The organism is Chroococcidiopsis cubana SAG 39.79, from assembly GCF_003991895.1.
Lineage (GTDB): Bacteria > Cyanobacteriota > Cyanobacteriia > Cyanobacteriales > Chroococcidiopsidaceae > Chroococcidiopsis > Chroococcidiopsis thermalis.
In genome coordinates, this window is the sequence record NZ_RSCK01000004.1 from 153700 (window position 1) to 210906 (window position 57207).

At 43.7% G+C, this 57207-nt stretch carries 56 protein-coding genes and 2 riboswitches (1 of these 58 only partly in view); of the genes, 23 read left to right on the top strand and 33 right to left on the bottom strand.

What is annotated here, in order from left to right:
* Positions 1 to 228 precede the first annotated feature (228 nt).
* From DSM107010_RS04390 to lepB, 6 genes are all read left to right on the top strand, one after another.
* Positions 229 to 1551: a hypothetical protein gene (locus DSM107010_RS04390; protein WP_127022458.1), complete on the top strand. Its 1323-nt coding sequence runs from the start codon at positions 229 to 231 to the stop codon at positions 1549 to 1551.
* A 401-nt stretch (positions 1552 to 1952) separates the two neighbouring features.
* Positions 1953 to 2477, top strand: coding sequence for a type IV pilus modification PilV family protein (locus DSM107010_RS04395; RefSeq protein ID WP_158631736.1), 525 nt, complete (start codon positions 1953 to 1955; stop codon positions 2475 to 2477).
* Positions 2455 to 3036 (top strand): pilus assembly FimT family protein, encoded by a 582-nt coding sequence (locus DSM107010_RS04400; protein WP_106166705.1) that lies wholly within the window; start codon positions 2455 to 2457, stop codon positions 3034 to 3036. Before DSM107010_RS04395 ends, DSM107010_RS04400 begins: the two co-directional genes overlap by 23 nt.
* A gap of 11 nt (positions 3037 to 3047) precedes the next feature.
* The gene (locus DSM107010_RS04405; protein ID WP_106166706.1) at positions 3048 to 4091 is read left to right on the top strand and encodes a PulJ/GspJ family protein; all 1044 of its coding nucleotides are present in this window, start codon (positions 3048 to 3050) and stop codon (positions 4089 to 4091) included.
* A 249-nt stretch (positions 4092 to 4340) separates the two neighbouring features.
* A complete protein-coding gene (locus tag DSM107010_RS04410; RefSeq protein WP_106166707.1) occupies positions 4341 to 5180 on the top strand; it encodes a DUF3598 family protein in 840 nt (279 codons plus the stop codon).
* A 205-nt stretch (positions 5181 to 5385) separates the two neighbouring features.
* Entirely contained in the window at positions 5386 to 5961 is a 576-nt protein-coding gene (lepB, locus tag DSM107010_RS04415; RefSeq protein ID WP_041462399.1) for a signal peptidase I, read from the top strand.
* A 109-nt stretch (positions 5962 to 6070) separates the two neighbouring features.
* Here the strand turns inward: lepB and DSM107010_RS04420 are convergent, their stop codons facing one another.
* Both DSM107010_RS04420 and DSM107010_RS04425 read right to left on the bottom strand, forming a co-directional pair.
* A complete protein-coding gene (locus DSM107010_RS04420) occupies positions 6071 to 7681 on the bottom strand; it encodes an iron uptake porin (RefSeq protein ID WP_106166708.1) in 1611 nt (536 codons plus the stop codon).
* Between the two features lie 617 nt (positions 7682 to 8298).
* Positions 8299 to 9486 carry an FAD/NAD(P)-binding protein gene (locus DSM107010_RS04425; protein ID WP_106166709.1) on the bottom strand — a complete coding sequence of 396 codons (1188 nt, stop codon included), beginning with the start codon at positions 9484 to 9486 and terminating at the stop codon, positions 8299 to 8301.
* Between the two features lie 185 nt (positions 9487 to 9671).
* Between DSM107010_RS04425 and DSM107010_RS04430 the strand changes: the two genes are divergently transcribed.
* Positions 9672 to 10979 (top strand): DUF58 domain-containing protein, encoded by a 1308-nt coding sequence (locus DSM107010_RS04430; protein ID WP_106166710.1) that lies wholly within the window; start codon positions 9672 to 9674, stop codon positions 10977 to 10979.
* 43 nt (positions 10980 to 11022) lie between these two features.
* Here the strand turns inward: DSM107010_RS04430 and DSM107010_RS04435 are convergent, their stop codons facing one another.
* The gene (locus DSM107010_RS04435) at positions 11023 to 12063 is read right to left on the bottom strand and encodes a DUF2157 domain-containing protein (RefSeq protein ID WP_127022461.1); all 1041 of its coding nucleotides are present in this window, start codon (positions 12061 to 12063) and stop codon (positions 11023 to 11025) included.
* 128 nt (positions 12064 to 12191) lie between these two features.
* Positions 12192 to 13019, bottom strand: coding sequence for a tryptophan 2,3-dioxygenase family protein (locus tag DSM107010_RS04440; RefSeq protein WP_106168843.1), 828 nt, complete (start codon positions 13017 to 13019; stop codon positions 12192 to 12194).
* 203 nt (positions 13020 to 13222) lie between these two features.
* Here DSM107010_RS04440 and DSM107010_RS04445 point away from each other — a divergent pair, with 203 nt between their 5' ends.
* From DSM107010_RS04445 to DSM107010_RS04460, 4 genes are all read left to right on the top strand, one after another.
* Positions 13223 to 13543, top strand: coding sequence for a hypothetical protein (locus DSM107010_RS04445; protein WP_015153606.1), 321 nt, complete (start codon positions 13223 to 13225; stop codon positions 13541 to 13543).
* A gap of 141 nt (positions 13544 to 13684) precedes the next feature.
* Positions 13685 to 15382 (top strand): M14 family metallopeptidase, encoded by a 1698-nt coding sequence (locus DSM107010_RS04450; RefSeq protein WP_106168844.1) that lies wholly within the window; start codon positions 13685 to 13687, stop codon positions 15380 to 15382.
* Positions 15383 to 15508: 126 nt separating this feature from the next.
* Complete coding sequence (locus tag DSM107010_RS04455; protein ID WP_106168845.1) at positions 15509 to 17713, top strand: alkaline phosphatase family protein; 2205 nt, start codon at positions 15509 to 15511, stop codon at positions 17711 to 17713.
* Positions 17714 to 18268: 555 nt separating this feature from the next.
* On the top strand, positions 18269 to 18523 hold the full coding sequence (locus DSM107010_RS04460) for a hypothetical protein (protein WP_106168846.1): 255 nt from the start codon (positions 18269 to 18271) through the stop codon (positions 18521 to 18523).
* Between the two features lie 78 nt (positions 18524 to 18601).
* Here DSM107010_RS04460 and ychF read toward each other — a convergent pair whose 3' ends face one another.
* Positions 18602 to 19693: a redox-regulated ATPase YchF gene (ychF, locus tag DSM107010_RS04465; RefSeq protein ID WP_127022463.1), complete on the bottom strand. Its 1092-nt coding sequence runs from the start codon at positions 19691 to 19693 to the stop codon at positions 18602 to 18604.
* Between the two features lie 138 nt (positions 19694 to 19831).
* On the opposite strand from ychF, the gene DSM107010_RS04470 reads away from it, so the two are divergent.
* Entirely contained in the window at positions 19832 to 20176 is a 345-nt protein-coding gene (locus DSM107010_RS04470) for a hypothetical protein (RefSeq protein ID WP_106170568.1), read from the top strand.
* 13 nt (positions 20177 to 20189) lie between these two features.
* Here DSM107010_RS04470 and DSM107010_RS04475 read toward each other — a convergent pair whose 3' ends face one another.
* The 3 genes from DSM107010_RS04475 to smpB all read right to left on the bottom strand — a co-directional run bounded on the left by DSM107010_RS04475 (position 20190) and on the right by smpB (position 21523).
* Positions 20190 to 20399: a hypothetical protein gene (locus DSM107010_RS04475; RefSeq protein ID WP_106170570.1), complete on the bottom strand. Its 210-nt coding sequence runs from the start codon at positions 20397 to 20399 to the stop codon at positions 20190 to 20192.
* A gap of 193 nt (positions 20400 to 20592) precedes the next feature.
* A complete protein-coding gene (locus DSM107010_RS04480; protein ID WP_015153614.1) occupies positions 20593 to 20883 on the bottom strand; it encodes a WGxxGxxG family protein in 291 nt (96 codons plus the stop codon).
* Positions 20884 to 21058: 175 nt separating this feature from the next.
* Positions 21059 to 21523 carry an SsrA-binding protein SmpB gene (gene smpB, locus DSM107010_RS04485; protein ID WP_015153615.1) on the bottom strand — a complete coding sequence of 155 codons (465 nt, stop codon included), beginning with the start codon at positions 21521 to 21523 and terminating at the stop codon, positions 21059 to 21061.
* Between the two features lie 497 nt (positions 21524 to 22020).
* Between smpB and DSM107010_RS04490 the strand changes: the two genes are divergently transcribed.
* Positions 22021 to 22677 carry a response regulator transcription factor gene (locus DSM107010_RS04490; protein WP_015153616.1) on the top strand — a complete coding sequence of 219 codons (657 nt, stop codon included), beginning with the start codon at positions 22021 to 22023 and terminating at the stop codon, positions 22675 to 22677.
* Positions 22678 to 22740: 63 nt separating this feature from the next.
* Here DSM107010_RS04490 and DSM107010_RS04495 read toward each other — a convergent pair whose 3' ends face one another.
* From DSM107010_RS04495 to DSM107010_RS04535, 9 genes are all read right to left on the bottom strand, one after another.
* Positions 22741 to 23265: a low molecular weight protein-tyrosine-phosphatase gene (locus tag DSM107010_RS04495; protein ID WP_015153617.1), complete on the bottom strand. Its 525-nt coding sequence runs from the start codon at positions 23263 to 23265 to the stop codon at positions 22741 to 22743.
* A gap of 64 nt (positions 23266 to 23329) precedes the next feature.
* Positions 23330 to 23680: a YbaB/EbfC family nucleoid-associated protein gene (locus DSM107010_RS04500; RefSeq protein WP_015153618.1), complete on the bottom strand. Its 351-nt coding sequence runs from the start codon at positions 23678 to 23680 to the stop codon at positions 23330 to 23332.
* Positions 23681 to 23962: 282 nt separating this feature from the next.
* Positions 23963 to 24919, bottom strand: a complete 957-nt coding sequence (gene murB / locus DSM107010_RS04505; RefSeq protein WP_015153620.1) for a UDP-N-acetylmuramate dehydrogenase — start codon at positions 24917 to 24919, stop codon at positions 23963 to 23965.
* A 119-nt stretch (positions 24920 to 25038) separates the two neighbouring features.
* Complete coding sequence (gene murC / locus DSM107010_RS04510) at positions 25039 to 26535, bottom strand: UDP-N-acetylmuramate--L-alanine ligase (RefSeq protein WP_015153621.1); 1497 nt, start codon at positions 26533 to 26535, stop codon at positions 25039 to 25041.
* A gap of 413 nt (positions 26536 to 26948) precedes the next feature.
* Entirely contained in the window at positions 26949 to 27674 is a 726-nt protein-coding gene (folE, locus tag DSM107010_RS04515; RefSeq protein WP_015153622.1) for a GTP cyclohydrolase I FolE, read from the bottom strand.
* 212 nt (positions 27675 to 27886) lie between these two features.
* On the bottom strand, positions 27887 to 28612 hold the full coding sequence (locus DSM107010_RS04520) for an SDR family oxidoreductase (RefSeq protein WP_015153623.1): 726 nt from the start codon (positions 28610 to 28612) through the stop codon (positions 27887 to 27889).
* A 394-nt stretch (positions 28613 to 29006) separates the two neighbouring features.
* Positions 29007 to 29987 (bottom strand): acetyl-CoA carboxylase carboxyltransferase subunit alpha, encoded by a 981-nt coding sequence (locus tag DSM107010_RS04525; RefSeq protein WP_015153624.1) that lies wholly within the window; start codon positions 29985 to 29987, stop codon positions 29007 to 29009.
* A gap of 179 nt (positions 29988 to 30166) precedes the next feature.
* On the bottom strand, positions 30167 to 31204 hold the full coding sequence (locus DSM107010_RS04530) for a long-chain acyl-[acyl-carrier-protein] reductase (protein WP_015153625.1): 1038 nt from the start codon (positions 31202 to 31204) through the stop codon (positions 30167 to 30169).
* 209 nt (positions 31205 to 31413) lie between these two features.
* Positions 31414 to 32109 carry an aldehyde oxygenase (deformylating) gene (locus DSM107010_RS04535; protein ID WP_015153626.1) on the bottom strand — a complete coding sequence of 232 codons (696 nt, stop codon included), beginning with the start codon at positions 32107 to 32109 and terminating at the stop codon, positions 31414 to 31416.
* Between the two features lie 196 nt (positions 32110 to 32305).
* On the opposite strand from DSM107010_RS04535, the gene DSM107010_RS04540 reads away from it, so the two are divergent.
* A complete protein-coding gene (locus tag DSM107010_RS04540) occupies positions 32306 to 33145 on the top strand; it encodes a carbohydrate ABC transporter permease (protein WP_106166949.1) in 840 nt (279 codons plus the stop codon).
* A gap of 35 nt (positions 33146 to 33180) precedes the next feature.
* On the opposite strand, the gene DSM107010_RS04545 is transcribed toward DSM107010_RS04540, so the two are convergent.
* Together DSM107010_RS04545 and DSM107010_RS04550 are read right to left on the bottom strand one after the other, a co-directional pair.
* On the bottom strand, positions 33181 to 34212 hold the full coding sequence (locus DSM107010_RS04545) for a hypothetical protein (protein WP_199197420.1): 1032 nt from the start codon (positions 34210 to 34212) through the stop codon (positions 33181 to 33183).
* Between the two features lie 95 nt (positions 34213 to 34307).
* On the bottom strand, positions 34308 to 34517 hold the full coding sequence (locus DSM107010_RS04550) for a hypothetical protein (protein WP_106166948.1): 210 nt from the start codon (positions 34515 to 34517) through the stop codon (positions 34308 to 34310).
* Positions 34518 to 35008: 491 nt separating this feature from the next.
* Here DSM107010_RS04550 and mgtE point away from each other — a divergent pair, with 491 nt between their 5' ends.
* On the top strand, positions 35009 to 36409 hold the full coding sequence (gene mgtE, locus DSM107010_RS04555; RefSeq protein ID WP_106166947.1) for a magnesium transporter: 1401 nt from the start codon (positions 35009 to 35011) through the stop codon (positions 36407 to 36409).
* A 23-nt stretch (positions 36410 to 36432) separates the two neighbouring features.
* Here mgtE and DSM107010_RS04560 read toward each other — a convergent pair whose 3' ends face one another.
* From DSM107010_RS04560 to DSM107010_RS04580, 5 genes are all read right to left on the bottom strand, one after another.
* Positions 36433 to 36690 carry a hypothetical protein gene (locus DSM107010_RS04560; protein ID WP_106166946.1) on the bottom strand — a complete coding sequence of 86 codons (258 nt, stop codon included), beginning with the start codon at positions 36688 to 36690 and terminating at the stop codon, positions 36433 to 36435.
* A gap of 167 nt (positions 36691 to 36857) precedes the next feature.
* Entirely contained in the window at positions 36858 to 38030 is a 1173-nt protein-coding gene (locus DSM107010_RS04565; RefSeq protein ID WP_106166945.1) for a M20 family metallopeptidase, read from the bottom strand.
* A gap of 194 nt (positions 38031 to 38224) precedes the next feature.
* On the bottom strand, positions 38225 to 38671 hold the full coding sequence (locus tag DSM107010_RS04570) for a DUF732 domain-containing protein (RefSeq protein ID WP_106166944.1): 447 nt from the start codon (positions 38669 to 38671) through the stop codon (positions 38225 to 38227).
* A gap of 517 nt (positions 38672 to 39188) precedes the next feature.
* On the bottom strand, positions 39189 to 39608 hold the full coding sequence (rbfA, locus tag DSM107010_RS04575) for a 30S ribosome-binding factor RbfA (RefSeq protein ID WP_106166943.1): 420 nt from the start codon (positions 39606 to 39608) through the stop codon (positions 39189 to 39191).
* A 180-nt stretch (positions 39609 to 39788) separates the two neighbouring features.
* Positions 39789 to 39995: a DUF751 family protein gene (locus tag DSM107010_RS04580; RefSeq protein WP_015153636.1), complete on the bottom strand. Its 207-nt coding sequence runs from the start codon at positions 39993 to 39995 to the stop codon at positions 39789 to 39791.
* Between the two features lie 229 nt (positions 39996 to 40224).
* Between DSM107010_RS04580 and DSM107010_RS04585 the strand changes: the two genes are divergently transcribed.
* Complete coding sequence (locus tag DSM107010_RS04585) at positions 40225 to 41082, top strand: DNA adenine methylase (RefSeq protein WP_106166942.1); 858 nt, start codon at positions 40225 to 40227, stop codon at positions 41080 to 41082.
* Between the two features lie 17 nt (positions 41083 to 41099).
* Here the strand turns inward: DSM107010_RS04585 and DSM107010_RS04590 are convergent, their stop codons facing one another.
* Positions 41100 to 41465 (bottom strand): VOC family protein, encoded by a 366-nt coding sequence (locus DSM107010_RS04590; protein ID WP_106166941.1) that lies wholly within the window; start codon positions 41463 to 41465, stop codon positions 41100 to 41102.
* Between the two features lie 215 nt (positions 41466 to 41680).
* On the opposite strand from DSM107010_RS04590, the gene DSM107010_RS04595 reads away from it, so the two are divergent.
* Positions 41681 to 42292 carry a hypothetical protein gene (locus tag DSM107010_RS04595; protein ID WP_106166940.1) on the top strand — a complete coding sequence of 204 codons (612 nt, stop codon included), beginning with the start codon at positions 41681 to 41683 and terminating at the stop codon, positions 42290 to 42292.
* A 33-nt stretch (positions 42293 to 42325) separates the two neighbouring features.
* On the opposite strand, the gene DSM107010_RS04600 is transcribed toward DSM107010_RS04595, so the two are convergent.
* On the bottom strand, positions 42326 to 42613 hold the full coding sequence (locus DSM107010_RS04600) for an antibiotic biosynthesis monooxygenase family protein (RefSeq protein WP_106166939.1): 288 nt from the start codon (positions 42611 to 42613) through the stop codon (positions 42326 to 42328).
* A 93-nt stretch (positions 42614 to 42706) separates the two neighbouring features.
* Here DSM107010_RS04600 and DSM107010_RS04605 point away from each other — a divergent pair, with 93 nt between their 5' ends.
* The 3 genes from DSM107010_RS04605 to DSM107010_RS04615 all read left to right on the top strand — a co-directional run bounded on the left by DSM107010_RS04605 (position 42707) and on the right by DSM107010_RS04615 (position 45733).
* A complete protein-coding gene (locus tag DSM107010_RS04605; RefSeq protein WP_106166938.1) occupies positions 42707 to 43492 on the top strand; it encodes a transglutaminase domain-containing protein in 786 nt (261 codons plus the stop codon).
* 26 nt (positions 43493 to 43518) lie between these two features.
* Positions 43519 to 44292: a DUF1350 family protein gene (locus DSM107010_RS04610; RefSeq protein WP_015153643.1), complete on the top strand. Its 774-nt coding sequence runs from the start codon at positions 43519 to 43521 to the stop codon at positions 44290 to 44292.
* A gap of 655 nt (positions 44293 to 44947) precedes the next feature.
* A complete protein-coding gene (locus tag DSM107010_RS04615; protein ID WP_106166937.1) occupies positions 44948 to 45733 on the top strand; it encodes a methyltransferase domain-containing protein in 786 nt (261 codons plus the stop codon).
* A gap of 82 nt (positions 45734 to 45815) precedes the next feature.
* On the opposite strand, the gene DSM107010_RS04620 is transcribed toward DSM107010_RS04615, so the two are convergent.
* From DSM107010_RS04620 to DSM107010_RS04645, 6 genes are all read right to left on the bottom strand, one after another.
* Entirely contained in the window at positions 45816 to 45950 is a 135-nt protein-coding gene (locus tag DSM107010_RS04620) for an SDR family NAD(P)-dependent oxidoreductase (protein ID WP_015153645.1), read from the bottom strand.
* Positions 45951 to 46024: 74 nt separating this feature from the next.
* Positions 46025 to 46642: a universal stress protein gene (locus DSM107010_RS04625; RefSeq protein WP_015153646.1), complete on the bottom strand. Its 618-nt coding sequence runs from the start codon at positions 46640 to 46642 to the stop codon at positions 46025 to 46027.
* 144 nt (positions 46643 to 46786) lie between these two features.
* The gene (locus DSM107010_RS04630; protein WP_106166935.1) at positions 46787 to 47626 is read right to left on the bottom strand and encodes an ABC transporter ATP-binding protein; all 840 of its coding nucleotides are present in this window, start codon (positions 47624 to 47626) and stop codon (positions 46787 to 46789) included.
* Between the two features lie 56 nt (positions 47627 to 47682).
* Positions 47683 to 49086, bottom strand: coding sequence for an ABC transporter substrate-binding protein (locus DSM107010_RS04635; RefSeq protein WP_106218499.1), 1404 nt, complete (start codon positions 49084 to 49086; stop codon positions 47683 to 47685).
* 219 nt (positions 49087 to 49305) lie between these two features.
* Complete coding sequence (gene ntrB, locus DSM107010_RS04640) at positions 49306 to 50148, bottom strand: nitrate ABC transporter permease (RefSeq protein ID WP_127022466.1); 843 nt, start codon at positions 50146 to 50148, stop codon at positions 49306 to 49308.
* Between the two features lie 99 nt (positions 50149 to 50247).
* Positions 50248 to 50396, bottom strand: a riboswitch (cyclic di-AMP (ydaO/yuaA leader).
* A 155-nt stretch (positions 50397 to 50551) separates the two neighbouring features.
* Positions 50552 to 51889, bottom strand: coding sequence for an ArsB/NhaD family transporter (locus DSM107010_RS04645; RefSeq protein WP_106168874.1), 1338 nt, complete (start codon positions 51887 to 51889; stop codon positions 50552 to 50554).
* A gap of 371 nt (positions 51890 to 52260) precedes the next feature.
* Positions 52261 to 52441: riboswitch (cyclic di-AMP (ydaO/yuaA leader) on the bottom strand.
* 334 nt (positions 52442 to 52775) lie between these two features.
* Here DSM107010_RS04645 and DSM107010_RS04650 point away from each other — a divergent pair.
* Both DSM107010_RS04650 and DSM107010_RS04655 read left to right on the top strand, forming a co-directional pair.
* Complete coding sequence (locus DSM107010_RS04650) at positions 52776 to 53966, top strand: sensor histidine kinase (RefSeq protein ID WP_106168875.1); 1191 nt, start codon at positions 52776 to 52778, stop codon at positions 53964 to 53966.
* A gap of 532 nt (positions 53967 to 54498) precedes the next feature.
* Positions 54499 to 55083 carry a hypothetical protein gene (locus DSM107010_RS04655; protein WP_015153648.1) on the top strand — a complete coding sequence of 195 codons (585 nt, stop codon included), beginning with the start codon at positions 54499 to 54501 and terminating at the stop codon, positions 55081 to 55083.
* Positions 55084 to 55131: 48 nt separating this feature from the next.
* Here the strand turns inward: DSM107010_RS04655 and DSM107010_RS04660 are convergent, their stop codons facing one another.
* Positions 55132 to 55611 carry a hypothetical protein gene (locus tag DSM107010_RS04660; RefSeq protein ID WP_106168876.1) on the bottom strand — a complete coding sequence of 160 codons (480 nt, stop codon included), beginning with the start codon at positions 55609 to 55611 and terminating at the stop codon, positions 55132 to 55134.
* A 304-nt stretch (positions 55612 to 55915) separates the two neighbouring features.
* Here DSM107010_RS04660 and DSM107010_RS42040 point away from each other — a divergent pair, with 304 nt between their 5' ends.
* Positions 55916 to 57207: the 5' portion of a magnesium chelatase subunit D family protein gene (locus DSM107010_RS42040; RefSeq protein ID WP_127022469.1), read on the top strand. It continues 919 nt past the right edge of the window; only the first 1292 of its 2211 coding nucleotides appear in the window; its start codon is at positions 55916 to 55918; the stop codon falls past the right edge of the window.

Here is a 57207-nt window from a genome sequence, read left to right on the forward strand (position 1 = left end):
ATTTTTCTCAGTAAAACTACACAAACGTATTTGTGAAATCTTCAGCATAATTGCCGCGATCGTGCGGCAATAAATTACTGTACTTCAGGGCAAACTAGATCTTAAGTTCAATGCAAACTAGGAAAAACCTTGTCGTTACAAACCTTTCTAATTAAACTTTTAGCACTAAAACGATCTCAAGAGCGAGGGTTTACTATAGTTCTTGCTCTCAGTATGGGTTTGATCGTGATGGCAATTGCGATTACCCTAATTTTTCGTGCTTCTCGTAACGAAGCGATCGCATCTACCCGCACTCAAACCGGAGATAGTTTAGCTGTGGCTGAAGGAGGTGTTGCTAGAATTCTAGCTCTCATGACTAAACCAGAAAACGCAGTTTTACTAACTCGAAATTACGATCCAATCGACCCAAAAACGGGAAAAAATTATCTGGGAGCCGACGGTATTCCTAAAACGAGCGACGACACCACAATTGCTATTAATGAATGGATAACTCCAATGACTTTTCCTTGTTTACCGTCAGTATCTCCTAATGTAACTACACTGACTAGTTCTAACAATATTGGTAATGGTCAATTTCAGTTGTTGGCATATCGTTACGATAGTTTAAAGCAAACAGGAACTTTCTTGATATCTGGTCAGAATGATAGTTCTATCGCTCACCTTGCAGTCACAGTAGCAATTAATGTAACAATTCAAAATTTTCCTGGTGCTATTAGCACTCATACTACTTTCGACCTCGATCGCATTGAAATACAGGCACGTAGAATTGCAGGTAAGAATGCTAATATCTACTTCGATCCTGTGACTGCTTTTAATAGTTCTAATCTGAATGGATATGCCATAAAAGGTGGTACAAATAGATCTCAATATCTCGCTGCTATCGGTTCGGCATCAGATACCACAGATACTAGTATTGATGGCACAATTTTCGCTTGTAAGCTGCAACTCAACTTTCCGTTCACTGCGCAAGGTACGGATTTAGGAGACATCACAGATCCCAGGTTTTCATTGCTGTCGCTTCCACTTACTGGTACTAGCGGACAAATTACTCATTATCAAACTAATAAAATTGATATTACTGACAAAATAATTGATATTGATACAACTGCTGGTCCAGTTTATCTTTATGTGAAAGGTTCGTATTTAGATAAAGAAGGATTTCATTTGCGAGGAAATTCTAAAATTCGTAATATTCGCACTGATGGACAACTGCCCAGAGTTGGAGATTTACGAATTATTATTTTATACAGTGGTTCGGGAACGCCGCAGTCTGCCTATCTTTACAACACTGCTTGTATTCAAAATGCTTTTCTTTACAATCGGGATGCAGATTTTAAACTAGAAACTTCAGGTGACGGTTGTGAGAGTCCTGGGAATAGTAATTTTGATGGAGTTGTGTGGGCTGAAGATCTTCAAAACACTAATACTAGCAATACTGGCATTAATGTACCAGATGACGTTCTCAGTTTATCAGACTTAGCTAATAGCTTTAACCTATATACTATTAATAAAATCGGCTCGATTCAGAAGTGGCAGCGATATAAGCTGTAGAGTTGGAAATTTTGATTTTTTTAGTACTTTGCGATCGCATCAATTTCCCTCATTCAATTCACCGTAAATTTACTGAAAACCCAGCAATAATATTCATTAAGATTACCGTGATTCTACGGCAATAAGTCAGTATAGAGTAGGGCAAACTAGATATGATTTTTAGTTTGCCTAACAGATAAAATATCGTTTTTATTTCACCAACACAGGATTTTTATGAATAAAATTGCTTTTTATATAGTAGTTTTAAATGATTTGTAAAGTAAGCTTCTAGCCTGCTCCACGTTCATTAATCAAATAGGATTGCTATATATAGTTAGTGCAATAGCTCATTAGTAATCGCATCATACTATCAAATAAATTAGCAGCGATTCAATTATAAAACTTTCAACATGGCGCGATCGATGCATCTACAGAAATTGCCGCTACAAGATAAAGGATTTACTCTTTTTGAGGTATTAATATCCATACTTATAGTTAGTGTATTTCTTGCTGTAGCAATGCAAGCGCTTTTATTAGCGATTATTTTTAAAGTACGCGCCGAACAACGTCAGGAAGCAATCACTTGGATTCAGAAGGATTTAGAATTCGTTAAAAATCAAGCTAAAGAATACGAAATTAATACTTTTCCTTATTCCAATAGATGTAACGCCACTACTTCTGCTGACGGCTTTGCTGCGGGATTACTACATAGTATACTTGGCACTCCAACGTCACCACCTCCATCAGCACCATCTACCACAACATCTGTTTCTAAAACTTTAGCAGGAAAAAGTTTCACTCTGACTCGAACTGCTATTTACGATAATCCTACTTATGCTTATAAATTACTTCAGCTAACTTATAATGTCACACCAGCAGACAGTAATTCCCCAATCGCAACGCTTTCAACTGAGGTAATTCCTGATGCGTCGCTTAAGTGTCCGTAAAAATAATCAAAACAAAGGTTTTTCTTTAATAGAGATATCAATAATAGTTGTCATTATTGGTATTCTAGCCGCGATCGCAGTTCCTAGCTTTGCTGGTTCTTTAGATCGCGTCAAATTGAATCAAGCAGTAGTTGAAGTCAGAGGGATTTTGCAAGAAGCCCAAAGACAAGCTATCCGTAAAAGTCAGCCTTGCGATGTTATGTTGATGTTATCGACTACACCAGTACAAATTACCGCAAATTGTGGTGTTACGGGCGATCGCAATTTATCAGAGCGAGTTCAACTAATAACAAATATTAGTCAAGTAACAGGAAATCCCATCAAAATTACTTTTGGTATTTTAGGCACAGCAGAATTTACAGTTCTCAGTTCTAGAAACCCTCCTCCTCCAGTCGATCCGAGTGGAAAATTGATCTTTTCTGTTGCTCGTAGCTCCATTCAAGATCAAAAATGTCTGGCTATATCTAATACTTTAGGATTGACAAGAGCTGGTAACTACACTGGTGATTCTACTGCGGCAAATCACATTACTGACGATGGGATTTGTACTGCATCCTAACTAAGAGTTATATGAAAAAGTATTTTGCTCAAATTTATCGTCGATTTCATACTTCTAAGTTTTCTAGAGGATTTACACTTGTAGAGTTACTAATTGCAGTCCTAATTAGTACAATGGTAATTGTCATTGCAGGATTTGCCCTGGTCACAATTACATCTTTTGATAATAAAGCAGAAGCCAGAACAGAAAGACAAATCGATCTCAATCGTGCGTTCGATTTCATGAGTCATGAAATTAGAATGGCAAGCAGAATAAATCGGCTTGAAACTGAAGTTGCAGATAGCTCTACTACAACTCTGGAAAAAATTGTAGAAGACGCTGGTATTAAAGCAAAGCTAGGTAGTTATGGCACAATTGCTTTATATCTAGAAATTCCGATCGACAATATTCCTACTTCATGTCCTCCACCAACTCCTCCTGCTATAATTCCCAGCGATTATCAAGCGGGATTTGACAAAGTAGTTTACGATATTCGCCCTACAACTGGAAGTTGGTTGAGTCCGAGAATAATCGCGCGTTACGGACGCATACCGAACGCGGATGGTTCAATCGATCCTTGCAAAAATCCTGTAGCTAGCGATATTTTAGTTGACTCAATTTCTGATACAGATATCAATCCAACTTGCAGCACCTCACCCGCCGTTAAGTTTGGTGCTGGCGGTTTTTATGCTTGTCTTGACGGTAGTTTAGTCGAACTGTTCTTGCGCGGTGCAGTAAGTGCTACAGAAAATCAAGATGTCACGGGTAGAGCGTTTTCTCGCCTGAGTAGTTACAGTAATGACCTTGCACCCGTGCTATCCGGTAGTAAGTCAGGAACAACCGAGATGAATTTGACTTGGACTTGGAGTGGTACGGGTAATCCAACTTACAAAGTCTATCGCACCGTGGATGGGGTAGCTACAGAGGTTTATAGTGGCTCTGTCTCTAGCTTAGATAGCAGCAGTCTGGCTCCCAGCCTTCGTCCTACTTCTAGTAAACAGAACTGCTACACAGTTAGAGCAACTATCGGTTCGTATACCAGTGCGCCAAGCAATGCAAGGTGTGAAGATTTCTAAGATACCAAGCGAATAGAATGCACGATAGTTAGTTATGAGGTCGGTAGCAAGCTTACGTAGAAAAATTGCTTGAGCAAGTACTATGCAATCAACCTGCTTTGCCATAGAATTATCCTTTAATAATAAACTGGTTATTGGTCACTGATAACTGATAACTGCCAGGGCGGGTTTATTAGATGACTTCGTTTCTGACAGAAATTTCGGGTGAATCCCGCCCCTACATTGGTTACTGATAACTGGTCACTGTTTATGCGATCGCAATGGCAATATTTGCTACAAAATTTGGGTGAATGGCAGGGTTCGTTTACTCGGTTCTCACCCCAAGCAGAGTTTATAGAAGATACTCCTACAGTCGTATCTCTAGCTGGATTAAACGACAATAAAACTATCCGTCAAATTGTCCGTTTCCTACCATCCAATCGTCCCGCCGAGGAAAAAGTATTTGAATACAGTTCTCTGGGTAAGGGGGTACTGTTTTTTGAAAATGGTGCGTTTTCTCAAGGTTCGATTCAACTCAGTCCGTTTGCAGAATTTGGCGCAGAACTTGGCTTGATTCATGGCGATCGCCGCTTGCGCTTAGTGCAACTTTTTACACCGAACGGAAAGTTGGATAAAATTACGCTGATTCGCGAATATCTTGCTGGTACGACAACTCCAGAACGTCCCCCTCTACAGGTTGATGACTTGATAGGTAAGTGGCAAGGGGAAGCGGTCACAATTTATCCCGACTGGCGATCGCCCGATACTTATTCTACACAACTGCAAATCGAGCGCCTTGGTAGCGATCGCCTCGCACAACAATTGACTATCTACTCTACGCCAGAAAACCCTTACCAAATCAGTTCCACAGGCAAAATTACCGGATCGTTACTCTACTTTGAGGGTTCTCAGCCCGATCGCCAAATGACTCAAGTTATGCTACTACCAGATGGCGCTTCTGCCACTTGCCCTCAGCAAGTGCAGTTAAGACAAGCCTTTTTTCTCGAAGTGGGTTGGCTAGTACAGCCAAATCTACGACAAAGACTGATAAGACGTTACAACGATAAAGGTGAATGGACTAGCCTTACTTTGGTTACTGAAAGCAAGTGAGTGGTAATTGGTAATTGGTAATTGGTTGTTGCTTCTCTGTCCCTCTGCCCCCCTGCTCCCAGCTCGTCCCAGCTCCCTGCTCCCTAATCACTGATGTGCGTAAATTTACTGAAAAATTCATTGATATCTATCTGATTCTAGTGGCGATTCCGTAGTGTTTATGGTAGAAATACGTAATATATCTGTTAAAATAATTACTAAATTTATGCCCGTACACAGCTTTCGAGTCAGTAAATCGCAAAATCCTTGGGCTGAGGGTTCTAAGTTACTGGGAATAACATTGCTAATTGGATTTGGCATTCGGATAACTGCGGAGCAGTGTTACTTAATCCCTTCTACTTCCATGAAGCCCACTTTACAGATTGACGATCGCCTCTTCGTAGACAAAATTAGCTACCACATCGGCAATCCTCAGCGAGGAGATATCATCGTGTTTACTCCTCCAGAAGCAGTGATTCAGGAAGAGCATTCTCGCGATGCATATGTGAAGCGAGTTATTGGACTGCCAGGAGAGAAAGTAGAAGTGAAAAATGGGATCGTATATATCAACGATCGCCCTTTAACAGAACATTACATTGCCGAGCCACCGGAATACATTTTAGCAGCAGCGATCGTGCCACCCAAGTCTTACCTTGTGTTGGGAGATAATCGCAATCGCAGCTATGACAGCCATGCTTGGGGTTTTATTAGTCGCGATCGCATTATTGGTAAGGCAGCAGTGCGTTTTTGGCCTCCCTACCGTGTAGGTAGTTTGTACGCTGAAACCGCCAGCAGTAACTAGGTAATTAGGTAAAGCCTACTTTCAGTTCAGTGCATAGAAAATTCCCCCAAATCTCGATCGAGAAATGAGGGGAATTTACAACCACTAACTAACAATCACTAACTAACAACTAAAACTCAAACGTTGTCCTCAACGTACCGACAACAATATCGCTATTGTCGCTATCGTGACCAGGAGCAGTCAGCCAAATTACGCCCGGTGCAACCGAGATATTATCAGTCAGTTGATATCGATACGACGCTTCAACGTGCAACCCAGTATCGGGATCTCTTCTTCTTTCTACACCGTCGCCATCAGCAACAGTAAAACCACTCGTACCCGTTAGTTTAGGTTCCACCGCCACAATAATATTGAGTAGGTTTCCTTCCTTGCCCAAATCGGGAAAACTGAGAGACAGAGCATAGTTCCACACATCAGCATCACCCAATCCAAGCACGATCGCCTTACTCAATCCTGCCCATCCACCAATTCTAATTCCAGGGGTGATGTCAAACTGTGCTTCTACACCGTAGTGATTGCCCACTACCGATCGCGTGCTGCCATCAGCATCTGTGACTTCTACCAGCGATCGAATACTACCTTGCTCTGTCGTGTTTAAGGCTTCGTCATACGTATGGAGATAGGCAAAGGCAACCTTAAATCTGTCAGTCCCGTACTCTAATCGTCCGAGAAAGCTGTTGCTACCGTTAAATAAACCGTTACCAGGGGCAGGATCTTCAGCATTACCAGCTTGATAGCCAAGCCCCAGTTTCAAAGCTTCAGTTATCGAGAATTCTGTAATTATCCCTGCATTCTGTCCCCCTGCATTATAGATGGGGTTGAAGCTGAGATTACCAATTGCACCTACATTCGTATCGGTAATCAGGTTATCGACAATATCAAAAACGTCGTCGTATTCTCCAGAGTTAGCTAGCAGCCAAACTCTTAGATTATCGCCAACTTGAAAACTGTAGTTGAGGTTATCTATGACAACATCGTTATCAGTACCCGTAGCATATGCTATCTGTCCTTCATTTGTAATGTTTCCTACATAGTCAAAGGCACTAAAATTACCTGCTTGCAAGCGAACTTGCAGTTGATCTGTACCAGTAAAACTAGACAGGAAATTGAACCGCATTCTCGTTTGTAGGACTGTGTTGTCCTCCACGTCATCGCCAAAAGTATCGCTAGCCGCCATAATGACTTGAGCGCTCAATTTGGTTGTGGTGGAAAATTGATTTGCTTCTAGTTCGGCGGTGGTTGCTTCTAAAGCATCGACTCGACCGCGCAAAGTTGCAAGTTCCGTACCGAACTCCTCTTGCAACCGTTGTAAAGTTGCCAAGTCTTCTTTGTTGACCATATCGGCAGAAGCGGTGGCAATCAGTTCGTTGACTCGATCTAAACAAGCGTTTAACCCTGCGGCAAATTCATAACGAGTTAAAGCGCGATTACCGCGATAAGTTCCATCGGGGTATCCCGCAATGCAACCATATCGTTCTACCAAAGATTGCAATGCCTGAAATGCCCAATCTGTAGGCTGCACGTCTGATAATTGGGAAACTGAAGTCACTTGAGCTAGCTGTGGCGATCGCTCTTTTGTCGTTAATGTCTCAACGCTGGTTGTTGCAGTCATGGGAGTCACTGAACTTATATCTCCCGCGATCGCTGAGTTTAAATATAAAGAATTGGCAGCAATAACCGCTAGAGAAACGAAAAATGAATCTCTAAAAAGTCGTTTCATTAGTATATACCTCACACCTTTTTACATAATTACCGAGAATGGCAAAGAAAAAAAGTTACATGGATTACGATATTTTCTCAAACTCAAAAAACTGTTTTACTTGAAGATGGCAGTTGCTAATTTCGTCGAATTCTACAACTCTTTTGGCTTATTAGACCTCCTGCGTGAATACTTGAATTGTCATCCACACGCGAAGCGAAACATCTGGGAGATTCTTCACTACACTGCGTTGCGTACCCTTCGGGAAGGCTTCGCCAACAGAATGACATCCATGATTTTTTGATTCCTGCAGCAGGTTTATTCTTTTGAACTCATTCCTAAGATAGATGTTCAAAAATCAGTCGAGAACATCTTTTGGGTTCGTCGAGCGGCGAAGTGATTCTGTCTTTTTATAAGTGTTTAAATATTATCAAAAAATAACTTTTGTAAAAAATGACTTGGAGTAACTAAAATAACAATATTTTGCACGCTACGACTGTATTATAAGATGCACAAAATATAGGTTTCAGTTGCGGTGTTAGCTATAGCTATTGCCATATTTTTTGTAGTCGCGTGCAGGGTATTATTAAGAGTAAACAATTCCAGTCTGGTAACTGCCACCTTTGCCAACAGTGAAGCTACAAAGCAGACGCGATCCTTTCACTTGCCATTCTTGCACCTGATAAGTTTCTAGCAGTTGGTCCTACTTGTAATGCCGCTAAACCGCCCATCATGTATAATTCGCATCCCGACCAGCGCAAGCAGGGAGCGAGAACGGGTAAACCTCTAGCTATAGTTAGAGGAAAGGTATTGAGCATGTCTGACAGCAGAGGTTCGGCAGTCACGTCAAGTGTCGTCCCTGTTGCGACCCAAATGCGATCGCATTCATTCTCTTCCCCATTATGGCAATGCACTAACCAACTATTCCCTTGCCATACTGCTTTGACGACTTGGCATTGTTCTTGAATTTGCAAGCGATCGCACCGCATGAGCCGCCGCAACTGTAGCATCATTGCTGGCGTGAGGGAACCCCCATTTCTAGCTTGTTGAATCAAATACCAACGCTTTTCCCAGTCCGGTTCTGCCCAAAAATCTTTGAGATATTTCGGTCCCAGCCACCCTGGTTCGGCATCAAATAATTTCTCTTGTAAGTTGCGCCTTGCCATCAACACGACTTTAGCACCACGGGCGATCGCACCTACAGCTAAATGCCCGCTAGTTAATCCACCACCAATAATTAATATGCGTTCTCCAGCTAAGTTCAATTTTCGCAAATCCACTTGTTGAGAGTGACATAACCGTTCTGGCGGATAAGGAGACTGAATTTGACTCACCCACTCAGGTGTGTGAATTTGACTGCTACCCTTGGCGAATACTACCCTACGGGCAACAACCGTGCGATCGTCTGCTAGCCACAAGCGAAACCGAGGACGCAACCGATGTTGTAAGGGTTCGATCCGCAAAACCTTTGCTTTGAAAACTGGTGGCAAATCCAAACGGCGAATTAAATCGGTACAAAAATCTTGAAATAATTGCGTTCCTGGCAGATCGTAAGGGGCAAATAATTCCTGGGGACGACATGCGGCAAATTTTCGCAAGGCGTATGGGTTGGGATCGGGATGGTGGACGGCAGGAGAACGTAAATGAGGGATCTCAAAAGCCGCAAATTGTTGCTGCCACTGCTGCAACCACATTCCACTTGGATCGAAAACAGCAAACCTGTGCCGCAGCTTTTTCCGCTTTTGCAGCAAGTAGGCAATAAACGTGAGAGCGTGGGGACCAGCGCCAATGATGGCAATATCGGTATTGGAAGCTTCTGCAAGCATGACAATCGTGCTAGACAATACTTAAAAATGATAATCATTCTTATTCAAGATAGCATCGGGAGTCAAAAGTCAAAAGTCAAAAGTCAAAAATAATCCTGACTCCCGTACAGACGTTGCCTGCAACGTCTCTACACCGACTCCCGCAACTGAGAGTAAATTGGTATGATGCCTTTATCTATCTCCCTATGATTCCTACCAGAAGAGTTTATTTGTTGCTGTTGTTGGGAATAGCAATCGCACCCCTATTAGCCACAATTTGGAACGTACCGCGCAGTATCTTGGTGATGCTGCTGTTTGATGCTGTTATCTTAGGGCTGACGATCGCCGATAGCCTAATGGTACGCCGTCATCGCGTCCAAGTCGAGCGATCTCTGCCTGCTAGACTCTCCATCGGACGGGATAATTCGGTGGTTTTGACAGTGCGATCGCTGAAAAAATCAGCTCAAATTCAGATTTGCGATTATTACCCAATGCAGTTTGCTGTTTCTGCAACTACGCTGACTGCTGCGCTTGCACCCAACAGCACGACAGAATTAACTTATACAATTCACCCTAACCAACGGGGAGAATTTGCCTGGGGAGATCTGCAAGTGAGACAATTGGGTGCTTGGGGATTAGGTTGGGATAACTGGAAAATTCCTCAAAGTCAGAAAGTCAAGGTTTATCCTGACTTGGTAGGATTGCGATCGCTCTCCATTCGTCTGACGCTACAATCGGCTGGTTCAATTCGCAAGCTGCGCCAACGGGGAATCGGAACGGAATTTGCCGAACTTAAAGATTATGGTACGGGTGACGATTTGCGGTTGATTGACTGGAAAGCTACGGCACGTCGCAACCGTCCTTTGGTGCGAGTTTTGGAGCCAGAACACGAACAAACCCTGATTATTCTATTGGATAGAGGACGCTTGATGACGGCTCAAGTATCGGGTTTAAAGCGATTTGATTGGGGTTTAAACGCAACTTTGGCTTTAGCACTAGCGGGAATTCATCGCGGCGATCGCGTGGGTGTGGGAGTATTTGATAAGCAAATGCAGACTTGGATACCACCGGAACGAGGGCAACATCAATTAAACCAACTGATCGATCGCCTGACACCAATTCAACCCGTATTACTCGAATCTGACTATATTGGTGCTGTCACGAGTATTATCAAACAACAAGCTCGCAGAGCCTTGGTAGTATTAATTACAGACATTGTTGATATAACCGCTTCTGCCGAATTATTAGCTGCATTAGGAAGACTGACACCCCGTTATTTACCTTTTTGCGTTACGTTACGCGATCGGCAAGTGGATCGTTTAGCTCATACTTCTACGAATGAAGTGAATCCGACTTATGCCCGTGCTGTGGCTTTAGATTTATTATCTCAGCGTCAAGTTGCCTTTGCTGGTTTGAAACAAAAAGGGGTTTTGGTATTAGATGCACCAGCCGATTTGATTTCCGAACAGTTGGTAGAGCGGTATTTGCAGCTCAAGGCAAGGAATCAGTTGTAGTTGCTAATTGGTAATCGATCATTGGTAAGGATATTGTTATGTCCTAATCTCGCGGTAATAACTGCCGCAATTCTTGTGGGAGACAGCGATCGCAGAATTGCTCAATGACTCTACTATGGCGTTGATATAGCACACCTAGATAAATAATAGATATTCCTAAAACAGTGAGTGCGAACGGAAATAGTAGGGCATCTTTAAACACTGTATAAGCCAGGTGACTTAAATATCCAAAGACTCCTATAGCTCCGAACATCATAAAAACTTTGCGTTTCAACAACACCGATAACAAAATCAATCCCAAATTAATTAGACAATAAATAAATTTTTGCCATTCATCGCTATCTCTCATCAAAGTCATACCAAACCAGAAGGCAAGTAAGCCAAATAAATACAACCAAAAAGCAAAATCTCCATCGCGCCTGCGGGTGCGAAGATCGACTAAATACGCAACGATAATACACGCAATTCCAAACCATAGAGAAACCAAAAGTCTTTGTTCCCAGGTAAATTCATTTTTACCAAATAGCAATGGCGTTAAATCCATCGACATAAAATATAGTGAAAAAGCAATCGGCGCAGTCAAAAATGGAAATCGGACAAACTTGAGCGCGATTAAACCTGAAATAACAGTCCCCAATTCCATCAAAAACCAACTGCCTTTAATCCAAATATAGTAATCTCGATATACACCTGGATCGCCTTGAATCCAAAATCCCGTCCATCTTTGTAGTCCGTAAATTGCTAGAGGAGTCATGCAAACTGCGATCGCAAATAGCAATCCCCCAGGAACTTTCATGTTTTGGCGAAAGTACAAAGTTTTGCCTGCCATTACAAAACAAAACGCATAAATACTAGCTAATAGGAAGATTCCGCCGCCACCAAACGATTCCCATGCTAAATTCATAAACCAACTCATGGCAGAGATGACAACCAAAGCCCCAAAATAGAAAGCTACGTTGGCAAAATTAAATTGGGGGCGATGGTCGCTCCGGTGAGATAATGCTTGCCATAGTGCGTCTGCTTGCGCCTCAGTAATTAAGCCTTGGGAAGCTGCCCAATGCAAATCTTCTTTGTAAATTTTCATACTCGAAACTATAGGAGCGTTTACTCAATCATGAGAGGTAGTTTCGAGAAGATATACGGTTGTTGTGCCACTATTAAAGGTGCTTATTTTTACATATATTTTTGTAGGATACGTTATTTAACGTACCCTTAGCTCAACCCTGGAAACAATGGCGCTTCTTCCCTGTGATATTTCGCTAAATAATCTTTAAAAGACGTACCCCCAGTCCCGACTTCTACTCCAACAATTTTAAGTTGTTGAATTGCCAAGCCTAAATGTCCTTGATGAAATTGAGTCTGACATTTATCGTAGGCTTGCAAAAAGGTGAGAACTGCATTGGCATCAGGATAAGTGCGTAAATGGGCAACTTTCTCAGCTTGCGTGTCACCTACAGCACGACTTATGAGGAAATCGTAATAATGTGCTAAGTTATGTTCTTTATAATGCTCAAACCATTGAGTAATGCGATCGCCATATTTGCGATCGAATTCAGTCTCGGCAATATGTAACTTACCTTCAGAATCTTTAGTCCCACCTACCCAATATTTTCTCACTCCGCTCATAATTTCTAACTGCCGAAATTGAACTGATTGAAAGCCACTTGTAGGACCAATGCTAGTCCGAAATTCGACAAATGCTCGCATAGTGTTGAGAATCGGCATGGTAGTATTAACAACCTCATACAGTCGCAATACTCTTTGAAAGAAATAACACACTTCGCTAGTAGCACTAATAACTAAATCCGTATCTAATGCCTTTGATAAAGCATCTAACACCCGTTCCATGTCAATAATCATTTGATGGAAAGCAAGTTCGCAGATTTGATGTATGGAAATAAACAAATCTTCATCTTTTGAAGCAGTTAGAGTTTTTTTACAACTAATTAGCGCTTCAATGTTGTGATAATTCCAATAATGATTTTTGCTGATATCCAAACTAGGATCGAGAGGAGGTAGAGGTTGATAAGATTCAGACATAGTAGTACAAACGTTACACATAACGCCTATACATTATATTGACAAGAATTGCGATCGCACGATAGGAATTGTGGGGCGATCGCTATATCATCCATTTGGTGGTCAACAAATGTTGACTTATAGTAGTAATCTGAGAAATATAGACTGTTAGTATTACGGTTACACCCAAAGTTAGATTGATGCTGCTTTGAGAGGTCAATAGTATGGATAGATTGCAGCAACTGCTTCGGAACTCGTTCATTCGCCTAGAAGGATTACTGTATCAGATATTTGGATTTTTCCGCCAAATTTTTAATCTCTTTTATCAACGCTTACTGGTTTTGCTGCAAGCGCTAGGATTTTCAAATTCTAGTTATTACGTAGAAGGCGATCGCCAAAATAATATAGAATCGGCAGCAGAGCGGCAAATAACTGAAGTCAAATCAGAAAAAATCGAACCCAGCTTCACGCCTAATCGTCGTCCCGATCCGCAGATGGAATATTACCGCAAACTGGCTGGACAAGTAAATCCGACGAAAAAATAGGAGTTCGGGGTTAGTGAAAGGAAAACGGGGACAAGGAAGACAAGGAAGACAAGGGAGACAAGGAGGTTATTCTAGTCACCAGCCACCAGCCACTAGCCACTAGCCACTAGCCACTAGCCACTAGCCACTTGATAACTGAAAATGCCAGAAGTCCGGTTCGATAAGTACTATCGCTATGCAGATTTGACCGAGATTGTCCGCGCATACGCCCGAGAATTTCCGCAATTGTTACGCTTGCAAAGCATTGGTAAAAGCTACGAAGGCAGAGACATTTGGCTATTAACAGTTACCAATTTCGCGACGGGCGACGATGTAGATAAGCCTGCTTTGTGGGTAGATGGTAACATTCACGCTACCGAACTCGCGCCTTCAAGTGCTTGCTTATATTTACTGCAAACGTTGGTGACTGGCTACGGTACTCAACCTGAGATCGCCCGTTGCTTGGATACTCGCGTATTTTATATCTGTCCTCGCGTCAACCCTGATGGTGCTGAGTTGGCTTTGGCAAACAAACCAAAGTTTATTCGTTCTAGCACTCGTCCTTATCCTCACCAGGGAGAACGAGAAGATGGGCTAGTGATGACAGATATGGACGGAGATGGGCGAATTCTACAAATGAGAATACCAGATCCGAATGGTGCTTGGAAAGTTTGCCCAACTGAACCGCGTTTATTAATTCCACGGGAACCGACAGAAACGGGCGGACAATATTATCGCATCCTCCCAGAGGGAGAAATTGAAAACTACAACGGTATCCAGATTGACATTCCACCACCGAAAGAAGGACTTGACTTAAACCGCAATTTCCCTAGTGGATGGCGACAAGAGCAAGAGCAAATGGGAGCTGGACCCTATCCTGCCTCAGAAGCAGAAGTGCGATCGCTAGTTGATTTTATTACGAGTCATCTCAATATTACAGGGGCGATCGCCTTTCATACTTTTAGTGGTGTTATCCTGCGCCCCTACAGCCATCAAAGCGACGACGAGTTACCTACTAAAGATTTGCGCGTTTATCAACGCATCGGCGATAAAGCCACAGAAATCACTCAATACCCTGCTGTCTCAGTCTTTCACGAATTTCGCTACGATCCCAAAGACTTTATTACCGGTGCATTTGATGATTGGGCTTACGAACATCAAGGGGTATTTGCCTGGACGGTAGAAATTTGGAGTCCGCAGCGTCAAGCCGGAATTAAAGAGTATAAATTCATCGACTGGTACAGGGAACACCCCTTTGAAGATGACTTAACCATGCTGCGTTGGAGCGATGAAGTTTTAGGTGGTAAGGGTTATATCGATTGGTATCCCTTCGAGCATCCTCAACTCGGTCAAGTCGAACTAGGAGGCTGGGATGCAATGTATGCCTGGTCAAATCCTCCCCCGCAGTTTTTGGAAAAAGAGCTTGCGCGTTTTCCCGAGTGGTTGGTATGGCACTTGTTAATCTCACCTCAGTTGGAAATCTATGAGGCGAGTATCAGTCACTTAGGCGGTTCTAACTACCGCATCCGCTTTGCCGTTCAAAATACAGGTTGGCTACCTACCTACGTTACCGAAAGAGCAATGGATAAAAAACTGGTACGGGGTTGTCTATGTGCAATCGAGCTACCAGAAGGGGCAAAATTGGTAACGGGTAAATTGCGAGAAGATGTAGGACAACTCGAAGGACGCGCCTACCAACCTTCTGCACCCCTAAGAAGACAAGCCGATTCTACAAGCGATCGCGCTTTAGTTGAATGGGTAGTATACGCGCCTGATGATGGTACGGTATTCAAATTAACTGCTCGTCACGATCGCGCCGGAGTCGTCAACTGTCAGTTATCAGCGATCGGTGACCAGTGACCAACCAACTACCAATTACCAACTACCGATAACTCTCCCATATTCTGTTCTTAAAGTCATGACGGTATGCTCCGATTATTCCTATCTTGCAGCGTAGGATTAAGACTTTCATAGAGGATAAGAAATATGGGGTTGAGAGTTCCGTTCAGTTGCAGTCTAGCTTCGCTCAAACATTTTATCCCGATTGTTATTGTGACTTTCGGATTAACTTTTATATTTCACTCCTTTGCTGCAACTCCAGCTGTTAACAAACCTCATCCCAAGATTGTCCTGATTTCTTTAGATGGCGCAACACCACCGTTACTCGATCGCTACTTCGCAACTGGTGTATTGGACAAACGTAAGGGATTGGGATTTTTGCAAAGTCAAGGACTTGTTGCAAAACAAAATCAAACTATTACCCCATCTCTAACAGCACCAGCCCATATTGCGATCGGTACTGGTTCTACGGCTGCTCGTAACGATATTAATGCTAATAGCTTTCACCTCGTCGCCAGTCCTTTCAAACAAAATATCAGCGGTTTTGCGGCTCCAATTGGCGGCTACTCGGTGGGAATTGATGGACCTCTGGACGACCATACCCAAACTGCTGAATCTCTCTGGATTGCGCTGCGAAACAACGGTAAGAAAGTCGTTGCAGCTACCTTTCCCGGTGCAGATGGACTCGATATCAAAATTCCTGGTTTAGCAGACAGTCCGATCGTCCAACCAGCTAGCGATCGCACGGTAGATTATACCGTACCGTTTGGCGCATTTGGCGGCGTAGGAGCTAGGGGCTTTAGCTTTACAGCAGCAGATTTTAGCGACGCTGCTAGCGAGATTATTCAGCAACTCACAACCGCAGGCAGATCGTCTTTTAGCCCCGTCAAAGTAACGACTCTCGAAACCATCCCCGCAAGCGGTTCGGGTAGCTTGACGGGTGGCGGCGGTTCCTATAACCTGCAAGTAGCGGCGATCGATACGAGCAACGATAAAGCGGTTAACTACGATACTTTAATTATTTTTGATGCCGATCGCGGTATCCAACCTAGAGCATCTCAACCCCCTGCTACTGGTTCCGCCTACCTTAAAGCCAGCGATCGCACCTCCAGTTTATTTTATTTTGAAGGTAGTACAAATAAAGTCGGTACGAGTTTCTATGTCACTCAACTCGCCTCCGACCTTTCCCAGGTGCGGTTAGCGCGTTATTCTGCTAACTATATTCCTCGCAACCAAGCAGTTTTGGCGGATGTGGACGATGCAAATAACAATGTTGGGTTCTGGGTTCCTCAGCCCGACTTCCGCATCCCCGAAAGAATCAGTTCAGGCTTTGATGATTTTCCCGATTTAGAACTAGAAGCAATTTATCAAGATCAAGTCCGTACTTTTGTAGATTACCAAACGCGGATTGCTTTACGGGCGATCGCCCGAAATTCCGATGCAGATCTCGTACTGACATATATTGAACAACCCGATGGTTCGGGACACCAATTTCTAATTACCGATCCTCGCCAAGCGACTGATTTTCGCGATCCAAACTCAATTGCCAATAACCAAGACCGAGAAAAAATCGAGCGATATCAAAAGTATCTGCGATCGGCTTATCGAGCAGCAAATACAGCCGTGCAGCAAATTATTAAGGCGGTTGGGACAAATAAGCGCGGTAGACCGAATAGTAATATTATCGTAGTTTCCGACCACGGTTTTGCCCCGTTCCACACCGCAGTTAGCCTCAACAACTACCTCAGCAGCTTGGGATTTGATAATACAAAAGTACGAGCAATTACCTCGGGTCCAGCGGTGAACATTTACATCAATTTGCAGGGACGAGAACCGGATGGCACTGTGAGCAAAGCAGAATATGTCACGCTGCAACAACAGTTGGTTAATGCTTTAGCCAAATTTACCGATACTAATCCAAACTATACTGCGGGAAGCAAATCTGTAGCGATCTTCGATAAGATCTACGCTCGTCCCATACCCAACGATCCGAGCGATCGCAACTTTGGCTTAGATACAGGTGAGTTTATCGGTCAAGACAGCGGAGATGTTTTTGCAATTATGCGACTGGGGTACAATTTTGACGGCACTCAAACCCCAGTGGTACAACGTTTGGGCGATCCGGCTTCAGAGACTCCATTGCTATCAGTCCCCAACTTCTACGGCGCTCATGGCTACGATCCAGAATTACCAGAGATGAGCGCAATTTTTTATGCTGCTGGACCAGATATTGGTACTGGGACAATTAAGCGAGTGCGTAATATCGATATTGCTCCTACGATCCTGCGAATTTTGGGCGTGCAACCCGCGCCCACTGTGGAAGGCGATCCGGTCAATCTAGGTCGGGCGTAAAGTCTTACGCAGATCCCCTAACTGGGTTAAAAAGTGGCATTTATTTCCCCCCTTTTGAAGGGGGGCTAGGGGGGATCTCTCTTGTCGCAGTCAAACAATAAAATGACATTCGTTAGCAATTCCATTCGCTCCAGACTTGGCAAAACATTAAGAATATCTTAGGAATAAAAATAAATTCCCGAAATATGCTGCTATGCTTATTCGCTAATTATTCAGCAGTAGATCGTTCTGGGATTTAATCTTGGATAGAATTCTGTCAATTTGAATACAAAAACTAGCTGAATTACGACCTAACAGAGGAAAGCCAATGCAAGATAGCGTTTCCCTAGTGGATGGCAGATTTATCGGTTACGTATTTGCCAATTGCATATTTCTCGATCGCTCGCAGCTAATTTACTTATATTCGCAAAATTCACTCAATACTTAAAAATCATAAGTAAGTGTGATGTATCGATTTACCTAAGTGCGATCGCAACTTTAACGACAGTTAACCACAGTTTAGATCGCTAAAATTCTGAATGTTTTTGCCGTTTACTTAATCCATGAGGAGTTTTTATGTCTAGACGTATGTGCTGGTTATCTCAAGCCCAAGAGGGAGAAAAAATCTTACACTTACAACTCTCGCCCGACGAGCCTTGGAAGCCATATACTACTTTTCGCCAATTCGCCGTACCAGACTATCCTATTCCAGGTGGTTCTAAGGGTTGGGCAACCTACCAAAAGTTATTAAAAGCAGGTTGGACTTTAGTGCATAGCTCCCGCGCTCAAGAATTTACCCTTAAGGATACCAGTGTCGTCAAAAACTCATAACTCCTAAAAGGATTTTGTCAGAGGAGTTAGGAGTCATTCTAGTTTTCTGCCTCCTGTCTCCTGGCTCCTTCTAAAACACTACACGTTAAACCGGAACAGCATCACGTCCCCTTCCTTGACGATGTATTCTTTTCCTTCACTACGGACTAAGCCTTTCTCTTTGGCTCCATTCATCGAGCCATTGGCTACTAGGTCATCGTATGCCACCGTTTCAGCACGAATAAAACCGCGCTCAAAATCAGAGTGAATGACTCCAGCAGCTTGCGGTGCTACCATTCCTGCGGTAATTGTCCAAGCACGAGTTTCTTTTGGACCTGTAGTAAAGTAGGTACGCAAACCGAGTAATTCATAGGTAGCGCGAATTAAAGATTTTAACCCGCCTTCTTCTACCCCTAATGTGGCAAGAAATTCGGCTCGTTCTTCTTCGGGGATCTCGACTAATTCCGATTCCACTTGTGCTGAAACTATAACCACCTGTGCTTTATCAGAGGCTGCAAACTGTCTGACTTGTTCCACCCATTGGTTTCCAGTTGACAGATCGTCCTCCGATACATTTGCGGCATAAATGACTGGTTTAGCTGTGAGCAATCCCAACCCTTTAATTAAAACAGCTTCTTCATCAGTTAGACTAACTTGACGCGCTGGTTTACCTAGATTGAGAGCTTCTGTCAGTTTATCTAACACAGTTAATTCTAGCTGAGCTTCTTTGCTGGTTCGAGCTAGCTTGCGGGCGCGATCGCTTCTACGTTCGATTTGAGCTAAATCTGCTAAACCCAGTTCTAAATTAATCACCTCAATGTCTCGCACCGGATCGACAGAACCAGCGACGTGAATGATATCGTCATTCTCGAAACAACGCACGACATGGACGATGGCATCAACTTCGCGGATGTGGGACAGAAATTGATTGCCTAGTCCTTCTCCCTGACTTGCACCTTCGACCAAACCCGCAATATCGACAAACTCAACCCGCGTAGGCACGATTTGCGCGGAGTTAGAAATTTCGGCAAGCACCTTTAATCGTTCGTCTGGTACGGCAACCACGCCCACATTTGGTTCAATTGTACAAAAAGGAAAATTAGCTGCTTCCGCTTTGGCATTGGCAACTAAAGCATTAAACAATGTAGATTTGCCGACATTAGGCAGTCCGACAATTCCGGCTCTGAGCATGGCTGTGTAACGATCGCTTATTCCTTTGTCAGGATAACAAAATCTCAGAGGGATATATGAAACTTAATTTCACAAAATTCACGGAGGTTTTTACTACAGGTGAATTCTATCCTGAGACAACTATCTAGGTTAACGTTTGTGTTGCAGAATCAGACTTCTATTTTACTTATTGCTGCTAGCTTGTGCTTACCAGTTATTGGTGCGATCGCTCCAGCCGCCAGAGCCGATATCCGCGATTTTACGCTGCACAATGAAACCAGCGTCAATATTCAGGAACTACACATATCTAATTCTGGCGCTGACAAGTGGGGAGCAAATCTTTTGGATAAAGATATTCTACTTCCAGATGAATCGGCGGACATAGTTTTTGAAGACAACTCCACCTCATGCCTTTACGACATCCGTGCTATTACTGATGATGGTGAAATAGACAAGCGCCAAGTTAATCTTTGCGAAACTGTAGATTTCTCAGTCAAGGAATAGCATTTGCTGCTAGCTACACCGGTTCGGGAATTGGTTGCGGAATTGGTGCAGGTACGGGTTGGGGAATTGGTGCGGGTACGGGTTCTGGTGCTGGCGATGGAATTGGCTGCGGTACTGGACTCGGTACGGGTTCCGGTGCTGGTGAGGGAGTTGGTTCTGGAGTCGGTTGAGGTAGGGGACTTGGTGTCGGATCGGGAATTTGTGGGTCGGGAATATAAATCATAGATGGGTGAAAGTAAATACATTACTCATCTAAGCTAAAGAGCGATCGCCACTTCTGACATCTCCCGAAATGCCTACACCTAGATACTGAAAAAACTAGGCAACTTGCTTGTATGGCAGTCACAAAAATTGCCTAGTTATTCATTTTCCCTCAGACATTATCTTAGATCTCCATTTGTGGAAAATCAGAAAGATTATTCTCTATAAGTCGTGCTACCTACAGTTCGATCGGGGTCGCGATATGCTGTAGGTTCTTTTTTCTTTCTTCCAGCTAGTCCGAGTAAACCAGCTAGACCGAGTAAGCCAAGCCAACCCCAGTTACTATCATCATCGCGATCGTCTACGTCATCGTCAACAACTGTAGGTTGAGTCGTTGTTGTTCCAGAGTCTGGGGTGGTGGTAGTTTGCGCAGATACAGGTAGTGCTGTCAAGCTGAAGGCGAGAACTCCAGCACTAATTATTTTAGAAAGAGCAGCAATTTTCATGGTTATGTTTTCTAGTTGAATTGTTATGCTGCCTACTAATCTATTCAGTAGCAATCTAAACTAAATCGCTCTTAAGCCAGAAAACTCATTTGTTGGTAGATCTAGCTAAAGAAATAGAAAAAACACTTTTCTTAACCAAATTTAACTTTTTGCTTGTAGTTAAATTAACTTCTAATTAGTAGTTTTTCATCGCCCTTTGTATCTCTCTTTGGTCTTGACGGCGCTTTAAATCTTCCCGCTTGTCATGGAGTTTTTTCCCTTTAGCCAGTCCAATACTAATTTTGACTAAGCCGCGTTTGAGATACAGTTTTAGCGGCACTAATGTCAAACCCTGTTGTTCTACCTTACCAATCAGCTTGCGAATTTCCTGCCGATGCAGTAGTAGTTTACGAGTGCGGCGAGGGTCGTGATTAAAATATTGACTGCTGTTAGTATAGGGTGAGATATGAACGTTAATTAGCCATGCCTCTCCGTTACGAATAAGAGCATAGCCATCTTGCAGGTTGACTTTACCTGCACGGATTGACTTGACTTCTGTACCCATGAGTTGCAGTCCTGCCTCATAGGTTTCGAGGATATCGTACAAAAAGCGGGCTTTGCGATTGTCGCTCAATACCTTATAACCGTCGTTGTCGCTCATTGAAGTTTTCTTGCAGTATTCTCGTGCTGCTCTAAAGTACTAAAGTAAGGGGAAAATAAATTATCGACTATTTGCTAAAAGATTTACATCTACCTTGCTAAAAGTTAAGGTATGCTGGCTATTGCGAACTTATCACGTTTCTCGCTATCTTGCCATGCTAAATCGCTACTCTCGAAATTAGAAATACATCTCATTTTCTGAGGTAAAGACACAGAAGACAGAATTATTCCCACGGATGAACTGTTAGAGTTCAGTGAAGATGCCTTGTTTAAACTCTCTCCATAGATTATCTTAGGGACTTTAACCCGTCAAACAAACTTCTAACATCCCTGACTCCTATCTCCTACTGTAGCGATCGCGATGACAATTTTCTATCAAGAGTTGGAATTACTTGCATGGATATGTTTCGGTAGGATAAATAAATCCTCGGTTAATACTGTCACAGTACAGCCAGAAACCGCACCATCTTTACTCAGTGTAGTAACTCCATATTATTCATGCCTCTGACTATTCTTGTTGTTGATGACGATCCTGGGACTCGTCTGGCTATCAGTGATTATCTTGAGATGGCTGGTTACTCAGTCATTACGGCTGCTGATGGGCAACAAGGCTTGGATATGGTCGAGACTTATCGCCCTCATTTGATGGTGACAGATATTGTGATGCCGCGCATGAATGGCTATCAATTGGTACGGAGTGTCAGACAACACCCTTCATTTCGACTGCTGCCAGTCATTTTTTTAACAGAACGTAACAAAACTGAAGAGCGAATTCAAGGCTATCAGTCGGGAGCAGATCTTTACCTACCTAAACCGTTTGAGTTACAAGAACTAGGAGCGGCAATCCGCAATTTGTTGGAGCGATCGCAAATGATCCAATCAGAGTATCGCCTATCGCAGGAAGAAGGCTTGCGTCCCCAGACAACCGCAACGGCGATCGTCGAAAAACTTGATTTTCCCTTCCACCTCACCCAACGCGAGCAGGAGGTGTTAGTCATGCTCACTCACGGTCTTTCCAACGCTCAAATTGGCAGCCAGCTCCACCTCAGTCCCCGCACGGTAGAAAAATACGTTAGCAATCTCCTGCGCAAAACAGAAACCAACAACCGAGCCGAACTCGTCGGTTATGCCATGAAGCATCGGTTGGTTGAATAATGCGTGGTGCGTGGCGCGTGGTGCGTGGTGCGTGGTCACTGATAACTGATAACTGATAGCTGTTCACTGTTCGCTGTCTACAATTTCCTGTTTGACGCGATCGAGCAGTCCGTTACAGGCATCAAGTAGGAGGTCAATTACCTGGTTGAAACCCTCTGCACCACCGTAGTAGGGGTCAGGCACTTCTTTTATGGTATGCGCGGTACAAAAGTCACACATCAAATGCACTTTATCGCGGTATTTACCACTGAAATCTAGCGCCAGAATATCGTAGTAATTTTCTCGATCCATTGCCAAAATTAGATCGAATTCCACCAAATCTGATTTTTGCAACTGGCGCGCTCGACCGCATAGCTGAATTCCCAGCCGATTAGCTGCTGCAAATGTCATGCGACGGTCTGGCGGACTGCCAACATGATAGCCACCCGTACCAGCAGAATCGCAAACAACGCGATCGCTTAACTGATGGCGATCGATCAGATGGTTCATAATATTTTCTGCCGCTGGAGAACGGCAGATATTTCCCAGGCAGACAAAAAGTAACTTATACATACAAATAATTTTTGACAATTGCTTTTTGTCTGTCATTTGTCATTTGCCATCAGCCATTAGTTGTATACAAATGACGAATGACGAATGACGAATGACGAATTTACATTCCTGGCAATTCCAAACCACTAGTTAACTCTTCCATCCGCTCTCGCATGGTAGCAGTAGATTTGTTGTACGCATCTTTCATCGCTGCCAGCACTAAATCGGAAAGGACATCTGCGCCTTCTTGCAGTGCTTCTGGAGCCACTTCTACCCGTCGAGGTTCTTGGTTACCGCTGAGAGACACTTTGACCATACCTCCACCAGCTTCGCCCTGGATCTCCATCATCTCCAATTCTTCTTGAAGCTTTTTCGCACCTTCTTGCACCTGCTGCGCTTTTTTGAAGGCATCTGCGAGTTCCTTCATTTTGCCCAGACCGAAGCCAAATCCTTTTCCTTGTCCTTGTGTCATATGCTAGTTGAGTCGATTTAATCGAAGTTCCATTAAATTATAGATGCGCCGAGAATCGATAAAGGGCAAAGGTGAAGTTGTGATACGTAATTTGTAATTAGGGAGTCGGGAGCGGCACTTTGTAGAGACGTTACATGTAACGTCTCTACAAAGTATCGATAACTGATATAGCCTTTTTCAATTCGATGAAATACAAGATCTGTAGGGGCGCACAGCTGTGCGCCCCTACGAATGTATCGCATCATAACGAGAATCGCTATAACTGATAGCTGGTCACTAATATTAAAATTCTCCAATTGTTTTCACTTCTGGCTCTAGCAGTAGTGACCAACGTTCTTCTACATGATGCTGGACGTAACGAATTAGCTGCCAAATATCGTTAGCTTTCGCACCACCACAGTTGAGAATGAAGTTAGCATGGCGCTGTGCGACCTGAGCTGCACCAATTTGATAGCCCTTCAAGCCTGACTGTTCGATCAACCAGCCAGCGGTGTAGGGTAGGGGGTTACGGAACACGCTACCACAGCTAGGTAGATGATAGGGTTGAGTACGCCGCCTTTGCTCTAGGTGTTCGGTGGTGGCTGCTAGCACTTGTTGCGGATCTGCGCCTGGTTGCAGTTGGAAGATAGCTTGAGTGACGAGGCGCTGGCTGCCTTGCAAAATTGAGGTGCGATAGCTGTAACTTAGTTGGTCTGGAGTAAGGGTTTCTAGCTGCCCAGAGGGAGACAAAACTTGAGCGCTGACTAAAATATCGGCAATGCAGCTTTTGTGCGCTCCTGCATTCATGACCACAGCACCGCCGACACTACCAGGAATTCCAACAGCCCACTCCAGCCCTTGCCAGCCTAATTCTGCCACTTGCCAAGCTACGCGAGGTAAAGGTTCTCCAGCAGCCACGGTCAATTGACCGGTTCCCAGATCGAAGCGGCTGTAGCGCAAATGACGAGTGCCAATGACCAAACCAGTAAGACCGCGATCGCTAACTAATAAATTAGAACCTGCTCCAATTAGTGTCACGGCTAATCCTTCTGAGCGCGACCACTCCAAACTAGCTTGCAATTCTGCTAGATTTTGAGGTGCTACATACCATTGGGCTGGTCCTCCAACCCGAAAGGATGTGAGACTAGCTAGTGGGACTTGAGATTTAATCGCGCATTTTGTTCCAGGCAAGTATATTATCTGGCGATCGCCAGCAGTTTCTGAAATCGGAATTGGATTGGGGTGTTGGGAGGAGTTCATAGTGAGTGATGCGTGGTGTGTGGTTTGTGGTGCGTAGCTAGTGGCGATTGAGAGCTGGATTCTTTTCTAGTCACCAGCCACTAGTCACGCTTTCACCGATAACTGATAACTGATAACTGTCAGCCTTTAGCCTTGATTCTTTCAATTGCATTGGGAATAATTTGATTCAAGTTCCCTGCACCTAAAAATAAAGCTGTGTCTCCAGAACGCAAATTATCTACCAAAAACTCCTCGACAGCAGCAAGTGTAGGTAAATACGTGACTTGAGGATGATGGTTTGCAACCAGTGCTGCTAGTCTCTCGCCGTCAATCTGCCCTGAATTGGACTCGCCTGCGCTATAGATATCCGTGAGAACGACGGCATCGGCATGACTAAAAGATTTAGCAAAGTCTGACAAAAAAGTCAGAGTACGGCTGTAGCGGTGAGGCTGAAAGATCGCCACGACTCTAGTTTGGGGTTTAGCTTGCAACTTCGCAGCCGCCAGGGTTGCCTGGAGTTCGCTGGGGTGGTGCGCGTAGTCGTCGATGAATTGGATGTCATTAACAACACCACGCAGTTCAAATCTACGCCTAGCGCCTTCAAAGGTGGTTAGACTGTCGGCGATCGCCGCAAATTCTACTCCCAGCAGCCGACCGACAGCGATCGCGGCTAAGGCATTACTGAGATTATGTTGTCCTAGCAATGGCAAACGCAACTGCCCTAACTCTTTGCCTCGCTCCCATACCGTGGCGATCGTCCCATCAGCACCGTAAATCACGTTGGATACCGTGTAGTCTGCCGCCATCTCTGGATTGAGGCTGTAGCTAATTGTCGGTTGCAGGCGATCGCGGACTGTTTGGCAATCTATACAACCTACGACATGCTGGCACTGTTGCGCAAAAGTTTGAAAAGTCTTGACTACCTGCTCTAGAGACTTGTAGTGGTCGGGATGGTCGAGTTCGATGTTAGTAACTACGCCAATTTGACAAGCCAATTTGACTAAAGAACCATCCGATTCATCTGCTTCTGCTACTAAATACTGACTGTTACCGAGCCTCGCGTTACCCTCCCATGCTTTTACCTCTCCACCAACGATGATGGTAGGGTCGAGACCAGCTTTGAGTAGCATATACCCGATCGCGCTGCTGGTGGTTGTTTTACCGTGAGTCCCAGCTACGGCAATGCTATAACGCTCTTGAATCAGTGCTGCCAACAAATCGGAACGATGAAAGATCGGACAACCTAAATCTAGCGCTGCTTGATACTCTAAATTACCTGCATGAATTGCCGTCGAACAGATGACTTGTGGTAAGTCGGCAATTTTGCTGTTGGCGATCGCTGGACTAGCTCGTCTTGATGACTTGAGAAATACAGGCGCACTATTACCGCTCACTGCTAAGGCTTGGGGGCTGGCATCGGTCTGAGAGCGAAAAAACTCCAGATTGGATGCATCTTGGCGACTAAAAATATGCGCTCCTAAAGCTGCTAATTTCTCGGTGATATGACTCTCTCGGATATCGGAGCCAGAAACAGGTAAACGACGCTTAGCTAAGATATAAGCAAGAGCAGACATCCCAATACCACCAATACCGACGAAATGGAATGGTTTACCGCTTAAATCGACATAATTAGTCATTTTTACTCCTCACACCTCACCCCAAAGTCCAGTATACAAATGTCACGCGATATCATATCAGGAAATAAATTTTACGGATGGCTCGACTGTTTAAGTTTTTTATATCTGACATCAATTCGCTCTGTCCTCCCCAGGCGATGTTTATTTACAGGAATTTACGTACTTAGCTAATAGAGTTTAATTTTTATTTTGAGAAAGTATTTTATTTGGCAGAGATTTTAGTTTTTTTTCTGAAAAAAAGCACCCAAATGCTGAATGTCATTGGGTGCAGTATAACTAAGTACTGATTAAAACTGACTAAAGCGCGATCGCAAATTATCAGACCATGTGGTGACGAAAAGAATACACTCTTTACGACTTCTGATTCACTAGTACGGGCGCACAGCCGTGCACCCCTACGACTCCCCGATCGCTTAAAAGAAAGCTGGTTGATGGCGAATCAAGTTGAAAAACTCTTCGCGGGTTTTTTGCTCGTCCTGGAATACTCCAAGCATGGCACTCGTAACAGTCCAAGAACCAGGTTTTTGCACCCCACGCATTACCATACACATATGGGTTGCTTCCATAACCACTGCTACGCCTTGAGGGTCTAAAATTTCCTGTACTGCTTCAGCAATTTGGCGCGTCAGTCGTTCTTGTACTTGCAAGCGGCGGGAGTACATCTCGACAATTCGAGCTAGCTTGCTCAGACCCACCACTTTTTGATTGGGAATATAGGCTACGTGCGCTCTACCCATAAAAGGCAGCATATGATGCTCGCACAAGCTGAAAAAGTTGATATCGCGCACGAGTACCATCTCGTTATGACCTTCATCAAAAATGGCTCCGTTGACGAGTTCTTCTAAAGATTGACTGTAGCCACTGGTGAGAAACCGCATGGCTTCCGCAACACGCTTAGGAGTTTTCAACAAACCTTCTCGCTCTGGATCTTCGCCTACACCGATCAAGAGGGCGCGTACAGCCTCCATCATCGACTCGTGGGCTTCTGCTTCGGTAGGAGTCTGTAAGTTTGGTTTTTGACCGTTGTGGGTGTTGCGGTCTGGTCGGGATTGAATCGCCTCCACCAGATCGGAATTCAAAGGCGATGATTGAAAGCGATTGGTAGAACCATTAGAACCGTTAGAAGCAGCAATAGTCATGGTGTATGTCTCAGATAAAGTTTAACAATGGTTATTGGTCATTAGTCATTGGTCATTAGCCATGAGTTAGCAGGAAGTGGAAAGTTAACCAGTGACAACGGGTAGACTGTCCAACTTTGAGAATCTAAAACCACAAGCTATATTTCTAATTGCTTGTGGATATCGTAGACGCTTCGATAGCATTCACTTACAAATGACAAATAACAAATGACTTATAGAGCGCCACCACCGGGCATGAGAGTTAATTCGGCGATCGCGGCTGGTGTTGGTAACAAGGCTGTATGTACGATTGACTGAGCGACAATTTCTGGTGTCAGCATGGCATTACGGTCAAAGTTATGCTGAACTGTTTCGCTGTCCCAAAGTTCTGTATTCACAGCACCAGGACAGATGGTGGTGACGCGAATACCGCGAGCGCTTTCCTCTGCTGCTAGGGTCTTGGATAGGGCAATCAAACCAGCTTTGCTGACGGAATAAGCTCCCCAGTTGGGGAAGGGAGTTTGTCCGGCGATGGAAGCAACGTTAATAATTGTACCGGAGCCGCGCTGGTGCATTGTGGGTAAAACTGCCAAGATGCACCCAAACACGCTAGTTAGGTTTAAATCTATCACTTTTTGCCAGTCAGGCAGAGGCGTAGCACTCAAAGCCCCCGTGTAGCCCATACCTGCACTATTGACCAAAATATCTATAGCTCCACAATCGGCTGCAATCGCAGCCATCTTCTCTGGCACGACATGAACTTGGGCAAGATCCAGGGCGTAAGTTTTTGCTTCTACGCCTGTCTGCCTTGCTGCACTTGCAACTGCCTCTAACTTGTCTAGCGAACGACCAACTAGAGCTAAGTTTACTCCCGTCTTTGCAAAGGCGAGGGCTGTTGCTTTACCAATCCCACTACTAGCACCCGTAATTAGGGCGCGTTTTCCCGTTGTCAATGTCATAAACTCCAACTTAATCGCACCACAAATTGCATGGCTGTTGTACTCATGTCAATCTCTTACCCCTGATAGATGCAATTACCTCTAGATTCAACTTATACTTTACCTGCAAGAATTTTTGTCTCGAACGTTCGGGCAGATGATTAATTCTTTATTCATGTTGGCTATAGCCATTCAATCGCGGATTTATTATGTAAATCTCTAGTAGAGTTGAATAGAACATAGAGATTACCGATCGATTGGCGATCGCCAGCCGTTACGGTAGACATTGCTGCTACCTATTGTCCACTTTGCTTTGTTTTGCCTAGCATGAGACAAAAATGAGAGGTTGTAAAAAATCTTTACACCCCTCGTTGATTATATCACCATCTTTTCCGTCTTCATCTTCTGACAAAACTTAGGAGTCAAATTCGGTAAAAACACCAATTTGACGGAATTTTTGATACCGCAGTTGACGGCGCTGTTGGCTGGTAAGTTGAGTTAATTCTTCTAAATGTTGTAGCAAAGCTTGCTTGAGAGCGATCGCGGCTTTGAGAGGGTCGGAGTGAGCGCCGCCGATTGGCTCTGGTAAGATTTGGTCAACAATACCTAAATTTTGTAAATCGATTGCTGTCATTTTTAATGCCATAGCAGCTTGAGCGGCTTTACTTGCATCTCGCCAAACAATTGCAGCACAAGCCTCGGGGGTGATGACAGTATAAACTGCGTGTTCAAACATGAGCAGGCGTTCGCCGACACCAATACCCAAAGCACCACCAGAAAAAGCTTCACCAATTGCGGTACAAATAATCGGTACGTCGAGGCTAAACATTTCGCGTAAATTATAGGCGATCGCTTCCCCAATTCCTTGTTCTTCAGCTGCGACTGTGGGTAAAGCCCCTGGAGTATCAATAAAAGTTAAAATTGGCATTCCAAAGCGGTTGGCGTGTTCCATCAACCGCATAGCCTTGCGATAGCCACCAGGGGAAGCCATCCCAAAATTACGGGCAATATTATCTTTTGTATCGCGTCCTTTCTGATTGCCTAAGATGACGACTGGTCGCCCTGCAAGGCGCGCAACGCCACCAACTATAGCAGAATCATCGCTTCCACGGCGATCGCCGTGTAACTCCATCCATTCGTCGCTAATAGCTTGAATGTAATCCAAGGTGCTGGGACGACGGGGATGCCTTGCTAATTGTAATTTTTGCGACGGCGATAAACTATTAAAAATCTCCTGGCGCAATTGGCGGGCGCGGGCTTCTAGTCGGCGAATCTCTTCCGACACGTCAACGCCATTTTCTGTTGCTAGCTCTCGAATTTGGTCGATGCGCGACTCCAAATCAACTAGTGGCTTTTCAAAATCTAACAGTAGAGTTTTGCGTTCGGTTGTTGCCATCTCGGAAGTGAGTAGTGAGTAGCGAGGGGTGGGGTAGTGAGTAGCGAGGGGTGGGGAGTGGTGAGTCAGTTGTCAGTTATCAGTTATCGGTGACCAGTTAGTTTTGACTTCTGACTTCTGTTTTCTGACTCCTCAGTTTTGACTTTTGACTTTTAACTTTTGACTTACTCTTCAATCCCTTAAACTGGTGAATTCTCAAACAGTAGAGGGCGAAAGCCGTGTTTGCGAGACATTTGACCAATTTGATCCATCTTTGCCACAGTAATTTGGTTGCGTCCCCAAGAAAAGTTAGTGTAGACCTTTTCAAATTCCAGTAGCATTGATTCAGCAAAGCAGGCAAACAACTGACGAGCTGGTACATCCATGAAGTTAACAATCTTCATAATTTTCCAGTCGATATCCAAAGAGTGTTCGACAATGCCACCGTTGAGAATATAAACCCCTGGATGTTGAATTTTTGTTGCCAGATTTTTAGGATAACCACCATCAATCATCAAACAGGGGTGTTTTAACATTTGGGCATCGATTTCAATTCCCTTGGGCATACTTGCCACCCAGACGACGATATCTGCTTGCGGTAGGGCAGTTTCCAAGTCTAAGATTTTACCTCGTCCTAACTCTGCCTGTAATGCTTGTAGGCGCTCTTGATTGCGGGCAATTAGTAATAAATCTGCTACGTCGGTACGAGCATTTAACCAGCGACAAACTGCACTACCAATGTCACCGCTAGCACCGCAAACGGCAACAGTAGCTCGATTGAGGTCAATACCCAACTGCTTTGCTGCTTGCTCCACCTGCTGACAGATAATGTACGCAGTATGAGTGTTCCCCGTCGTGAACTGCTCGAATTTCAGTTGTACGTTACGGACTTGTTTGATCTGCTGCAAGTTAAAGTTTTCAAAAATAATCGAAGAAAAGCCGCCCAAAGCTGTAATGTCAATCCCATGCTTTTGAGCGTGCGCCATTGCGTTGATGATTTTTCGCGTTGCAGCTTTAATCCGCCGCGTAGCAAGCATTTCTGGCAGAAAGCAAGATTCGACATACTTGCCCTCGATTTGCTGTCCAGTAACGCTAGTAACTTTGATATCATCGACTATCTGTGGTGGTGCGCTGCACCAGAAATCAAGTCCTTGATCGGCATATTCGGGGTAGCCTAATTCTTGTGCTACCGATTGTGCGTGTTCCAGACTGTTTAAGTGACCGATTAGACCAAACATGTATTACGGATGTCAAACTGGTAGCTCTGACAAAGCAGAGCGGGTGGATGAGAATTTTTGTATCTTTAATCTTAAAAATACTACATAAAGTCAGTTACCAGTTATCAGTTACCAGTTACCAGTTATTAGTTATCAGTTACCCAGATTTCTTTGTTACGGTCACTGGTCGCTGTTCGCTGGTCACTGGTTACTGGTTACTGGTCACTGTTTCAAGCGGCTTGTAGTCCGTAGGCGGATAGACGCATGATGTCACGGGTGGAGAAGCCAATATTGGCAAGGGTTTCACCGTATTGGATCATGAAGTCTTCCACCAAAGCATCTTTTTCCATGCCTAAAACCCGAGCATCATCCTCGACTTTATTCAGCATTTGCCAGACAATCGGGAGATTTTGGCGATTGGCTGCTTCTAGTTCGGCTTTGGACTGTTCAAAGTTGTCTTTCAGCCAAACTTCGCCGAAATTGAGGTGAGTATACTCGTCTTTGACAACGCCCTCGGTAATTTTACGGGCGAAGTCATCGGCACAGGGAATGTAGATGTTGTAAGCCGCGATCGCAAAACACTCAATAATCAGCGATTGGATTAACAAGCACGTCACGACTTGTCCTGCTGATGCTGCTTGTTGAAAGTTTTGATGCAGCCCAGAAAAGAACTCGCGAGCAAATTGCATATCCGGTGTAACTTGGAGATTGCGCCCGCAGGCTTCAAACCCTTTTTTGTGGCGGTTCTCCATTTTAGATAGGCGAATCAGCTCATCCTTGAGGTTCGGTAGCATTTGAGCCAAACGAATATAGTTTTCGTAGGCTTCTTGTTCCCCTTCGATCACGATCGCGTTAATGCGACTGTATGCGTCCTTATAGGTTTCGCTGTGGAAATCGATTTCGGAGGTGGCAGCAACTTGCTGCATAGTCGTTCACTCCTATTGGCGTAAATCAGCTTTGTCGATTGCGGTTGACTCTTTAGCTCTATGCATCAGCGTCAACAATAATTAAAATTAAACCTAACAAATCCCAAGGGGATCTGTTATCTATTGCAGCAAAATAGAGTCCATTTGGGAGAATATCACCTCTAGGTATAAAAGCATAGAGGAAAGCGAACAATTCATGCTTCAGAAAGATGTGAATGCCAAACATAAGAATCTCTCTATACCATCTCTTAGTTTTATAGTGCTGATACTGGGAGCGGTAATTGTCTTGCTCCCATTGGGAGTTGTCTTCCTCACATCCTTTGCACCGCCTGGCTCAACACCCGATTTGTTAACGCGATCGGGATGGACTTTGGTAAACTACCAACAAGCATGGCAGCGAGCAAATTTCTTGCTAGCATTTGCTAATTCCACGCTCGTAGCTTTAGCCGTGACTGGAATTCAAATCGTGACTTCAGCTTTAGCGGGTTATGCCTTAGCAAGATTGAAATTCCGAGGACGACAAGCATTACTGCTGGTTGTTTTGGCAACTTTGGTCATTCCATTTCAGTTATTAGTTATTCCTATCTTTCTCGTCCTCAAATGGGGACATTTAATTAATACCTATGGAGCTTTAATTCTACCTACGGCTGTAAATGGTTTTGGCATTTTCTTACTCAGGCAGTATTTTCAAACTATTCCCATAGAGTTAGAAGAAGCAGCAGCGATCGATGGGGCGAACCGCCTGCAAATCTTATGGCGGGTAATGTTGCCTTTATCTCGTCCGGCTTTGGTAACATTATTTTTGTTTACATTTATCGGTGAGTGGAACGATTTATTTAAACCGCTTGTCTTCACAACGCGCCCAGAATTGCGGACGGTTCAATTAGCACTAGCTGAGTTTCAAGAACAATTTACTAATAACTGGTCTTTAATGATGGCAGCAGTCGCGATCGCCACTTTGCCAGTCATATTAATATTTCTCATCGGACAGAAACAATTTATTCAAGGAATCGCAACGACGGGAATCAAAAATTGATGTAGAGATGTTACATGTAACATCTCTACAAAAAATTACTCCTCGGTGATTTGCAAGCGAATCGTGCGTTCGTTATCTCCCCCTAAACTAACTTCCATCACTTCGCCACCGAGGGGTTCGAGACAACTCAAAAGCGATCGCAAGTGGGGAGTACTCGCCCCCGTATCTACATACAGGCGATCGGCTAAACTACCAATCCGCTTCCAAGTACCGTAAAGTTTAGCTATGGTTTGTTCTAACTGCGATGCCTGATTTACCAAGTCAGCCGCGACGTTAATACAGCCTACTCGAATTGCTTCCTGAATCGCCCGTTCTAAGTCTACATCGTCATTGTTTAGGGCTTGGACGGTCGTAGCAGCATTAATATATTTGGACAGGTACTTTGCTTCCGTTGTCACTTCTTTAATTGTGTCTACGTCAGGATTTGCTGCAATTTCCCGCTGTAACTCTTTTTGGTGAGACTCTGGTAATTTTTCCATTTCTTTCACCAGAGGCGCAAGATAGCGGGGCGGAAGCGCGTTTTCTGAAGCTTTCACTTTAACGGGTTCGGGGAGGAGTTCGGACGACATCGCCATCCACTCATCTGATAGCTGACGCACTTCACGACGGGTAATGCGATCGCCTCGTTTCGCTGCATCGGTGACTAATTGTTGAATTTCTGGTTCCGCTTTTGCAGTTTCGATAAACGCTCGTTTACTAAAGCATCTTACGGCATTGGGGTCTAAATGCCCTTGTTCTACTAGCGTATCGGCGCTGTTAGCTAACTCGATTAAGGAGTATGCTTGACTTTTACTAATTTCCCGCGCCTTCAACCAGTTGAGAAAACCACTCCCACGGGCATCTCCTTGTTTTTTCTCGCGATCGCGCACTGCCCTTAAAATTCTGCCCCGCCAGATTTCTGTCTGTAGATCGAAGCGATCGCAAACTAACCAAGCATTGTCTAGCTGCTGCTGAAAATCATGTTCCGAAATTTCTTCGTCTTCAGGATCGGGCAGTTCAAAATTTAGATCGATTGACTCTGCTAAGACAGCAGCTAAGTCGTCAGTAGAATCGGAGGATTGCAGCATGAGAAGGCGAACGATCTGGTCATAGACCGTTTATTATTGCACGACCAGCCAAGCATGAATAGCTCGTATTCCCCTTTCCTTTCATCTGCGTCGCGCTAACTGTTGAAAGGCAAATCAGGACGACGAAACCAGTTTCGATCGACCCATTCAGCTTTGAACTTGCCTCTCGTCAACTTTTCTACCAAATTCGGGGTATGGGGACCTGGCAAAATATTAACCCCCATTCTACTTTTTGCCTTGTAAGCGGGTATAATCGACAACATTATTAATATGGTAGCGATCGCTACTTGTTGTTTTTTGATCATAAAAGTTGACAATATTCATTACTTTATTAAGTTTAAGTATACAGTAAGATTAGCTTTAATAAGTATAAATAAGAACTATTGAATGAATTTTCTACTTAGATGCCAGACAGCATCTATCAGAGGAAACACCTATAGAGACGATGAAGCCTCACATAGAGTTCCTTCAATTGGAATCTATCCAATTCCAGAAAACGATCTATGTTGCCTATCCTCAGAAGATATTTGGAACTCGATAGTTAAGTTGTTGAGGCACGATCGCCGACCTTGTTTTACAACGAACTCTACCAACTAGGCGATGTGCCTGGAGCCAAGATTAGAGAGAATCGAAACCAGGAATTTAGAAAATTGCGATCGCAGCTACTTAACCTACATTAGTAAGCGATCGCGCTAAAACATCGAGCCGAAAAATAGTATGCTTCGATCTGGTAGCTGCCACCGTCACCTAGACTAAAGGCAGCACGTTCACTTGACTGTTATAGGAGGATAGGCTATTGACCGATCGTAACAACCCATCCTCGACCCTGCAAAACTTCTCCCGTAGAGAATTACGCAACCTTGTACGTACTCAACTGCTAGCCCTACTGGAACAGGGAGACTTACAGGGAGCTAAAGCCATTTTGGTTCCGGTACAGCCTGCTGATATCGCCGAAGCCATTGAAGGCTTACCCGAACCAATGCAAGTACTCGCCTTTCGCTTGCTTTCTAAAGGCGAGGCGATCGAAGTTTACGAATATCTCGACCATAGCGTACAAGAAGCACTCGTTCAAGAATTCAAGCGCCAAGACGTGATCGATATCGTGGATAAAATGTCGCCAGACGATCGCGCCCGCTTATTCGACGAACTCCCCGCTAAAATTGTCAATCGCTTGCTAGAACAACTCAGCCCTTCCGAACGGCAAGCCACCGCTTTACTGTTAGGCTACGAAACGGGAACAGCAGGGCGGATCATGACCCCAGAGTTAATCTCTCTGAAAGAGGGAATGACCGTCACGCAAGCCCTGGAACGCATTCGCTATTTAGCTAAAAATACAGAAACTATTTACTACCTTTACGTCACCGATGCAGCGAGAAGGCTGACGGGAACCTTATCTTTACGTGATTTAGTCACTGCCGATCCGCAAGAAACGATTGGCGAAATTATGACCCGCGATGCTATCTGCGTGCATACAGATACCGATCAAGAAGAAGTAGCTAGATTAATTCAGCGTTACGACTTTCTCGCTGTCCCAGTCGTCGATCGCGAACAGCGACTTGTAGGCATCGTTACTGTAGATGACGTAATTGATATTATTCAACAGGAAACAACAGAGGATATCTACGCTTTAGGTGGAGGCGTGCAGTCAGGGGGCGATGGCTATTTTCAAAGTAATTTATTTTCCATTGCTCGCAAGCGAGTTGTTTGGTTATTTGTCTTGCTAATTACAAATACCGTGACAGGCACAATTATCAAAGCTGAAGAAGAGATTTTACAAAAAGTCGTGACACTGGCAGCATTTATCCCACTACTAACGGGGACTGGTGGTAACGTAGGAGCGCAGTCTTCAACTGTCGTGATTCGCGGGATGAATACCGATGAGATTAGGGCGTTAGGACCAGCACAAGTCATTGTCAGAGAAGCACTGGCTGGATTGTTACTCGGTTCTATGTTGGGAACGATCGCTACTATTTGGGCTTTTTTCCTACAAGGAAACTTATCGGTAGCGATCGCCGTGGGAGTTAGTCTTGTCGCAATTTCTGTTTTGGCTTCTGTTTCCGGTTCTGCACTACCATTTTTATTTCGCTTACTAGGCTTAGATCCAGCTTTGATGTCAGCGCCGTTTATCACAACCGCAGTTGACGTATTAGGAGTTTTGATTTATTTCAACTTGGCAAGAGTCATTTTACGGGTCTAAAATTCCCAGTTTCTAACCCCCGCTCACAGTTCCGAAGCACTATCGGGTGCAACAATTTCCCCTTTACCCATTTGAAGAATCATCTCGTCATCGGTAATGAGTTCGCTCAGTTCCTTCACTTGTAAATTCATGCTTTCGCAGGCTTGCTTGAGCGCTTGTGAAAAACCATTTAAATCTTCACCAAAACCGCACTGACGGGCAGCAGTTTCAATTCCCTGCTTAGCGTTTGCTCTCGCACAGTCAACTAATTCAGTACCTTGCAGTGGTGTAGGTGATGCCATATTTTAATTACTACTGTCTCGGTATTTTTTGTTAAAGTAGCAAATCTGTGGATATGGCTGCATCTTTCCTAAGTCAGTTGTTAGTTGTTAGGGAGCAGGGAGCAGGGAGCAGAGAGCAGGGAGAGAAGATGAATTTCTAACTTTTGACTTCTAACTTCCGACTTCTCCTATTGCCAATACTTCACCGCAGCGTAGGCAAGGGTGACGACACCAGTAACGATCGCGGCTTCGTTAACTTCAAATTGAGGATGGTGCAGGGGATAGTTCGTGCGATCTTCGTATCCTACCCCTAAGCGGAACATAGCACCAGGAGCGTGTTCGAGATAGCGTGAAAAGTCTTCTGCACCAAGAGAAGGTTCGGTTAAAACTAAAACGCGATCGCTTCCCCAAGCCTCTTCTGCGGCTGTTTGTAAAATTTGGGATAGACCAATATTATTTTGCACCCCTGGTACTCCTGGGCGATAGCTCATTTCGTATTGCGCTCCGTAGGAGTGGCAAATATTCGCAACAATTTTTTCGATCCACCCAGGTAGATTAGTCCGGGTTTCGGGATGGAGCGATCGCACGCTGCCAAGTAATTTTACTTGGTCGGCAATGACGTTTGGCGCTCTACCACCTGTAATCTGTCCGATGCTCAATACCACTGGACGCAAAGGGTTTTGCGTGCGGCTGATGGCTTGTTGCAGGGTGGTAATGACTTGCGCGGCGATCCAAATAGCATCGATCGCTTCGTGGGGTCGCGCCCCATGCCCCGATTCACCGATAATAGTAATTTCTAACTCGTCTGCTGCTGCTGTTAGCGCCCCATAGCGAATACCTACCTTTCCGGCGGGAATGGAAGGGAAGACGTGTACGGATAGAATTGCCGAGACATTTTCCATCACCCCGTCAGCAATCATCCAACTAGCTCCTTGAGCAGTTTCTTCTGCTGGCTGGAACAACAGCCGCACGTTACCTGGTAACTGGGATGCTAGTTCGGAAAGAACCATAGCAGTTCCAAGTCCTACAGTGGTGTGGACATCGTGTCCGCAGGCGTGCATCACACCTGTCGCTCTGGAAGTAAATTCTAATCCCGTGCGTTCGTTGATGGGTAGTGCATCCATGTCGGTACGAATTGCCAATAAGCGGCGATCGCTACCATGTCCCTGCACTTCTCCTAATACACCAGTTTTCCCAACCGCCTCTTTTACATGAACTCCACTAGACGAAAGGACACCAGCAACATAAGCAGATGTGTGATACTCTTGACCGCTTAATTCTGGATGACTGTGGAGATGGCGGCGAATTTCAATTAAACGCGGCGCTAACTTTAGGGCTATGTCTTTTATTTGGGTAAGCATTGACTATTTATATATATAATCAACTTTCCCCCATCATAAATAAGATAAGACGAGCAGTTCGTGACTACTTGAGCAGATATATACAGATTCAACAGTCAAATTGTGTCTGAGAGGAAATATTATGTGACGATCTGCTGACATGCCTTGACGTTTGGCAATCGCACTTTGATTTATCGATCGATAGATGAATAGGTTTACTGCACGCCTGGGCAGTAGTACTGTGTAGCTAGTTTATTGACGATTTCCGAATTGACCTCATCTGCTTTGGCTTCATGCTCTTCCGATTGAGCTTCTTGAATTTCCTCTAGGGTAATTCCGGCTTCTAAGTCGTTACAAACACCTTTTGCGGCTGCGATATTAGCTTCTGGAGATTGCTGAATATTAGCGATCAAGTTATCGCGTACGTCAGCGTGCGTCATGGCTTGCTGTTTGTAAGCTTCAATAAATGCTTTGTCTAGAGCTGCGATTGTCGATTTTGTAGCTTTTTCAGCACATAGGGATTGAGATAAGTCCAGCACGTCCCCCGCACCAGTCGTAACGAAGCAGAGGTAATCTGGTTCGGAGGCAAAAGCTTGAAATTGGAAACCAGAAACTAGAGCAATAGCAGCAGCAGCGATGGTTGCATTGAGGCGGAAGTTCATAACGTTACCAAGATAGATTTCTATATTTGTTATGCCCAACCTTGGTGACGATCTAACAGAATTATAAAAAAAATCTTAAATTTTTTCGTGTTTTTTTAAGATTACTCCAAACCTTGACTCAGACTAGGTTTCTGAAACCAAATTTTTTCTAAAAAGATCCTTAAGAGAATTCAGAGCTGGCTGCATCTGGGCTCTAGCAACAAAGGGGAAGCTCGGCAATCTTTTCTACCTTGAGATAGAAAAATATCAGATACCGAGAATGTACGGTATCGTATCTCATTTCAGATTTTATTTAGTTTTAAAGTAGGTTTTAACATAGCGGATTGATAGGTAAAGCTACTGGACTTTAGCGGCGATCGCTAAATCTACATAAACTTTATATGTACATCAACTTAGAAGCCGATCTATATCGGCACAAGATAGCGCAAGATAGCAAGTTATGCCTCATTTCCTAAATCGAGAAGCACAGGTAGGGACACACAGCTATATGCCCCTCACATATTTTGATATCAGTAGGTTACGCTTCATCCTCGGCGGAGACTTCGATCTCTTCTTCCTTGTAGTCTGGCTCTAGATTGGCGGGGCGATCTTGATTGAGCCGATTAATCAGCGACAGCACTCTTGTTCCTCTTTCAATCGAACGATCTTCGTGAAATACAACTTCTGGAGTGCGGCGGAGACGGATTCTTTGCCCTAACTCTCGGCGAACGTACCCTGTGGCTGACTTTAAGCCTGCCATAGTTTGCTCTCTAGCATCGTCTGAACCATATATTGATACGTAGATCTTGGCGTGTTGTAGATCGCCGGATACGTCTACATCGGTAACGCTAACCATACCTACACCGACTCGATCGTCTTTGATGCCATTTAATAGCATCTGACTTACCTCGCGTTTGATTAATTCAGCAACGCGATCCACGCGGCGACTTGTAGCCATAACAATAACCCTTCCTCATACTTGAATCAAATCAGTAGAGCCAGCCAATGGTTCTACCCAACTTTTCTAGTCTATTAGCTATTGCAAGAAGGCAGCAGGCAAAAGATTATAATACTGATTCCATTTGCTTTATTAAGTTGGCGATCGGCTATACGCTTATTCTCGCGTTACTTCGCTATTTTATGACGGGCTTAAGCCCAACATAGCGCGGAGGGTAAATAGGACGAACAAAGATAACCCAACAAACATACCGACGATCGCGATCGCGGTTGTGGGACGCTTGAATAGGGGAGTCAATGGAGATATGGCGTTTAAGAAAATCCCCAAGACGATTGTGACAAAGTAGCGGGGGTAGCGAGAGACGTTTTCCCAGAAGCCATCAAACATTTGATTTGTAAGCCTTGTCTAGCTGTTAAATTTTTTTCATGTGAATTACGTTTATTCTATAGCAATTTGTTATTGGTCATTCGTGAGTGGCTGGTGGCTGGTAGCTAGTGGCTTGACTCAATTCTTGTCACCAGCCACGCTTTCACTAGCCACTGATAACTTTGTACAGAGATTACATGTAACGTCTCTAGACTGATAACTGATAACTGTTCACTACTCAATTCTTTGAATGCTACGTCAGTCACTCCAGTTAAGCCTTCCGCGTCCGTTTTTAAAATGGGCGGGTGGTAAAAGCCAGTTGATTTCTCAATATATTCCTTACTTTCCTCAAAAATTTGCTACGTACTACGAGCCATTTTTGGGAGGAGGGGCAGTCTTTTTTTACTTGTATGGAGTGGCTAGAAACGATAAACCGACACAAAAGTTTCCAGCAGTACTGACAGATATTAATCCGGAATTGGTCAATGTGTATTGTTGCGTGCGCGATCGCGTTGAGGAATTAATCGAGTTGTTGGCACGGCATCAAGAACAGCACGATCGCGATTATTATTATCGGGTGCGATCGCAGTTCACAGGAACGCCTGTGGAAATGGCAGCGCGATTAATTTATCTGAATAAAACTTGTTTTAACGGTTTATACCGTGAAAACTCTAAAGGAGAGTTTAATGTCCCAATGGGAAAATATAAAAATCCTACTATTTGTAATGCAGAGTTATTGCGTTTAGTTTCAGTCTCTCTTCAATCTGTAGTCATAGAGGTTAGACCTTTTGATGCTATTTTAGATTTTGCTAAAACGCCAGAGGATTTTGTTTATTTCGATCCACCCTACCATCCCTTGAGCGATACTAGTAACTTTACAGGTTATAGTCGTTACTCTTTTAACGAAAAAGATCAGATTAGATTGAGAGATACATTTGCAGAATTAGCTCGGCGTGGGGTTAAGGTCATATTATCTAACTCTGATTGTTCATTGGTTCGAGAGTTATATAAAGATTTTCACATTCATGAAATTTTAGCAACCAGAGCAATTAATTCTAAAGCCCAAAAGAGAGGTAAGATTACTGAAATATTAATAACTGCGCATTAAAAATAACTATTTTGATTTTAGTAGAGCGAACCTTGCATACCAAAGAGATTGTTAAAAGGATCGCGCATCTGACAAATTGCTCGATTATCTTCAATTACTAAAGGTCCCCGGTAAAGCGTAGCTCCATGCTGGTTTGCTTTATCAAGTGCTTTTGCAAAGTCATTGACACGCCAGTAAGCAACCTGACCTGCACTACCAGGAGACATCTTTGCATCAGCAGGATGAAAAAACATTTCTACTCTACCAACCTGAATTATAGCTGCTTTTATTTCTCCATCTGAATTGAAATACTTGACTGGAAGATTTAAAAGTTTACTGTACCAATTTGCTGCTTCAACAACATCAAATACGAAAAAGAAGACAGATTGAACTCCATCAAACATCTATTTTGTCTCATTTTTATAAAAGATAGGCATAACCTACTCTACATTACTAGTCTTTTTTTTGAAATAATCCTTCTCAAGATAGAGGAATAGCATGAAAGAGATCCCTTCTGGGGATAGAGTGACTCGTTTGATTTCAGGGATTATGCTGATTTTGTCTAAACTCAAGTATCAAATAAAACATTAGATAACTTGAAAGGAGTTTTATTGAAATCATGTCTAATCTAAACCCAGGTAATAGCTATAACCGTGAAGTGCGTCAAGAGTCTTATCAAGATGCTAACGGTAACACCCATGTTAATGTGACAAAGACGACTGAATCTAATGATTCTTATCAACATGGCTACGTACACGGTCGAGTTGCAGAGCGCAGTACTCAAGAGAGAGCATCAACTATAAGAGATAATGAAAATGCGGCACGAGGTCTGCTTTTGGGAATTCTGCTGACAACAATTGCAGCTTTGAGTGCGGGAGTCATTTGGTATTTGAATCAATCTCCTCAAGCATCTACATCGACACCACAACCTGTTCTCGTTCCCGTACCTAGCGACAAACCAAACACAGAATCTTCTACGGTCGATCGCAGTTCGGAAAAACAAACAATTATTGAGAGAATTAAGGAAGTACCAGTTCCAGTTCTGCAACCCCCAGCATCTACTCCACAGCAGAACGAAAATATGACAACTCCCGCTCCTACACAGCCTGAAACTGAAGCTGAAACAACTCAACCTCAACAGAATAACAGTGCTACTACCGAATCTCAAACACCATCTGCTGAGGGTACGTTAGGTCAAGATACAACTACAAGCGAAAGTTCTTCTCAGTAGACAATAGTAAGGTGGGCAATGCCCACCCCACGGTTAAATTTTTTCAAAATGTTCGACTACTGGAAATGGATCGTAAAAGTGGTGTAATAGTTTTTTCCATTGTTGATATTCAGGAGACTTTCTAAATTCAACTGTATGAGCTTCTAACGTCTTCCACTTAACAAGTAATAAATATTTTCCTTTAATTTCTATACATTTATGTAATTCGTGGGATAAATACCCATTCATAGCCGAAATAATTCTGGAAGCCTGTTTGAAAGTTGCTTCAAAATCGCTTTCCATTCCCAACTTGACACTCAGCATTACTGCCTCAAGAATCATAAAATACCTCCCAGGAAACTAGCTAATAATACAGTTTTTGTACTAAATAGCATATATGTAAATACTTATAAACTAAGTCAAGAGGAGGTAAGAATGCGGCTGATTGCAGGGTGTCAAATTACATATGAAGTCAACGCGCCAACTCCACTCATTTTCATGCTTAGACCTCGCAGTGGATTGGGACAATGGGTGATGCGAGAGGAATACATCATCGAACCCAGCGCACAAGTTATAGAGTATACCGATAGTTATGGTAATTTGTGTCAGCGGATGGTAGCGCCTCCAGGTTCATTTCAGGTACAAACTACAGCTGAAGTAGACACCGCAGATAAAATTGATACTCAACCAGGCGCGCCGTATGTGTTGGTACAGGATTTACCGGAAAGTACGCTGCAATTTCTGTTACCCAGTCGCTATTGTCAAGCAGATTGCTTGGGAGATTTAGCAAATGAGATTGCTGGCAATGCTGCACCTGGATACGATCAAGTAGAGGCGATTCGCAGTTGGATTCAGCAAAATATAGAATATCGCTACGGTACGAGCGATGCTTCTACTTCTGCTGTGGATACAGCCGAGCAAAAAGTAGGGGTCTGTCGCGATTTTACCCATTTGGGTATCGCCTTAAGCCGCAGTTTGAATATTCCGGCGCGGATGGTAGTAGGATATCTCTACGAGTTAGATCCGATGGATCTGCACGCATGGTTTGAAGCGTTTGTAGGTGGACGTTGGTATACGTTTGATGCTACCCAAAAAGAACCAAGGGGTAATAGAATTGCGATCGCCTACGGACGAGATGCGGCTGATGTTGCCTTAGTTACCCAATTTGGTGCAGTACAATTGAAGAATATGAAAGTTTGGGTAGATAAAGCTAATACCTAAAACCCTACTCCCCACTCCCTAAGCTCATGGAATGGAAAGAAATTGCTGGGAACTGGGTTTTAGTTCCCCACAAGCAAATCGGGATCGTGCATTTTTTAGGCGGTGCGTTTGTCGCCACTGCACCTCAATTGACGTATCGCTGGCTCTTAGAACAACTCGCTGAGGAAAATTACGTTGTCGTTGCTACGCCGTTTGTCAACACTCTAGATCATACCGCGATCGCCCGCTCGGTACTGAATGGGTTTGAAAATGCGATCGGACAACTTTACGCTAAATCCCTCCTGCGCAGCCGCTATTTACCAATTTACGGCGTGGGGCATAGTATGGGGTGTAAACTCCATCTATTGATTGGCAGTCTGTTCAATGTCGAACGCGCTGGTAATATCCTCATTTCTTTCAATAATTATGCGGCGCGAGATGCTATCCCCTTGGTACAGCAGTTGAATTTTAATCCGGGCTTCTCTGTCGAGTTTACCCCTTCTCCTCTGGAAACCAATACTCTGTTGCAAACTCGTTACGAGGTTCGCCGCAACTTAGCGATCAAGTTTACCAATGACACGATCGATCAGTCTGAAGCTTTGGTGAAGTTGCTGCATCAACGCTTTCCTGGGATGGTGACATTAAAAACCCTCAGCGGTACTCATACCACGCCTTTAAGTCAAGACCTACAATGGCAAACTGGTTCTAACTTTACACCTCTCGATGCAGTAGGACAGTGGTTTAAGCAAGAGTTTTCTCGCGATTTAAGACAGCTAAGACAAACAATCGTACAGTGGCTTAATCCCGTTTCTATGTTGTGATGGCGATCGAGCGTGTAGAAATACTATAGATTCGATCGCGCCTCTGTTGCATACATATAAAGTCAGTTAAATTCAGCTTTTTTAACCACGTATAAAATTATTGTCTATACTTAATTGTGTTTCCACCTAGCGACAGAGGAATTAAAGTTATGCAGTTCTTAACTTATTAACATATAGGCAAATTGCTCCTACATTACAGCAGTATTTATCTCTAAACCAGCGCACAGATATGCAAATTTTACTTACGCCACCATAATAGTAATTTTATAAGTTGGAATAACTCTAGTCATATATACCTGACATACAGAGTTAAAAATGTTGTGAATTGATATATTACCTAAGCTCGATCGCACAAGATTTGTAGCTATAGAATTGCACTCTACAATACGAATTTAAGCTAACTCAGAGCTTTGCAACTCACACGAACAGAGTTGACTTGTCAGCCTATCAATTTTAAGTTTCAAGTACATTATTGCTGATATAGCAATCCTATTTGATTCATGAACGTGGAGTAGGCTTCTAGCCTGCCGCAGGCTAGAAGCCTACTTTACAAATCATTTAGAACTGCTATAGATACATTCTTTAACATCGCTGGGTTTCTGATATTAGCGATCTAGAAGTATAGCCATTTTAACCAGGTATAAGGAGATGGATTGTGAGCCAATTTGATAGTATTGGACAGCTTTTTCCGCCTAAGACAAAAGGTTTTTCTGAGCAGCTCAAGAAAATATTTAATAATGGAAAACAACTGCTACCAAAGAGTTTTAAGCAATCTGCCAAGCAAGCATTAAAACCTTTATTTATGCTCAAAACAAGAGTAGAGCTACTACAGGTAGGCGTGCAGCCTTTAGCAGAAAACTGGTGTGAGAGAGGAGATAGCGCTCATCGCGTTTATTTAGATTGGTATTTACAAAAATTCACGGCAGATATTAAAGGTCATTGCCTAGAATTTCAAGACGATACTTATACATCTCGTTTTAGGGATCGGATTACCAAGCTAGATGTTTTAAACAAGGATTATATTCCAAATGCAACTATTGTTGCCGATTTAACTCAACCAAACGATCTACCTAGTAATACTTATGACTGTATCATTTGTACGTATGTCTTACACATAATTGCAGAACCAGAAAAAATCGTTTCAGAAATGCATCGTATTTTGAAGCCAGGGGGTGTATTACTGATTGCAGTACCGAATATTACAATCAATTATCCTGCCTATCCCGAATACTGGCGCTTTACAGCTCGCGGTTTGCACTACATCTTAGCTAAATCTTTTCTTGCCGAACAGATCGACATACAAACTTATGGAAATTCTCTTGTAGCTGCTGGAGAACTCCGAGGCATGGTAGCTTATGATTTTGCTAAGGCGAAATTGGAATATAACGATCCGCGTTTCCCGCTGATTGTTTGCGCGAGGGCAGTCAAATCAGAGCAATAATATAGAGAGCGGATGCGATCGCCACAAGTAAGATTACCATTCTATCGGTTGGCGATCGCGGAAAAAGCTGCTCGTAGGTCCATCATCCGCTAAAGTTGCCAGCCACGCAATTGGTTAGAATAATTTTAATATTTTGTTTTGCTAATTGACGGCAAGTTTCTAAACCCAAACCGCGATTTGCTCCCGTCACGATCGCAACTTTTTTAACTTCGCTCATGTTTTTCTATCCTATAAAGTTTCAAAAATATCTTAAAAAGATATTAGACTTCTGGCTAGATAAATTTTATTCATTTATTCAGAAATTCCTAATATCGCACAAGGAAGACTTGGATCTAGTTGCCGAATGACTAAACTATTTTGAGAATGACAACCTAATAGCATTATGTCTGCTGTTTCAGTCTCTACAATATTTTTGAGTTCCGTAGCTAAAGAACCAAATCGTAGATGAGCCACAAACGTACCTTTCCATGCTTCAGCTAAACATCGCGCTCGCCATAAAATTTCGTCTGCTTGTGCTAACAAAATTGTTTTAGATTTGGTTGCGAGTGCCTGAGTTCCAGAGAGAGTGGCGACAGGTGTAGATTTCTTTTGTCCCCGACGAAAAGCTTTTGAGGAACTGGAGCTATAAATTTTGGTCAGTAACTCTATTTGTACTTCATCTAAGACATAAACAACGTGAATTGTGACTTGGTTTTGAGTCGCCAAGCGAGTTTGATGAGCAATTAATAAAGCTAGATCTAACGCTGCTTGGCTGTCAGGAGAACCGTCATAACCGACAACTAAATTTAGCGATCGCTCGGATGTATTATTCTGAGTTTGATATCCAGTTGGCATCCGCAAAATCAAGTTGTGTACGTCTTGACTACCTAGAGCATTTTGCAGCCGCGCCAGAATGGGTTTGAGGTTCACAGTTTTTCCTTTGGGTAAGTGGGAGACAAGGGGAACAAAGGAGAGGGGGGGACAAGGGAGACAAGGGGGACAAGGAAGAATCTAGATAGATATACATTTTTCTAGCTTCTGACTCCTGACTTCTGGCTCCTGACTTCTAATAAATTATTCGTCTTGGGTGAAATAGCGATCGAGAAAATCTAAGGCGCGATCGCGCAGTTCCACGTATTCTGTTGAATGTCGCATGGCATGGCGATCGCGGGGGTGAAGAAAGGGAACGTCGATGATTTCACCAATTTTAGCGTTGGGACCATTTGTCATCAAAACAATGCGATCGGACATATAAATTGCCTCTTCTACGTCATGAGTAATCATCATCACCGCCTGTCGCTGATGTTCCCAAATATCTAAAACTTGTCTTTGTAATTTTCCGCGAGTGAGAGCATCTAGCGCTCCGAAAGGTTCGTCCATTAGTAGCATTTTTGGACGAGTTGCTAAAGCTCGGGCAATTCCTACTCGCTGTTTCATCCCTCCCGATATTTCATCAGGATACTTATCTGCTGCCGCTGTTAAATTCACCATTGCTAAGTGTTCGTTTACAATGCTAATTTTTTCGGCACGGCTAGCATTTTTTATCACTTCATCTACTGCGAGCCTAACATTTTCCCTTACTGTTAACCACGGCAATAGGGAATATTGCTGAAACACCATCATTCTTTCTGCGCCTGGTTTGCGGATTTCTCTCCCTTCCAGCCTTACCGATCCGGCAGTAGCTTTTTCTAACCCAGCCACAATTTTCAGTAGAGTTGATTTACCGCAGCCAGAGTGACCGATAATAGAAATATACTCATCTTCCGCTATAGTCAAATCGATGCCATCGAGAACGACAAATTCACTGCCATTAGGATTGCGATAAGATTTGACGAGGTTTTTAATTTCTAGGAAGTTGCGAGAATTATAGTCAAGCTCGTTTTGGTTAGGATAAAAACTTGTGGATTTGGTCATAAGATTAGAAGGAGTAGGGAGTAGGGAGTAGGGGAAATACCAACTACTAACTACTATTAACTAGACATAAAAAAAGATTTTGGGCGATTTGCTCTAATTTCAAAACTGTTGAGATATCCGACTGGATCGCTAGGATCGAAGGCTTTTTTGTCAATAAAAGCTGTGGCTGGTTCTACCTTGTAATCTTCTTTCGGGCATTCAATTCCCATTTCGGCGACGATTTCGCGGTATATGTCAGTTCTCCAGGCTTTTCGGGCTACAGCTTCGGCATTTTTGGGAACTTCTGGGATTTGTCCCCACCGTACCGATTGAGTCATCAACCACAAACTTTGAGACTGCCATAAAAAAGTGGAATGGTCGTTTGGTATTGTGGCAAGGTGAGCGGGATAATCGAAAAAGACTGTTGTTTCCGGTGCTTTGACCAGCCGCTTTTTGTCATCGAAACCACCATAGTTGTACTCTCCAACGATCGCAGCGCGGGTCAATTTCGGCTTAGCCGCAGTAAAGGAACGTTGTGAAATCACTTTAGCAACTTCTTCCCGATTTTCTGGTTTGCTGCAATACTGACAGGCTTCAACCATTGCCTTAACTAGCGATCGATATGTTTTTGGGTAGTTAGTAATAAAGCTTTCCATTACCCCCAGCAATCGATCTGGATGTCCCTGCCACACTTCTTTACCTTGGGCAAAGGTAAAACCTACACCCTCATTTCCTGTAATGGCGCGAGTGTTCCAGGGTTCGGCAACCATATAAGCTTGCATCGCCCCAATCCGCACGTTCGTCACCATCTGGGGGGGAGGAATGATAATAATCCGAAATTCTTTGGTTGGATCGACACCCGCCGCCGCCGAGAGGTAGCGGACGAAATATTCATAAATAGCAGAACTCAACACGACTGCCCAAACTCGCTTCTCTGAAGCCAGGTTGTCAAAATAATTGCGAAAATCGCGTCCGAATTCTTCTAAGTTGCCGTTGTACTCCCGCCAGGGACGCAAACCCGCATCCCACATGGCGCGGTTCATGGTCATAGCGTTGCCGTGACGGTGAATTGTCATTGCCGCACATAGGGGGGCATGACGCGCGCCTTCTGCTCCTGTCCTGGCGTTGGTGACAGCACCACTGACAACGGGAGCAGCATCGGTACGTCCGAAGATGATGCCATCTCGCGAAGTTCCCCAGCTAGCTTCGCGGTTGAGTTTGACATTTAGCCCGTACTTGCGGAAAAATCCTTTCTGCCAAGCGATCGCAAATGGGGCGCAGTCGTTGACTGGTACGTAGCCTACTGTTAAATTTGGTTTTTCTAAGGTTTTCGGATCGACTATTTGTTCAATAGCTGCGGCTTCTGCTGTCAGTCCTGTGGCGCTTCTGTCGCCGCTAATCGCGCAACCACCCAGCGACATTCCCGCCGCTGTCGCGCCTATTCCTGCTAAAAACTCGCGTCGCGTCCAGTTGGTGTTCATATTAAGTGAGTGGCGCGTAATAACTAGGGTGTAGAGTGTGGGGGGGGGATTGGTAGTTGGTAGTTGATAGTTGGTAGTTGCACCTGAAGCTCCCCTGCTTCCTTGTCCCCCTTCGCCCCCTAATCCCCACTCCCTTCGGTCGCGGGGAAGAGCGAGTTCCCCCTTGTCCCCCTTGTCCCCCTCAGCCTCCTCAGCCTCCTCAGCTCCCTCAGCTCTCTTCTAAGCGGGGCGGCGGTGGATGACTAGAGATTCAATTTTGGCAACGGCGAAGTCTAACAGTAAGCCTGTTAAGCCAATTACCAATACTGCGAGGAAGACGGAACTAAGATTGAGGCGACTCCATTCATCCCAGACAAAAAAGCCAATCCCAACACCACCTGTGAGCATTTCTACAGCAACAATTACCAGCCAAGCGATACCTAAACTAATTCGCAAGCCTGTAAAAATATAAGGTAAACTAGCGGGTAAAATAATTTTAGTTATCTGTCTCCAACGTGGCATTTCTAAAACTCTAGCAACGTTGATATAGTCTTTCGATACGCTAGAAACACCCAAGGCTGTATTAATAATTGTGGGCCACAAAGAAGTAATAAAAATTACAAAAATTGCCGAAGGATCTGCCAAATTAAAAATCGCTAAGGCGATCGGCAACCACGCTAAAGGCGATACAGGTTTGAAGATTTGAATAATGGGATTGAGTGCCATCATTGCTGGCTTTGACATTCCAATCAAGAAGCCAACAGGAATTGCTACTGCTGCGCCTAAAGCAAATCCGATTAATACTCGTCGCAGACTTGCCAACAACAGCCAGCCAATGCCTAAATCGCCTGGACCGCGTTGGTAAAATGGATTGAGAATGTAGTCTAAATTCGCTACTAGTGCTTGTGGTGGAGTAGGCATTAATTCGGGATTGACAAGAGCGATCGCCCACCACAAAATAATGATGCCCAAGAAACCAGCGGCAGGTAACAGAACAGCATCCCTGATAACAATCGGTCTAACCCTTTTCCACGCAGCTTGTCCGGCTACTGCTAGAGTAGCAAGATTTAACTGAAATATCATATTGATACTCCTCAGAGTTAATCGCAGGTACGTAAAATCGAGCAGTACCAGATAGGAACACTGATGAGTTCAAAACATTAATGAAATAATGCTTACTCTTCAGTCTCCTCTCAATGCCTACGAAGTTAGCTGACGGGCTAGGGCTGAGAGATGCCCCTCTTAAATTAAGATAAGCCCCTTACAATTGGTTCCTCCGTTCTAGCTTCATCTATATACATGTGAAGGACTAGATTAGGCTGACTTACTCTAACTTTCCTAAGATATCATCGCTATTTCTCAACCGTCAATCATTCTGTAGATATATGTATTTATTTGGTAATTGGTGATTGGTAATTGGTAAGTGGTAAGGCAGCGAGCGGAGTTTTTGGGTAGCGATCGCAAATCGCAAATGACAAATGACCAATTAAATCAAAAACCGAATTGTAACGTATATAGCAGCAACTATTAATTGGACTGCCATTACGGGTAAACCATATTTGAGAAAGGTTTTAAATGAAATTCGCCGTCCGTGTTGTTCGGCAATTCCGGCAGCAACTATGTTAGAAGAGGCTCCAACTAAAGTTCCGTTTCCACCTAACGTTGCACCAAACATCATGGCATAAAACAGAGGTAATACTTCTGCTGGCAACTCTCCTGTAAAACTTTTTTCTAGAATTACTGGCGATGCCAAACCAATATTGACTACATACTGTTTGAGTAACGGAACCATTGCCACAACCAAAGGAATGTTTGGCACGACGCTTGAGACTATACCAACAAAAAAGAGTAACGCTAGCGAACCTAAAGCAATATTTTTTCCTAAAATTGCTGCTAGAACACCAGAAAGGCTAGTCACGACGCCAGTTTTCTCTAGTCCACCAATTAAGACGAAAATGGACATAAAAAATATTAACGTATTCCAATCGACATCTCGCAAAATATTATTAACTGTATCAATTTTGCTATGATGTGACAGTAACAATGCTAAAGCTGCACCTAATAAAGCTACCGCAGCAGGAGAAATTGGAATTGGTAACATTTCCCCAATAACAAAGAATGTTAAAACACCAGCAATCAAAACAATCCCTAATGTTAAAACTTGAGGATGATTAATTTTTGGATGGGGAAGATGTTCTAAATCTTCTAAATCTTTATGCCAAATTTTACGAAATAGAAATGGTAGCATTGCAACCACAGTAATAACTGCAATAACTCCACCTAAACTGAGGCGCGCGAGGTAATCAATAAAGCTGACGTTTACGGCATCTCCGACAATAAATGTAGCTGGATCTCCTACCAATGTTAGTAATCCGGCACTGTTGGCTACGAATACCATTAAGATGAGTAGTGGTACAAAGTTTACCCCTACTTCCTCTGCAATCGGAGGAATCAGCGGTGCTAGTAACATAACTGTTGTAGCATTGGGCAAAAAAGCGCAAATTGGAGTTGTAATTGCCACAATTCCCAGTAGCAAGCGCTTGCCTTGTCCTTTAGCTAAAATCACAATTTGGGTGGCTAAATAATCAAAAACTTTTGTAGGTTCAAAAGCTCGTACCAACACCATTACGCCAAAAAACAAAGCAATGGTAGAGTAGCTATTACCAATATATCCAATTGCTTCATTTAGCGTTAACACATTTGTAAAAACAAGAATTAATGCTCCTAAAAATGCCGCGATAGTCAAGTGTATCCATTCTGTCATCACGAAAAAGATGACACTAAGGAAAGTAATAGTGCTAGCGATCGCCTGCCAGTTTTCCATATTATTACTACTGGTTTGATTATTAATTATTCTAACCAAAGTTATAGAGCTTTACATCCATACAAAACTCTACTAATGCGCTTGATATTTATTGGTAGTTAGCTACATACGGCTAAGGTAATGAAGCGATCGCATCTGTTTGTGACTCCGCAACTATAGCAGTTCTATTTGATGCTTGAAATTCAAGCATAGTAGAGTGGGCGTTGCGTGCCTGACAATTTTTCAAGGCGAATTGCTTTATTTTTACCAGTGATTTTTGTGGGATTTTCATCTGCTATTTTTCAGTCTCTTCAAGTGCAGGTACAACAGGCTTAACAGTACGAGCCTTGGAAGCTGAACCAAGCAGAACATTATTGATAATGTTGCTTATTTCAGTCTCCTCTCAACGCCTACGGAGTTAGCTGACGGGCTAGAACTGAGAGATGTTCTTCTTGTCAAGGATGAATTATGAAGATCTGAACTCGATACTCGTTCTTGCTAATTCATCTTTAAACCAGATAAGCCCCAGATTTTGGTTCCTCCGCTCCAGTTTTACTAAAGTCTTGAACTCCTCAACACAGACACCACTGGATTAGGCTAACTGTTTTCAAACTATTGAAGAGAAATTTAACATTCTTACTCAAATTCGTCAAATTATTCCGGGTAGCGTGCAATTTTTGCAGACAATTACAATAACATCAAGCCAAAATTTTCAGCAGGTGAATCGATCCGCTATTAGTGTCGAAAAGCTTTTCAGCTATCTCTACGGGGCAGAAATGCGGACGAACCACTGGCGAAGTACCATAGCATTGCTTACCGAACTATCGAACGATAGAGTGGTTCCACCATCTGGCAGGTTCCGATAAACTGAAGATTGCCATGCCTATCTCTATGCGTGCTTAAAGTGATGCAAGATTTCAGTCAACTGCTGCTCGATGAAAGCGATACGATTTTGAAGGACTGGATTGCTGCCATTCGTGCAGATAACCAAATTGAAACAGCTAACGAACTGCCGTACAAGTCTTTGCAAGACAGCATACCGCGCGTGATTCAAGCGATGGCAACAGTGCTTTCTCAATCACAAGATAGCGATTTGAAGACACTAGTAGAGGTGAGTTTAGAACACGGTGTCATTAGGGCAGAACAAGGATTTGAGGCTGGGGAAATTGCCCGAGAGTATCGAATTCTGCGTCATGTTATCTTCTCTACCATTGAGACAAGCTTGCAGACAAGCTCAGCGTTAGAGGTGATTCGTGCTTTTCGGTTAATTGATACTGTCATTGATGAAGCGATCGCCCGCTGCTTTAAAAGCTACACCGAACAACGATTGGCAGAACTACAACACCTACAAAGTCAACTGACACTCAACAATCAGGAATTAACGCGGCTGGTGCGGGCAAATCGCGAAAACCTTTCTCATCTCGCCCACGAACTGAAAACCCCTTTGACTTCAATCATTGGCTATGCCGATTTATTTTTGCGCCTACAGCGGAAAGACAGAGTTGAGGTAAAAGATAGCTACGCCAATATAGAACATATCGAACGGGTGTTAAGCGGTGGTAGGCATTTATTACACTTGATTAACGATGCTTTAGAAATCTCGCGATACGAAGCAGGGCAAATGCAACTCCAGCCTGCAATAGTCGAGATTCGCGAGCTAACAAGCGATCTTGTTGCTATGATGCAGCCTGCGGCACAAGCCAAGGAACTCAAATTGAGCCTCGATTTAGATTCAGCCCCAAAAGAAGTTGTCACGGATTCGTTACGATTGCAGCAAATTGTGACGAATCTGATTAGTAATGCGATTCGCTACACGCTAGATGGAAAGATTTTGGTGAAATGTTGGACGATCGATCGCGAACGATGGGCGATCGCAGTTGCCGATACAGGCGTGGGAATTGCGCCAGAAGCACAGCAGCGCGTGTTTGAACCCTATTTTCAAGCTGGAACGATCGCCACACCCAACAGCACGGGTTTGGGGCTGGCGATCGTTTCGCGCTTAGTCAAGCTGTTGCAGGGAAAGATTGAATTAGCCTCTGAGGTTGGAGTTGGTTCGACATTTACAGTGACTTTTCCGCTCAAAGTTAAAACAAAATAATATTCCGCGATCGGCTATTTGTAATTTATTATTTTTGACTGTTAAGCTAAAATCATCTTATTTTAATTATTCTTAATTAAGAAATATTAGACAATTGCTAAAACTTTCTATTGTTGAGCCAATTTTTCTCAGAATTTTCTAAATTAATAATTGCGATCGCTTAGCAGAAATAGGCAAAAGTATTTATGCCGTTCTGAGTGTAACTACAGAAGAAATGAAGCTACATAGTGGGACTTTGAAGAAAACTGGTAATAGAATAGCTTCAAAAGCAGAGCCAGAGCTAGTTTTACATCGATTGGTAATGTTTCCTTACCATGCTTAAGTTTCAGCCAGTTTTACCTTATCGATGTATTGTCCTTGCCATGCATGGATTTCAGCCTCTTTTAGAGCTAAAAACTTTCAAAGTCCCAATAGTTAAAGCGAACCGTTATTTAATTATGGGTGTAGCTATTAAAGTATGCTCTAATCGCTTAAGTATAGAGCATATTTTAATTGACTAGGTTGCTATAAAAAAGCATGAGGAACTCGAAAAATGAAACTTGACCGTCGTTATTTATCTTTTGGACTCGTCTTACTATTGCAAACAATCTGGCTGGCTCCAGCAGGCTCGGAACCACTAAAACTGCGAAACTCAGAACTAAAATTAGAGCGATCGCAAATGCTCGTAGCGAAAAAGCTAACATTAGCGTCAGGAACTAAACTGCAATTAGAACTAGCTGAAGAACTTAGCTCAAAGACAGCACAAGAGGGAGATATTGTTGTTTACTATGCAGCAACAAATGTCCTCTCACCAACCAAAGAAATTTTGATTAAAAAAGGAGCGCGAGCGACTGGAAAAGTTACTGAAGCAAAACGCGCTCGCATGTTTGGTAAAAAAGGACAATTAAACTTTACTGTGGAAGAAATTGAAGCAGTGGATGGTACTAAAATTCCGTTGCGATCGACTGTGGAGAAAAATGGTAAAGGTCGGGGTGCAACTATGGTAGCTGTGGCAGCACTTGTCAGCGTATTTGGCGTATTTATTAAAGGCAAAAATATCACCGTAAAACCAGGCACGTTGGTAGAAGCCTATGTAGATTATGACACGGTAGTTGAGACAGCCAGTCGCGCGCTATAAGGAAGTAACAGTAGATTCGTGGGGTGCGTTGATAACGCACCCTACCAGCTATTGTATCCAACCCCAGCTTTTGCTTTGTCCTGTAAATAGAGTCGAGCGATCGCTGTTATTTTGAGCCAAGTTCAAACTCAGGTTATGAATAGCTTGTTGATCGGACTTGACTTCTAGCAGTTTCATAAATACATTAAACTCTTGCTGATAACTTGGTTTTTCTAAAATTCTCTGATATACAGTTCTTAATTCCTTTTCAATAATTTGTTGAGCCTTAGCATCATCTTTAATTGGCTCTAACTGTACTTGAATTGATTTAAGTTCCTTTCGCAATACTTGCGTTTCTTCAGAAACAGGTAATCGACTCAGCATATTAGATAGCTTAATTTGAGCCTGTTTCGTCAATGACTTGCTTTGAGTTTGTTGATATTGGACTTTAGGGAGATTAGCAGCGTTTGAGTTAGCTGAATTTGGAACTTCTGTTACGGGTGTAAACAGTGTCAAGCCAGAAAAGAAAACTCCACATACAATACACATAATATGATTTTTACCTATTAGATTAGCGGATTAAGTATATACGTACATAGTTTACCGAGCGAATTCATTTTGTAGGTAAAGAATGCGCAAAGACAGGCAAAAAAATATTAAAAATCAATTAATTCTTGTGAGATTTCACGCATGTTTATGCAAGCTTTATAAAGTATTGAAATTATGAGAATATCGTTTGACTGACAAATAGAAGGGCGATCGCTCTCCGAACCGTTAACTGTCAACTGTCATATTTTCAGTAAGGGACAAAGAATTGATATGCTAGAAGGCTGGAAGCTCAAAGATTGAAACCATGCCTGCGTCGTCTACTGCAACCGTTACCAGTTTTCCCTTAACTGCTGTCGTGGGACAAGAAGCCATTAAAATAGCCCTGCTGCTAGCAGCCGTCGATCCTGGTTTGGGAGGAGTCGCGATCGCAGGTCGTCGCGGTACGGCAAAATCAGTCATGGCGCGGGCAATTCATACCCTTTTACCGCCGATTGAAGTTGTTAAAGGTTCTTTTTGTAACTGCGATCCCAATCGCCCTGAAGAATGGGACGACGAACTAAGTAGAGACGTTACATGTAACGTCTCTACAGAGGGTAACGTCTCTACAGAGGGTAACGTCCCTACAGAAGTGATTCCCGCACCATTCATACAAATTCCTTTAGGCGTGACAGAAGACCGACTTTTAGGTTCGGTGGATGTAGAACAATCGGTCAAACAGGGAGAAACCGTATTTCAACCAGGACTGCTGGCACTTGCCCATCGTGGCGTGTTGTATGTCGATGAAATTAACTTACTCGACGACAGTATTAGCAACCAACTGCTGACGGTTTTAACCGAGGGACGCAACCAAATCGAACGGGAAGGAATTAGTTTTGGGCATCCCTGTCAGCCTTTATTTATCGCTACGTATAACCCAGAAGAAGGAGCGTTACGGGAACACCTGCTCGATCGCATCGCGATCGCTCTTTCTGCGGATGGCGTGCTAGGTCTAGACGAACGAGTACAAGCAGTAGAACAGGCGATCGCTTACACCACCTCACCGCAGCAGTTTCTCCAGCAATACGCTGAAGATCTCGACAATCTCAAAACTCAAATTATCTTGGCGCGAGAGTGGCTCAAAGACGTACAAATTACCCACGAGCAAATTGCCTATTTAGTCGATGAAGCGGTACGCGCTAGAGTCCAGGGACACCGCGCCGAACTCTACGCCGTGCGAGTCGCCAAAGCCGCCGCCGCTTTAGAAGGCAGAACCACAGTTACAGCCGAAGATCTTCGTCGCGCCGTAGAATTAGTCATCGTCCCGAGAGCAACAGTCGTACAAACTCCACCCGAAGAACCACCCCCACCACCTCCACCACCCCAAAACCAAGACGAACCCGAAGATGAGTCTAACCAGGAACAGGAGGAGCAGGAAGAGAAGGACGAACAGGAAGAACCTGAAAACGAGCAAACACCGCCCAACATTCCTGAAGAATTTGTCTTTGATGCCGAAGGTGTAATTCTCGACGACAGCGTGCTTTATTTCGCACAGATGGCACAGCGGCGGGGGAAGTCCGGCAGTCGCAGTTTAATTTTCTCCGAAGATCGGGGACGATA

What these genes read in the sequence shown, in the direction of transcription:
- DSM107010_RS04390 (WP_127022458.1), top strand. Translation starts at nt 229, where the DNA reads ATGGCAATTGCGATTACCCTAATTTTTCGTGCTTCTCGTAACGAAGCG.
- DSM107010_RS04395 (WP_158631736.1), top strand. Translation starts at nt 1,953, where the DNA reads ATGCATCTACAGAAATTGCCGCTACAAGATAAAGGATTTACTCTTTTT.
- DSM107010_RS04400 (WP_106166705.1), top strand. Translation starts at nt 2,455, where the DNA reads ATGCGTCGCTTAAGTGTCCGTAAAAATAATCAAAACAAAGGTTTTTCT.
- DSM107010_RS04405 (WP_106166706.1), top strand. Translation starts at nt 3,048, where the DNA reads ATGAAAAAGTATTTTGCTCAAATTTATCGTCGATTTCATACTTCTAAG.
- DSM107010_RS04410 (WP_106166707.1), top strand. Translation starts at nt 4,341, where the DNA reads ATGCGATCGCAATGGCAATATTTGCTACAAAATTTGGGTGAATGGCAG.
- lepB (WP_041462399.1), top strand. Translation starts at nt 5,386, where the DNA reads ATGCCCGTACACAGCTTTCGAGTCAGTAAATCGCAAAATCCTTGGGCT.
- DSM107010_RS04420 (WP_106166708.1), bottom strand. Translation starts at nt 7,681, where the DNA reads ATGAAACGACTTTTTAGAGATTCATTTTTCGTTTCTCTAGCGGTTATT.
- DSM107010_RS04425 (WP_106166709.1), bottom strand. Translation starts at nt 9,486, where the DNA reads ATGCTTGCAGAAGCTTCCAATACCGATATTGCCATCATTGGCGCTGGT.
- DSM107010_RS04430 (WP_106166710.1), top strand. Translation starts at nt 9,672, where the DNA reads ATGATTCCTACCAGAAGAGTTTATTTGTTGCTGTTGTTGGGAATAGCA.
- DSM107010_RS04435 (WP_127022461.1), bottom strand. Translation starts at nt 12,063, where the DNA reads ATGAAAATTTACAAAGAAGATTTGCATTGGGCAGCTTCCCAAGGCTTA.
- DSM107010_RS04440 (WP_106168843.1), bottom strand. Translation starts at nt 13,019, where the DNA reads ATGTCTGAATCTTATCAACCTCTACCTCCTCTCGATCCTAGTTTGGAT.
- DSM107010_RS04445 (WP_015153606.1), top strand. Translation starts at nt 13,223, where the DNA reads ATGGATAGATTGCAGCAACTGCTTCGGAACTCGTTCATTCGCCTAGAA.
- DSM107010_RS04450 (WP_106168844.1), top strand. Translation starts at nt 13,685, where the DNA reads ATGCCAGAAGTCCGGTTCGATAAGTACTATCGCTATGCAGATTTGACC.
- DSM107010_RS04455 (WP_106168845.1), top strand. Translation starts at nt 15,509, where the DNA reads ATGGGGTTGAGAGTTCCGTTCAGTTGCAGTCTAGCTTCGCTCAAACAT.
- DSM107010_RS04460 (WP_106168846.1), top strand. Translation starts at nt 18,269, where the DNA reads ATGTCTAGACGTATGTGCTGGTTATCTCAAGCCCAAGAGGGAGAAAAA.
- ychF (WP_127022463.1), bottom strand. Translation starts at nt 19,693, where the DNA reads ATGCTCAGAGCCGGAATTGTCGGACTGCCTAATGTCGGCAAATCTACA.
- DSM107010_RS04475 (WP_106170570.1), bottom strand. Translation starts at nt 20,399, where the DNA reads ATGATTTATATTCCCGACCCACAAATTCCCGATCCGACACCAAGTCCC.
- DSM107010_RS04480 (WP_015153614.1), bottom strand. Translation starts at nt 20,883, where the DNA reads ATGAAAATTGCTGCTCTTTCTAAAATAATTAGTGCTGGAGTTCTCGCC.
- smpB (WP_015153615.1), bottom strand. Translation starts at nt 21,523, where the DNA reads ATGAGCGACAACGACGGTTATAAGGTATTGAGCGACAATCGCAAAGCC.
- DSM107010_RS04490 (WP_015153616.1), top strand. Translation starts at nt 22,021, where the DNA reads ATGCCTCTGACTATTCTTGTTGTTGATGACGATCCTGGGACTCGTCTG.
- DSM107010_RS04495 (WP_015153617.1), bottom strand. Translation starts at nt 23,265, where the DNA reads ATGACAGACAAAAAGCAATTGTCAAAAATTATTTGTATGTATAAGTTA.
- DSM107010_RS04500 (WP_015153618.1), bottom strand. Translation starts at nt 23,680, where the DNA reads ATGACACAAGGACAAGGAAAAGGATTTGGCTTCGGTCTGGGCAAAATG.
- murB (WP_015153620.1), bottom strand. Translation starts at nt 24,919, where the DNA reads ATGAACTCCTCCCAACACCCCAATCCAATTCCGATTTCAGAAACTGCT.
- murC (WP_015153621.1), bottom strand. Translation starts at nt 26,535, where the DNA reads ATGACTAATTATGTCGATTTAAGCGGTAAACCATTCCATTTCGTCGGT.
- folE (WP_015153622.1), bottom strand. Translation starts at nt 27,674, where the DNA reads ATGACTATTGCTGCTTCTAACGGTTCTAATGGTTCTACCAATCGCTTT.
- DSM107010_RS04520 (WP_015153623.1), bottom strand. Translation starts at nt 28,612, where the DNA reads ATGACATTGACAACGGGAAAACGCGCCCTAATTACGGGTGCTAGTAGT.
- DSM107010_RS04525 (WP_015153624.1), bottom strand. Translation starts at nt 29,987, where the DNA reads ATGGCAACAACCGAACGCAAAACTCTACTGTTAGATTTTGAAAAGCCA.
- DSM107010_RS04530 (WP_015153625.1), bottom strand. Translation starts at nt 31,204, where the DNA reads ATGTTTGGTCTAATCGGTCACTTAAACAGTCTGGAACACGCACAATCG.
- DSM107010_RS04535 (WP_015153626.1), bottom strand. Translation starts at nt 32,109, where the DNA reads ATGCAGCAAGTTGCTGCCACCTCCGAAATCGATTTCCACAGCGAAACC.
- DSM107010_RS04540 (WP_106166949.1), top strand. Translation starts at nt 32,306, where the DNA reads ATGCTTCAGAAAGATGTGAATGCCAAACATAAGAATCTCTCTATACCA.
- DSM107010_RS04545 (WP_199197420.1), bottom strand. Translation starts at nt 34,212, where the DNA reads ATGCTGCAATCCTCCGATTCTACTGACGACTTAGCTGCTGTCTTAGCA.
- DSM107010_RS04550 (WP_106166948.1), bottom strand. Translation starts at nt 34,517, where the DNA reads ATGATCAAAAAACAACAAGTAGCGATCGCTACCATATTAATAATGTTG.
- DSM107010_RS04560 (WP_106166946.1), bottom strand. Translation starts at nt 36,690, where the DNA reads ATGGCATCACCTACACCACTGCAAGGTACTGAATTAGTTGACTGTGCG.
- DSM107010_RS04565 (WP_106166945.1), bottom strand. Translation starts at nt 38,030, where the DNA reads ATGCTTACCCAAATAAAAGACATAGCCCTAAAGTTAGCGCCGCGTTTA.
- DSM107010_RS04570 (WP_106166944.1), bottom strand. Translation starts at nt 38,671, where the DNA reads ATGAACTTCCGCCTCAATGCAACCATCGCTGCTGCTGCTATTGCTCTA.
- rbfA (WP_106166943.1), bottom strand. Translation starts at nt 39,608, where the DNA reads ATGGCTACAAGTCGCCGCGTGGATCGCGTTGCTGAATTAATCAAACGC.
- DSM107010_RS04580 (WP_015153636.1), bottom strand. Translation starts at nt 39,995, where the DNA reads ATGTTTGATGGCTTCTGGGAAAACGTCTCTCGCTACCCCCGCTACTTT.
- DSM107010_RS04585 (WP_106166942.1), top strand. Translation starts at nt 40,225, where the DNA reads ATGCTACGTCAGTCACTCCAGTTAAGCCTTCCGCGTCCGTTTTTAAAA.
- DSM107010_RS04590 (WP_106166941.1), bottom strand. Translation starts at nt 41,465, where the DNA reads ATGTTTGATGGAGTTCAATCTGTCTTCTTTTTCGTATTTGATGTTGTT.
- DSM107010_RS04595 (WP_106166940.1), top strand. Translation starts at nt 41,681, where the DNA reads ATGTCTAATCTAAACCCAGGTAATAGCTATAACCGTGAAGTGCGTCAA.
- DSM107010_RS04600 (WP_106166939.1), bottom strand. Translation starts at nt 42,613, where the DNA reads ATGATTCTTGAGGCAGTAATGCTGAGTGTCAAGTTGGGAATGGAAAGC.
- DSM107010_RS04605 (WP_106166938.1), top strand. Translation starts at nt 42,707, where the DNA reads ATGCGGCTGATTGCAGGGTGTCAAATTACATATGAAGTCAACGCGCCA.
- DSM107010_RS04610 (WP_015153643.1), top strand. Translation starts at nt 43,519, where the DNA reads ATGGAATGGAAAGAAATTGCTGGGAACTGGGTTTTAGTTCCCCACAAG.
- DSM107010_RS04620 (WP_015153645.1), bottom strand. Translation starts at nt 45,950, where the DNA reads ATGAGCGAAGTTAAAAAAGTTGCGATCGTGACGGGAGCAAATCGCGGT.
- DSM107010_RS04630 (WP_106166935.1), bottom strand. Translation starts at nt 47,626, where the DNA reads ATGACCAAATCCACAAGTTTTTATCCTAACCAAAACGAGCTTGACTAT.
- DSM107010_RS04635 (WP_106218499.1), bottom strand. Translation starts at nt 49,086, where the DNA reads ATGAACACCAACTGGACGCGACGCGAGTTTTTAGCAGGAATAGGCGCG.
- ntrB (WP_127022466.1), bottom strand. Translation starts at nt 50,148, where the DNA reads ATGATATTTCAGTTAAATCTTGCTACTCTAGCAGTAGCCGGACAAGCT.
- DSM107010_RS04645 (WP_106168874.1), bottom strand. Translation starts at nt 51,889, where the DNA reads ATGGAAAACTGGCAGGCGATCGCTAGCACTATTACTTTCCTTAGTGTC.
- DSM107010_RS04650 (WP_106168875.1), top strand. Translation starts at nt 52,776, where the DNA reads ATGCAAGATTTCAGTCAACTGCTGCTCGATGAAAGCGATACGATTTTG.
- DSM107010_RS04655 (WP_015153648.1), top strand. Translation starts at nt 54,499, where the DNA reads ATGAAACTTGACCGTCGTTATTTATCTTTTGGACTCGTCTTACTATTG.
- DSM107010_RS04660 (WP_106168876.1), bottom strand. Translation starts at nt 55,611, where the DNA reads ATGTGTATTGTATGTGGAGTTTTCTTTTCTGGCTTGACACTGTTTACA.